This window comes from Vibrio sp. RE88, from assembly GCF_013113835.1.
GTDB lineage: Bacteria > Pseudomonadota > Gammaproteobacteria > Enterobacterales > Vibrionaceae > Vibrio.
Genome location: NZ_VTYQ01000018.1, coordinates 1 through 54,372 on the forward strand (window position 1 = coordinate 1; position 54,372 = coordinate 54,372).

Here is a 54,372-nt window from a genome sequence, read left to right on the forward strand (position 1 = left end):
TTGGTTAGAATACCGGCCTGTCACGCCGGGGGTCGCGGGTTCGAGTCCCGTCCGCTCCGCCACTTATTCAGAAAAAGCCCTAACAGCGATGTTAGGGCTTTTTCATATCTAAGATTTTGGTCTGCGATAACCCTAAACTAGGCGTCCCTGCCGTCAGCTCCTTATCAAGAAACCCAGTCTTCGGATTGGGTTTTATCGTTTAGGGACAATGGTGTTTCTTTGAAGGGAATGAATCTCTCTTGAGCACAAACTCAGCGACCCGCACTTATTCTATACCTCATCAGCCATGATGGGGCCTCTTTGTTTGTGCGAAGTTGTCGCTTGCAACTAACAAGTCCCGAACGTATTCGCGTCCAACTACCCACAAAGCTGAGCTACTACTTATATAGAGATACTGTCCTCCGGCTAGGCTTTGTTGTTGGTGTATGCATCGTTTCTTTAGAGAACAAATCACATAAAGATTGGCCCGTCTGATCGGGTGCGGAATACTTAGGAAATTTAGGAATTGGTAGCCCAGACGACTCTTTCTAAGGTATTCAACGGGCAACTTAGTAGGTTTAGGCGTTCTACCCTTAACGTTCCATTACGGGCAAGCGGGAGTGTCGTTAGGTTTAGTTATTTAGGTAATAAAAAGCCGACCTGACGGTCGGCTTAGTTCGTAGAGATTAACGTTTTACGCTTGGACTAAAGTCAGCGCTTTCTTTGACACCTCATGGGCGGCTTTGGTCATATTCTGTTTCTCTAGTGCATCGGCTAAATAAGAGTAATCAGATACGCTGGAACGGACTGACAGCGCTTTTTCTAAGTGCTGCTGTGCCTCAGACCAGTTTTCATTTCTTAAGTGGAACTGGGCAAGTGCACTGTGTGCTGGGGCATTGTTGCCATCTTTCCTTAACACGTCTTCTAGGAACACAACGACAGGATGATCGTCCGCTAGATTCATATCAGGCAGCAATGCATAGAGGTCTGAATCTGGATGCTTTTTGAGATTCTCTTTGACTAGCGTAAAGGCTTCGCTGTCTGCTTTGCGAGCCATAAGCTGCTTGGCAAAGCACTCGACTAAGTGAGTGTCGCTTTTCAGTTTGCGGGTAAGGCTATACCAATGAGCGATCAGTCCTTCACTGCCTTTTTGCTCTGCTACTTCCTCTAACAAACCGCATTGAGCACGTTGGGTTAGCTGAGCCTGCTCATCTTTAGTGATGATTTTGCTTTTCACTAGTGTAGATAAGGTATTCAGCAGTGGTTGCCACATCTTAAGTTCAATGTAGACATTTTTTAGCAGATTAAGAACGATGCGATTATTTGGGTAGCTGGATTTCAGTTGAGATAACGTTTCAAATGCCGCAGTGTAATTTGCTTCTCTGACTTGCTGCTTGGCTCTCGTGAGCTCAACTGCTAACAGAGCATTTTCCTGCTCAGATGCCAGTTTAAGGTAGTGGTCACGCTTTTCATTGTCTCCCAGTCCTTGCGCTGCTTCTGAAGCGACTAGGTAACACAGTAGCGGCATATCATGATGATTTGCCCAGCGAGTGACTTTCTTTTCTGCTAGTTTGAAGTCACCTTCAAGCAACTTGATAATACCTTCATTGGTATAGCGGCGAGAGCGACGCATCTTACGCACACTGAAGTAATTCCAGGTTGCTGAGCTGGCATAAAGGGTTTTCTTGATCAGAAACTCTAGGCCAAACAGCGCGGCTAATGTCGCAATAACAAATATCACCAAGGTCGTGACACTCATTTCGATGGTTTTATCTGCCACCGAGATCAGTACGTAGCCCTGCTGGCCAGCATATTGGGTTCCGGCAAACAGCCCAGCCCCTAAGACGACGAAGAGAAAAATGATTCTGAACATTATTTCTCCTCCGTAACCAGAGTGGTCACTTCACGGCGCAAGCGGTCACGAATAACGTCGGACAGAATTTGCTGTGTTTCAAGTTTCACCGGGTAGTCGACTTGTACATTCTGCTTGCTTAGCATTTCCAGAGTTTTATTGAACTCGATAACGGTGTTGGCGTCTTGATTGAAGAATGAACTCGACCATTTGTCGGCAGTTGTTAATGCTGTCTGATAAATATCTTGCTGCTCAACGTACACCGCTTTAATCGCCGTTTCTAATTTGGCCTTAATGTTTTCTTTAAGATAGAAGTGTTGCTCTGGCGATAACAAAGGAATGACATTGCCATCTCGGGTACGGAAGGTAATGAAATTCTCTGAGAAGTCTTTGAGTGAAGTCATCAGGTTATCTTTCCAATCATAGATGTCTTCGGAGACCTGTTGCTCTTTCTGCTCTGGCGCTTCAGGAAGAATGGCATTGGCTAACGGAAGGCTGTCGACTTGCTGCTGCAGCGCCGTTAATCTGAGGACTAGGCCTTCACGATCGATAATGGGTACAGACTTAAGTTTCGTAATGTCATTGGCCATTGATTTACGTAACGGCACCAAGCTTGGGTCGTTTAACGCCGCGATTCGCTGATCGGCGCTTTCCATCAGTTTGGTGGCGCTGACGGCATCATGTTCGAGAAACAGCTTTCGCCCCGCCAGTTTTACTAGATAATCTGCTTCCGCTAATAGCCAGTCGTTCGGACGACGACCTTTTACGTCAGCAATCGCAAGCTGCAAGCTTTCAATGCTTTTTTGCTGCTGTGATAAAACAGTTTCTGTCTTGTGAGTGATCTCTGTGGCTTTGGCTAACGTTGCTTGCTGAGTTGCGGTTAAATCCTGCTGAACAGAAGCGGTAGTTTGTTCCAGTTGCTTTTGCAGTGCTTCAATTTGAGATTGGTACTGCGCATTTTGTTGCTGCATCTGGAATGTTAAACCGCCACCAAATATCAGTGAAATCACGATCGCAACAGCACTGAGTTTAACCCCGCGCTTGGCATTTTTTTCTTGTTTGGCAGTGTCTGTTGACGCTGTAGGTTCAGACTTTTTATCGGAAGACGTAGAGGGAGATTCAGACGCATTAGAAGTATTGTTGGAAGACTCGTGAGTCTCAGCAGATGACGCTGTTTCTTGGTCTTTCTCAGGTTCAATGTGGTCGTTTTTATTTTTACTTGTCATTGCTATTGTCCTGTTTCACTTTGGCCGGAGAGTAGCCAGTAAATCCTTATTGGAAGCGCTTACTGTGTTGGTTATATGAAGAAACCCCATTTGTTGCGCTTCATTTGCGATACGTGCACTCGGTACATAAAGTTGAAGCCCGAATGCCCAGTTCAATTGCGCTTGTGTAAGCTGTGATACAAAGTAACTCAGCTGACCTGAACTGGTGATGACTAACTGTTGAATATGTTTATCCTGCCAGAAAGGTACGAATAAATCTGAGTCAAAAGCAAGGTTTTCTCGTTTGTATACTTCAAGATAACTGACCTGAGCGCCTCGAGATCTAAGTGTCTCGTAGATTAGCTCTCGGCCGCCGTTGCCTCGTAGGATAACGACCTTTTTGCCTTTGACTTTTTTTAGTATGTCCAGCTCGAGCAAATGCTCGCTGTCACCAACGTCGGGGTAGTGTACTTTTTGCTGGCTGAGTTTGCTTAAAACATGTGCAGTTTTTTGACCGACGGCAATGTAGGTGGTTGTTTGCGGCCATTCTTGCTGAGATGTAAAGGCTTGTTGTGTGAGCGTTACCGCATGTTGGCTGACGGCAAGAATACAATCGAACTGATTAAGCTGAGTGGCAATGCCGGAGAGATCTTTCCCCGGCAGGATTTCGATAAGAGGCTGATGAAGCGCACAGATACCTGCGCTGTTGAGTTGTTGGCAGAGTGAGCGGCCTTGTTCACCTGGCCGGGTAATCAACACCGCCATGGAGTTACTCGTGATCCGCGTACAGTCTAGTCAAAATATCGCGAGCACCGTCATCCAGCAGTTGGTTGGCCAATGTTACCCCAAGTTTCTCAGCGTCGGCGCGCGAGCCTTTGATTTCGCCACGCACAATCTTTGAGCCGTCAGGCTCGCCGACAAGCGCGCGCAACCAGATGTTATCACCATCCAGCAGGGAGTAACTGCCAATAGGCACCTGACAACCTCCTTCCAAGGTTAAGTTCATTGCGCGCTCACACAGTACGCGGTCAGCGGTATCTTTGTGGTTGAGTGGTTCAAGTAGCTTGATAAGACGTTCATCATCTAGGCGACATTCAATGCCGACTGCCCCTTGACCGACAGCAGGCAGAGACTGCTCAGGTTCAATAAAACTGCGAATTCGCTCTTCTAGCTCTAGGCGTTTCAAGCCTGCTGCTGCAAGGATGATGGCATCATATTCGCCAGCATCAAGCTTACCTAAACGCGTTCCTACGTTGCCACGCAGCTCCTTGATGACCAGATCTGGGCGGTATTCCTTGATCTGACATTGACGGCGCAGACTGCAAGTGCCGACAACCGCACCTTGCGGCAGTTCGTCAATGTTAGCGTAGGTATTAGAAACGAAAGCGTCACGAGGATCTTCACGCTCACAAATCGTAACTAGCCCTAGGCCTTCTGGAAAATCAACAGGCACATCTTTCATTGAGTGAACTGCCAAATCTGCGCGCCCTTCCAGCATGGCGACTTCGAGCTCTTTGACGAACAAACCTTTACCGCCGACTTTCGCTAATGGAGTGTCAAGAATGACATCGCCTTTCGTCACCATAGTTACAAGCTCCACTTCTAAACCAGGGTGTGCTGCTTGAAGGGCATCTCGTACGTAGTAGGCTTGCCAGAGGGCAAGAGGGCTTTTGCGTGTTGCAATTCGAATAGGAGTCGATTGTGTCATGATGGTCTTTGAATAACAGTTCAGATGGGCTAATCCTACCATTCTCCAAGAAAAAGTCTTAATGCTAGATCATTTCGATGAATGTCAGACGTCGGGCTAGCAGAAAATATTCAAAATAGTGTGATGAGTATCTCGTTTGTAAAATGGGCTATTATTACAAAAGGCGGATACGTACCACACTATGTCGCGAGCATATTGATTAACAAAACAATGTCGATTCGATCGTACATTTCTTTACCAATCGAAATAAAAGTGTTAAATTGATCACGTTTTGTTAGTGCTTTAGAACAATTTGTCGTCAGGGCACAGTTAGGAATCAACCAAGGAATCACCCTTGCAGGCTTATACAAAGACGCTTATTCAGAGACTTGATAACCTAAACCAGCAGCGTATTGAGCGCGCGCTGGCTCTTATGGATATGCAAAGTCAGCGTGTTTTCCATCTGATTCCTACCCTTCTTCACTTCAACCACCCAGTCATCCCCGGCTATTACGACTCTCAAGTTCCTTTTGGTGTATACGGTCTCGAATTCAATGAGGTGCAACAGCAGTTTGTTGAAGATACTGAACTGACGATAGGTCAGTCGCTTCGGACCAGTGCAGAGCCCGCTATTCTCGGCTTGTATACCATGGGTAGTACTTCGTCGATTGGACAGAGTACCTCAAGCGATCTTGATATCTGGGTGTGTGTCTCACCATCAATGAGCTGTGAAGAAAGAGAGTGCCTGACCAATAAGTGTTTGTTGATTACCGATTGGGCTCAGACTCAAGGCGTTGAGGCGAATTTCTTCCTGATGGATGAAGAGCGTTTTCGCACCAATCGCTCAGAAGAAATGACCGGTGACAACTGTGGCTCGTCCCAACACTTATTACTATTAGATGAATTCTATCGCTCTGCCGTTCGTCTTGCTGGTCAGCGTTTACTGTGGCAAATCGTGCCGCCTGAGATGGAAGAGTGCTACGACGAATACGTTCGCGATTTATGCAGCCAAGGTTACATTGATTGCTCGCAGTGGATTGACTTTGGTCAGCTGAACCGCATTCCAGCCGAAGAGTATTTTGGCTCGAACTTGTGGCAGTTGTATAAGAGTATCGATTCACCTTACAAGTCGGTGCTAAAAGCAATCCTACTTGAAGCGTATTCGTGGGAGTACCCAAATACTCAACTGCTGAGCATTGATACTAAGCGTCGCTTTTTTGCCCATGCGCCTGATCTCTATGGCATGGATGCGTATTACTTGATGCTTGAAAAGGTGACCCGTTACCTTGAGCGAATTGGCGACCACACCCGCCTTGATCTGGTGCGACGCTGTTTCTATCTCAAAACGCACGAGAAGCTGTCCCGTGAGCCTGGTATTGGCTCTGTTGCTTGGCGCCGTGAAGCGATGAGTGACATGATCCAGAAATGGAACTGGGACCACTCAGTGCTGGTTGAGCTAGACGACCGCCGTAACTGGAAAGTTGAGCAGGTTAAAGTGGTTCACCATGCTTTGCTTGATGCGCTGATGCTGAGCTATCGTAATCTGATTCAGTTTGCGCGTCGTAACGACATTACTTCTGCAATCAGTCCGCAGGACATCAGTATCTTGGCGCGTAAGCTCTACGCGGCGTTTGAGGTGTTACCGGGTAAAGTAACTTTACTCAATCCGCAGATTTCCCCAGACTTGCATGAATCTGATTTGAGCTTTATTGAAGTGAGGCCGGGGCGCACAAACCGAGCTGGCTGGTACCTCTATAAGCAACCTCTTCAGCCAGATCGCATCCTTGGTCAGCCATTCTTAGAGCACAATGAATACCTCAGTAAGTTGGTCGCTTGGTCATTCTTCAATGGCCTAATTACAGAATCGACGCGTTTGCACTCGGTAGTTCGTGATGCTCATTTGGATATCGATAAGTTCTATCAGATGGTCAGCGATTTGCGGAATACCTTCTCATTGCGTAAGCGCCGCCCAACTATGCAGGCATTGGCGAGTCCTTGTGAAATCAGCCAACTGGCGATGTTCATCAACTTTGAAGATGATCCAACGGCTGAGCTGAGTGGCCGCGCGCTGAAAGTGGATCTGAAAACTACCGATATTTTTAGTTTTGGCTCAAAGCAGACTTGTCTGGTTGGCAGTGTGGATTTGGTTTATCGCAACTCCTGGCATGAAGTGCGTACGCTGCATTTCCGAGGCGAAACGGCGATGCTGGATGCACTGAAGACCATTCTGGGTAAGATGCACCAAGATGCGTTGCCACCTGAGTCGGTAGACGTGTTCTGCTACAGTAAAAACCTGCGTGGCGTGATGCGCAATATGGTGTATCAGCTTTTAGCGGAATGCATTGATTTGCGCCTTAAGCCGATTGAGCAAGAGAAACGTCGCCGCTTTAAAGCGCTGCGTATTGCTCAACAAACGTATGGTTTGTTCTTTGAGCGCCGTGGTGTGTCTGTACAGATGTTGGAAAACTCGGTCGATTTCTACCGCAGTATCTCGACCAGTAAGCTGAAAGGTTCACCATTGCTGATGCTGGATAAAGAACAAGACTACCAGCTTCCTGAAATAGTCGACAGTTTTGCCAGTGAAGGTCTGATTCAGTTCTTCTTTGAAGATTCAGATCAAGGCTTCAATATCTATGTATTGGATGAAGCGAACCGTGTTGAGGTGTACCACCAGTTCAGTGGCATGAAAGATGAGATGATCGCCAGCGTGAACAGCTTCTATACGTCGGTTAAAGATGATAACCAAATGTCGACTCAGTTTATTAACTTCAACCTGCCTCAGTACTATCAAATCGTTCACCCTGCAGAAGGTGACTCTTACATCGTGCCATATCGTAATGATGGCGCGAACTATTCCAAGCCAAGTCGGGCCGTGAATGCGTAAGTCTAATCAATAAAAAAGAGCACTTAAGGTGCTCTTTTTTGTATCCGAGTTTTACGGGGAACTACACCCATTCAATTTCTTCATCCGAATGCTTTTCGCATTCCTGTTTAACCATCGCAATCAGCTCGATACCCGTTTTTGAACAGGTCCACTGATCCTCAACCATAGCGAAGTGGAAGCCGCCAGACTTAGACGCCAGCCAGATTTCCTTCATCGGCTCCTGACGGTTAATAATGATTTGGCTACGGTCTTCAAACTCTAGGGTCATGACATTACCGGAAGTTTCGTAATCAATGTCCGCGCCTGAATCATCAATCATTTCTTCGATGATTTGCATTTGAACATCTGCCAGCCGATGAAATTCAGTCTCGTTCATCCTGTTATCCTATTGCTTTTCCTGAGTGTGGTGCGATTATAGGGGGCATTGAAAGATTAATCACGACACAACCCATGAAAAAATCACTAATCGCTCTGTTTCTTTTATCCGTTCTTGGTTTGGCTGGCTGCGGTCAGACAGGTCCTCTCTACATGCCTGAAGATGCATCTCAGAATGAGCAGCCTTCACAACAATAAATAATGACATAAGGGATAGCACTTTGGATTACTTCAACTATCAGGATGATGGCCAACTTTGGGCCGAAGATGTTCCACTGACAGACTTAGCAGAGCAATTTGGAACGCCACTTTACGTATATTCCCGCGCGACGTTTGAGCGCCATTGGAATGCTTTCGATAAATCTGTTGGTGAGCACCCACACTTGGTGTGTTATGCCGTAAAAGCGAACTCGAATCTGGGTGTGCTTAATACACTGGCTCGCCTTGGATCTGGCTTTGACATCGTTTCTGGTGGTGAACTGGAACGTGTTATTGCGGCGGGTGGTGACGCGAGCAAAGTCGTTTTTTCTGGTGTTGGCAAAACGGCGCCTGAAATGAAACGTGCCCTTGAATTGGGTATCAAGTGTTTCAATGTGGAATCTGAGCCAGAGCTAGAGCGTCTTAATAAGGTCGCGGGTGAGTTAGGCGTTAAAGCGCCAATTTCACTGCGTATCAATCCAGACGTTGATGCCAATACGCACCCATATATCTCAACAGGTCTGCGTGATAACAAGTTTGGTATTGCGTTTGATCGTGCACCTGCGGTGTACCAGTTTGCACAAGGTCTTGAAAACTTAACGATTAAAGGCATCGACTGTCACATTGGTTCTCAGCTGACGGACATCGAACCGTTTATTGATGCTACTGACCGCTTGCTGGCACTGATTGATGACTTAAAAGCACAAGGTATCAACATTGAACACCTTGATGTAGGTGGTGGTCTGGGCGTTATTTACCGTGACGAACTGCCGCCTGAGCCGTCGGAATATGCCAAAGCACTGCTTGGCAGACTGGAAAACCACCAAGATCTGGAACTAATTTTTGAACCTGGCCGTGCAATTGCTGCTAACGCCGGTGTATTGCTGACCAAGGTTGAGTTCCTAAAACATACCGAGCACAAAAACTTCGCCATTATCGATGCTGCAATGAATGATCTGATGCGTCCTGCTTTGTATCAAGCGTGGCAAGACATCGTGCCGGTCAACCCTCGTGAAGGTGAGCCAGTGACATACGATCTGGTTGGCCCAATTTGTGAAACGGGCGATTTCCTTGGTAAGGACCGTGCTCTGGTATTGCAGGAAAATGACCTGCTTGCGGTTCGTTCAGCAGGTGCGTATGGCTTTGTGATGTCGTCGAACTACAATACTCGTACTCGTGTCGCTGAAGTGATGGTCGATGGCAATAAAGCGCATTTGGTTCGCCAGCGTGAAGAGCTGTCGAGCTTGTGGGCCCTAGAAAACATTCTTCCGGAGTAATTGGAGTCTTATGCATTTCCATTTTTCTAAAATGCATGGTTTGGGTAATGACTTCATGGTCGTCGACTGCATTACTCAGAACATTTTCTTTTCTCCTGACTTGATCCGCCGTCTGGCGGATCGTCATACAGGAGTTGGTTTTGACCAACTGTTGGTGGTTGAAGCCCCTTATGATCCCGAAACCGATTTCCACTATCGCATTTTCAATGCCGATGGCAGCGAAGTGGAGCAGTGCGGTAATGGTGCCCGTTGTTTCGCCCGTTTTGTACGCATGAAAGGCCTGACTAATAAATACAGCATCAGTGTCAGCACCAAGAAAGGCAAAATGATTCTCAGTATTGAGGAAGACGATCACGTTACCGTCAATATGGGTGTACCGGAATTTGAACCGAATAAGATCCCATTCAAAGCCAAGCAGACAGAGAAGACTTACATCTTACGTGCTGAAGAAAAGACCTTGTTCTGCGGTGCAGTGAGTATGGGTAATCCGCATGTTGTGACGGTAGTAGATGATACAGAAACCGCCGATGTCGATACGTTAGGCCCGCTGCTGGAATCTCATGAGCGTTTCCCTGAGCGAGTGAACGCTGGCTTTATGCAGGTATTAAGCCGCAACGAAGTGAATCTGAGAGTCTACGAGCGTGGTGCTGGGGAAACTCAGGCATGTGGCAGTGGTGCTTGTGGCGCGGTTGCAGTGGGTATCGTCCAAGAATTGTTGGATGAGAAAGTCACAGTGAACCTCCCTGGCGGCTCATTGAAAATCAGTTGGCAAGGACCGGGTAAACCGCTTTACATGACAGGCCCTGCCACTCATGTGTTCGATGGTCAGCTAAGCTGTTAAGAAGAAAATAAATAAAGGAACGAACGTGTCGCAGATTGAAGCTGATGCGCTGACAGCTGAGGTTGTCGCGGAATACTTGCGTGACAACCCAGATTTTTTTAGTACCCGAAGTGATTTAGTTGACCGTCTTGCATTGCCTCATCAAGAGCAGGGAGCGGTGTCGCTGGTTCATGTTCAAATGACCAGACAACGTCAGCGTATTGAAGAGCTGGAAGAAGAGATAACCACTCTGATGTCGTTGGCGAAAAACAACGATCGTACTTTTCATGAGTTTATGAGTTTGCAGGAGCATGTCCTGACTTGCGATGCCTTGCTGCCTGCGGTCAAAGCCGTCGAAGAGATGGCTAAGTCTCTCGGGCTGGTGGCGTATGTACGTCTGCTCGACAGTGAGTCAGCGTATTATTCACTCGATAAAGACAATTACCAGCGTTTTGCGACCAATCATCTCAATGGTAAGAGTGCTTACTTAGGGCGAATGCGTAAGGCGGATCGAGAACTGCTGTTTGGTGACAAAACGCGTGCGCCTGAGATGGGATCTTATGTGGTGTTACCGCTGCACAAGCAGTCCCTGCAAGGTATTCTGGCCTTTTCCAGCAATGATGGAGGGCATTTTCAGCCGCATATGGACACCTTATTCCTGCGCCATCTTGCACTGGTGCTTTCTCACCTGATTGAAACCCTTCCATGGCAAAGTGACGACCATGAGCGAATCAGTAATACCTCTGCCTAACGGACTACAAAGCCCTCTCAATCGCTTCTATGAGTACTTGAGAAGCGAGAAAGGGCTTAGCCTGCACACCCAACGTAATTACAAACAACAGCTGGAAACCATGGCCCAACACTTGGTGACTATGGGCTTGAAAGACTGGACTCAGGTTGACGCGGCTTGGGTGCGTCAACTGGCAAGTAAAGGTATGCGTGATGGCATGAAAGCCAGTAGCCTTGCGACTCGATTGTCCGCGTTGCGGAGTTTCTTTGATTTCCTGATCCTGCGAGGAGAATTAACCGCAAATCCTGCCAAGGGTGTGTCTGCTCCGCGCAAGAAAAGGCCTTTACCCAAAAACCTTGATGTGGATGAAGTCGGTCAGTTACTCGAAGTTAACGAAGATGACCCGTTGGCGATACGTGACCGAGCCATGATGGAACTGATGTATGGCGCGGGGCTGCGACTGGCGGAAATGGTCAGTGTTGATGTTCGTGATGTGAGCTTGTCTTCCGGAGAGATCCGAGTGGTCGGTAAAGGTGACAAAGAGCGTAAGGTACCTTTTGCTGGCATGGCGGAGGAATGGGTCGCCAAATGGCTCAAAGTTCGTGGTGCGCTAGCCAATACCGATGAGCCAGCGTTGTTTGTATCTAAACTGGGAGTACGGATTTCCCACCGTAACGTACAAAAGCGTATGGCCGAATGGGGACAAAAACAGTCGGTTGCCAGTCACATCAGTCCGCACAAGCTGCGTCATTCGTTTGCGACCCACATGCTGGAGTCGAGCAACAATCTCAGAGCGGTTCAAGAATTGTTGGGTCATGAGAATATCTCCACTACTCAAATCTATACACACTTGGACTTTCAGCATCTTGCCGATGTTTACGACCAAGCTCACCCCAGAGCTAAAAAGAAAGAGAGTGACTGATGCGCTTTTATCGCCAGCTACCTGTCATTGAAGCAATGACGTTCGATCTTGATGATACCTTGTACGACAACCGCCCTGTGATCCGCAGGGTGGAGGCGCAGGTGGTGGCTTGGCTACACAAACATCATCCGATGTCTGCGAGTAAACCACTGAGCTGGTGGCATGAGTTAAAAATGGAATTGGCCGCCGCTGACCGCTGGCTGACCAATGATATGACGCTATGGCGGCGAACTCAGATAGAGCAAGGTCTTTATCGCCTAGGCTATGAGCAAGCGGACGCCAAATACGCAGCGGAGCAGGCGATTCAGGAAGTACTGCGGCTACGCAGTGATTTTACCGTACCTGAGCAAACGCATCAGGTTATGCAGAAGCTTGCTAAGCAAATGCCACTAGTCGCGATTACCAATGGCAATGTGGATGCCGAGCGAATCGGTCTGGCTAAATATTTTTCCTTAATCCTTCAATCGGGGCCGGATGGCTACGCTAAACCGCACCCACAGATGTTCGATAAAGCCATCAGCCATCTGCAGTGCCCAGCCCACAACATCTTGCACGTTGGCGATCATTTGATTAGTGATGTCAAAGGCGCCAAGAATAGTGGTTTGTCGGCGTGTTGGTTTAACGACCAAGGCGCGAGTTTAATCCAGCACCGCAGAGCCCGAACACTGCCTGACGTTGAAGTGTCTTGTTTACAGGAATTGCTGCTACTGATTGAGAACTAAGTTACGCCTTGATAGACAAGGACTTTTCATTTGCACAGTCATCAATTAGGTTAGAGTGAGTACAAAAAACACAACGTCTTAGGCCGATTGCATGCATACCTATTCTGCTCTTATCAGAGATGAACAACAGCTCACCCGCTTTCTTGGTTCCTTGTCTGATGACGCATCGCAATCGGTTTTGATTCAATTATTGTCATCGCAAGATGAACGCCAGATCCGCAGTTACGCTCAGTTGATTGAAGAGCGTTTACCTGAGGCCAAAATTATTGGTCACAGTACCCGCCATGTTATCCATCAGGGAGATATTCACCATCACAGTACGTTGATTGCGGTATCGGTTTTCTGTTGTACCCAATTGAGCGTTGCCCATGTTCCACTGCAAGGTCACCCGGATAAAGAAGCAGTTTCTCTAGCTGAGCAACTAGAACTTAACGAGCAGAGTAAGCTCATTATCAGCTTTTCCCAGTTGACGAACGGCCGTGACTACAACCTGTACTTGGCACTTAATCCCATTGCTGATGTGCCAGTGTGTGGTGGCCTGGCTGCCAGCGTTGACGGCCAGCCTGCTTGGTTACTGCTTGGCACTGATATTCATCATGACTCTTCAATCGCCGCCGCCTTACATGGTGAATCACTCTCAGTATGGCGCAGTGCGTTTGCTGAATGGAACCCGATTGGCAGCCCACTGCGCGTGACCGCGGTGAATGGCAATAAGCTGATATCGCTCAATCATGAACCTGCTTACGATGTGTTTCGCCAGCGTTTAGCCGACGGCAAAGCACTGACGCTGGAACAAATGCTGAGCTTTCCACTGCAACGCGATAATCGTCAGCAGATCTGCGTGCCGAGTGAGCTGCATCCCGGCGGCGTGGTGGAGTTGGACAGTCCCTTAGAGGTGGGAGACGAAGTACGAATTTGCTACAACCACCCGTCCGTGACCTTAGAGCAAGTCAGGCACAATACCGCCCAACTGGCGCAGTACAATCCAGAAGCGGTGTTTATCTACAATTGCGAATCTCGCCTTGAGTTCATTGAAGGTACCAGCGAAATAAAACCGTTTGATCGCTTCGAATCTTGTATCGGTTCCTACTGCATGGGGGAGCTGTATCGCAATGAACAGCAGGAAGTATTGCATCACAGCATGACTTACGTGGCATTGAGTGAAAATGATCGTCAGCCTTTGCAACACCAGTTACAGGAAGAATACCCGATTTCACCTTTGTTTCACCTGATCCGTCACTCAATCGAAGAGTTGGATGAGACACGTAAACAGATTGAAGAAAAGCTCGCCCGCCAAACGGAAAAATTGATTGAGAGCTATCGATACGATAAGCATACAGGGCTGAAGAATCGGGCGGCATTGCAGGAAGAGGTGCGAGGAGCTGATGCCAATACGCACCTGATCACCTTAAAGCTGTCTAACTTCCATCAAGTTAACGAGAAATACGGCTATCAGGTGGCGGATGAGCTAATCCGCGATCTGACCGACCTGTTTGTCGTTCAGCTTGAAACACATCGTGGTGAGGCAGCGCTTCGTCAGTTGTACTACATCGGTATTGCCGAATGGGCTTTGGTTTTCAGTTCGCAAGAGAGCAGTGAGCGTATTCGCCAAGAGTTTCTGCTGTTTGCCGATAAGATTGAGCACATCAATTTTGAGCCTTACGGTCTGCCAGAAGTGGATTACCTATCGGTGTCTGTTACGGGTGGGCTGGCCAGCATGAAGGACTTTCCGGATATTGAAGGGGAGGAGCTATTGCTGCGCGCGATTGATGCGAGGCGTAAAGGTAAGGCGCACAACACCCATCTATATAATGCCAAAGACTGTGCGACAGGGATTGAAGCCCAACAAGAGCGATTGGCTCTGATGGGGTCAGTGAGCCGCGCGATATTAAATCAACGTATTCTGACCTTCAGCCAGCCGATTTTCGCGGCTCAATCTCATGAAATGGCGTCACAGGAGTGTCTGGTTCGCATTGAAGATGAAGGCGAAATTATCGCCCCGGGGCGTTTTCTGCCCATCATTGAAGATACGCACCTGTATACCCGCCTAAGTCGCTTTATGTTGAGTTCGACGTTGGCGTATATGGCGGACAAGGCTATGCCTTTTTCGATTAACCTATCGCCGCAAGATATGCTCAGTGATAAAACACTCTATTTGCTTGAAGAGTCAATTGCGCGCCTTAATGATCCAAGTCGCTTAGGTCTGGAAGTACTGGAGTCTGAGCAGATCAAAGACTTTTCTAGGATGACGGAGATCTGCGGACACTTTAAGGCGATGGGGGTTCGTCTGCTGGTGGATGATTTTGGTAGTGGTTATTCCAATATCGATCAAATTATTCGCCTTGAGCCGGACATCATCAAGCTCGATGGTAGCTTGATCAAAACCATAGACACGGACCCGAAACAGCGCCAGATCACCGGGCAATTAGTCAAACTTTGCCAAGTGCTCAAGGCGAAGACGGTCGCTGAATTTGTTCACAACCAAGCGGTGTGTGAGATTGCGGAAGACTTAGGGGTCGACTACTTACAAGGCTTCTACTTGGGTGAGCCAACACGGCTATTTTAGCGTGTGCCCGCTTTTATCTGCCTGAAATGCTTTCATGTAGTGACCGAGAAACTGCCGTAAATGCTCTGCTTGTGATTCTTGGCCTAAAGAACCGATGATTTCTGCACCCACTTCTAGTGTGCATAAATGGCCCTCATCTTGATTGCGCCTCAGCTGATAGTTCGATGTAGAAGCTGGCGCTAAGTGCACTTTGGGAAGTGCCTGCAGCCAAGGGCTTTTACGCAGCATTTTCCTCGCTTCTTGCCAAGTCCCGTCAAGGATGATGAACAAAGGCTTGCGTGTATTCTGCTCTGCGTGCGGAGTCATCTGCTTGATGGGCAGGCTATCCTCACCAGGAAACAACAGCAGCGGTTGATAACCCTCATGGTTGACTAGTCGAGCCAGTTCGGAGCAGGGCTGTTTGCGTTGCCAGATATGTCGACTGCTAGGATGGACTGTTTTCAGTAGCCACTGCCCAGTGTTGGTTTCCCGCTGACACTCATTTTCATGCATCAAGATAGCCAGATGTGCAGGCACATTGATGTTAGGTAAGTACTCACAAACACAGTTGTGATTCAGCAAACAGTTTGGGCAGGGGCTTGAAGTCGACATCTTACAGCGTGACGCCTCCCTGGTGAGGAGTCAGACCATCAGAAAACAGTTGAACTGGGCTGATTTCATCGTAGTTTGCCACTGGCGAAACACTTGGGTTGAGGGGGTAGTGCGTACCGTTAAATTGCAAAGTATGTTGATTGGGTACTGCGCCGCCACCGCTGACAAACATCACCAGATCGCGCCAATTTTGATGAGATTGGGTTCCCAAGTTTAAAGGCGTTTGAACCAATGTAATCCGGCTATTAAATTGCCATTTCTGCTTAACATTGTCGAAAATCAGCAAGGTGCAACCACCTGAGCCGCACCAGTCGAGCTGAGCCAGTAACTCTTTGTTGCCATCGCCATTAAGATCGTACGTCAGCCAGCGATAGCGCGTCCCAGTCGGATCCTGCTTCTCTCCCTTGAAGTAATCACGTAGAGCTTGATCAACTTGTGCGTTGAACTCAGCACTCGACGGGACTTTGTTACTGTCTGCCACGGTTTGTTGAGAAGAGTGAGCATTCCCCGCTTTGTAAAGCGTGAGTCCGCCTTCAGCAATGTCATACACAACGCTACCGACTTTTTCCTGCTTGGCCGTCAGGGTATGGTCTTTTTCGGTATACAGTCGCTCGGAGGTGAGAGGCTGGCCTTGTAAGTGTGTGCCAACCACTTGTACCTGACTTGGATTCAGTTGCTGCCAGAAACCTTTTTCAACCGTATCCGAACCACCATTCTGATAGCTGTAAGTGGTGCTGGCTGTATGGTCTGGGTTCATTGCTAGAGAAACGCTAAAGGGAGCATTTTTGCTTGCTTGAGCCTGATAAGTCGCCGCCCAGCGTTGGGTCGTGTCCTGGTTTGATAGCGTCGCACAGCCACGATAGGTTTTATCGCCGATTGTAAGTGTTGAGCTCCAACCATAAAGGCTATCACTCATACCATCACTGCAACTGCGCAGGTTAAGCTCTAGTTGGCCATTGCTGAATGTGTAGCGGCGGCGGTCTGCTTCAATCTTTGTCGTGGTCAGTTCAAGTTGTTGTGCTTCTTGGCCCATTTGGCTGAACTTAAGGGCGTTATTGGCAAATTGAACTGACCAGAATGGTTCGTTACCAAAGGCTTTCGTCGGTTGAGCAGGCTGTGCGCAGCGTTGGGTATTTTCCGCTGTTAGTAGGTTGATCTTGTCGACCACGAAGCGCGCGGCGTAATCGGCAGCGAATCCTTCCTTGCCCGCCGGTTCAAGATGGCCAATCACCTCACCGTAGAGTGGTGCATAAGGGGAACGCACCAGCTTCATCCCTTGCTGGAATCTATCTTCAGGCAGATCCAGCCAATATTGCTGCTGGCTACCACACGGCACAATCGAGCGGACCTCGTGACCTAGGATAACTTCACCACGCATGACAAAAGTTTGAGGTTTGACTGAGGAAGGATCATTCAGCGTTGCCTGTGGAGTGTGTGCTGGCTCCGAACCGGATTGAAAACCGGAACAGGCCTGAAGGGCCAGTAAGGTCGTCACTGCTACTGGGTTTCTTAACGCCTTCATGCTATATCTTCCTCATACTTAATCATTCGGACGTCATTATGGCATATTGGTTATTCAAAACAGAACCGGACACTTTCTCTATTGACACACTTCGTACACAAAATACTTCCTGCTGGGAAGGGGTACGTAATTATCAGGCGCGTAATATGATGCGAGATGAGGTCAAAGAGGGTGATTTGGTGCTGATTTACCACTCTTCATGTAAGAAGGTTGGAGTCGCTGGCATTGCGAAAGTAACCAAAGAGGCTTATCCCGATCATTTTGCCTTTGACCCTGAGAGTGACTATTTTGACCCGAAATCTTCACCAGACAACCCACGTTGGGTGATGGTGGATATTGAATTCGTCAGAAAGACGGAGCGGCTGATTCCACTAACAGTCATGAAAGCGATGCCTGAACTGGAAAACATGCCGTTGGTCAAGCGTGGCAATCGCCTGTCAATTATGCCGGTGAGCAAGCAGGAATGGCAGGCGATACTGGATAAAGAGAAGTTACCGTCGCAAAGATGATGCGTCTCTCTTAAAGAGTGGAGATTAGAACAAGTGAGTATGTAGGTAGTGCGCCACCGCATCGTCAGCGTTGCTGCCTATCACTTCATTATCTGGCAAGGCTTGTTTCACTTTGATATGTGAAGTCTCCATCACCAAGCCTTTGCCCGCCATGGATAGCATTTCAACATCGTTCATCCCATCACCGAAAGCAATACAATTTTCCAGTGTCAGATTGAGAGACTCAGCCACCACCTTCAGAGCTTCTCCTTTCGATACGTCCGCCGCCATCACTTCCAGACACCAAGGGGTGGAGAAAGCCACATTGAGCTGGTCACCAAACTTGTCATTCAGTTGTTGCTCAAACTTGACCAAATGGTCGTGATCTTGGCTTGGGTGGGTAAAGAAGATTTTCGCGATGCCATCGGTTGGCGCCGCATCGCCATCAAAGCGTTGATAGGCGAAACCGGATTCACTGTGGAACTTCGCTAGCATGTCGTCGTCTCTGTCCAGCAGCCAACTGTCATTCTGATACATATGGATGAAAATCTCAGGATCTTGTCTGATCACATCGATCACGGGCTGAACCAGATTTTGCGGTACATTGTTGCTGTACATCAGGTTGTCATCTTGATCGTGAACACGGGCACCGTTTGAGGTGATCATGTAAGCCGGGATGCCTGACAGTTGACGAATACCTGAAACATCAACGTGGTGACGACCGGTCGCAAAGATAAAGGTATAGCCCTTCTGGTGTAGCTCGTTCAGCGTTTGCTTAGAGAAGTCACTCAGCTGGTGGTTAGGTGCCAGTAAAGTACCATCGAGATCGGAAGCAACCAGTTGGAAAGGAGTCTCTTTGCGTGTGTCTGTCATATCACCCTCGTGCGTAATGCGTTGAACAGCCCGGGAAGGGCAGAGTGGCTATTCTACTGGAACAGAAAGGGGAAAAAGAGGGTAAAAGTTACCCTCCAGTATTTCCTATTTTTATCAATACTGATCGAAGAAAGATAGTGTGGCATCCAGTGCTTGGTCGCGATACTCGTCTTTTTCAAACAACACTTCGTGGCGCGAGCTATAAATGATCTTTAACGCACACTGATAGTTGGTTTTAGCCAGTTTCTTGATGAATTTGAGTTGATCCTGATTGGAAACGATCTGGTCACTGCTGGCTTGAAGGAGTAACAGTGGGATTTTTATCTGGCGCGTCATTAGGTGGCATTTTCTGGCGGCCATTAATCCCTGCCATACCCAGCGCGTGCTGGCCCCGCCAATTTTCAGCTCTGGTCTCTGCTCATAGAGATCGCGGAACCAGTGATAGCGGATCTGGCTTTGAGTAAGGAAATTACCTTCAAATGGTTTCGGGTAATAGGGGGCCTGACCGGGGGCAAACGTTGGCTTGGGTGCAATTGCGGTCATGATTTGGCCAAGGGGGATCGCGATCGGTTTGAGGTGCCAAGGCAGATTGACGCCAAACATTGGCGCGCTGAGTGATACCGCAGAAAATGAATGATCTGGATAGCTCTGCAGGTAACGAGTGGTGATATTGCCCCCCATTGAATGGCCGAGCAGGTAACGTTTATCGTAACCACTTAAGTCAAAGTGTTGGATCAGACCATGTAAATCTTGCACATAGTCTTCGAAGTCCTCGACATAACCCATTTGCTGGTCTTCAATCAGCCGATCAGACAAGCCCTGACCTCGATGGTCGAAGGAGTAGATGTCATAGCCTTGCTGGAATAGGTCATAGAACAGTTCCTGATACTTCCAGGTGCACTCTATACGGCCATTGACCACCACGATCGCTTTAGTGTGCTCAGGAGAGGTAAGTTTCACCCAAAACAGCCGGGTTTTATCAAATGACTTAAAGAAGCCTTCCTCACGGGAGCGCCACAATTGAGCAATATTGTTATTGATTGCTTGCTCAAAATTCGACTCTTGAGTATAAGGTGGATTAATGCTGGTGCTCGATTCATTCATGATATCGGGGCCTAGTATCAACACTGATAAGTAAACAAGTCTAAATTATGTGTGGCTAACGAAGTTTAGTCGAGAGGAAAACGCTATGGATATGCATGTTTGGTTAGCCTACGTAGTAACAGCGGTGGTATTCAGCCTCGCTCCGGGTTCAGGAACCGTGAATTCAATCAGCAATGGTCTGAGCTATGGCACACGTAAATCTCTTGCAGCGATCGCTGGCCTGCAAATTGGGCTGACGCTGCACATTATCTTAGTGGGCGCTGGGATTGGTGCCTTGGTCGCTCAGTCCGCGACCGCATTTACCGTAATTAAATGGGTCGGTGCGGCTTACTTAGTTTGGTTGGGTATTCAGAAATGGCGCGATAAGTCTGGTTTGGCAACTCACACGGAAGGTGAAGCTTTATCTGGCACCAAGCTGATGAGCAATGCTGTGCTGATCAATCTGACCAACCCAAAATCCATTGTATTTCTGGTCGCGTTGTTCCCGCAATTCATTGACCCTGCCAAAGATCAGCTGACGCAATTGGCAGTATTGGGGGTGACAACTGTAGTGATAGACTCGATTGTTATGCTGGGTTACACCTCTCTGGCGGCACAAATGGGGCGTTTTATCCGTTCTGATAAGATTATGAGCAAGATCAACAAGGTATTTGGTTCCATGTTTGTCGGTTGTGGGGCATTATTAGCGGCTGCCAAAGCTTAAGTAACTTCAAGGTGTAGCAGTTAATGCGCGATACCTATGTGGCTCGCCAGCCCATTTTTAACGCCAAAAGACAAACGCTCGGGTATGAATTGTTGTTCCGTGACGGAGAAAGCAATGCCTACCCGGCTCATGTCGATTCCAACCGTGCAACGTATCGTTTAATTGTCGAGAATTTCCTGTCTCTGGGCACTAATCCCGCTTTTGCACAGTCGCGCAGCTTCATCAACTTTCCGTATAAAAGCCTTATTCGTCGTTTACCTCTGGCGCTGCCCAGAGAGCAGATTGTCATTGAAGTGTTGGAAACCTGTCCGCCTACGGACGAGCTGTATGACGCGATAAAAGAGCTCAACGCGGCAGGTTATCTGATTGCACTGGATGACTTTGTTTATAGTCCTGAGTGGGAGCGCTTCTTGCCGTTTGTTCAGATCATCAAGCTCGATATTATGGCGATGGGGCTGGACGCGGCGTGCGAATTCGTCCAAGAGCGGAAGTCACGTGGGATCCGACGTAAGTTTCTTGCTGAGCGAGTTGAAACCGAAGAAGAATTCTTAACCGCGCGTTCGGCGGGCTTTTCGTTCTTTCAAGGCTTCTTTTTCAGTAAGCCTGAAGTGATTCGTCAGCAGTACATCAGCCCTGAACAGGTGATTGCGATGGAGCTGCTTCGTGAAGTATGTCAGACCAACGTCGACTTTGAGAAAGTCGAAGCCATAGTGGCCAAAGATGTTGCGCTGTCTTATAAACTGCTCCGCTTTGTAAACACCATGTCACAAAGGCTCGAAGTGACGATTTCGTCATTTCGTCAGGCTTTGGTTTACCTTGGTGAAGACAAACTGCGTATCTTCGTCTCGCTGGCTGTGGCGTCTTTTATTTCCGCCAAAAAGCCCAAAGAGCTGTACAACCTTTCATTGCAACGTGCTCAGTTTTGCCAGTTGATGGCGAACGAAAATCCATTCAGCCAGTTCCGTGAACAGGCGTTTCTTATCGGCTTGTTCTCAACTTTGGATGCGTTACTGGACTTGTCACTTGAAGAGCTGGTCAAGCAGTTGCCACTCAATCAGGCGATTAAGGTCGCGTTACTTGAGCGCCAAGGCCCTTATGGCATCTTGCTTGGATTGGAAGAGTGCTATGAACGGGCTGACTGGCAGGGCATGCAGGACGCATGTCGTCAGTTGAATCTATCCGTCGATGACGTCATGCCGCGCATTTCTGAAGCGCAGCGCTGGAGTCAGGACATCAACCGCCTGGTGTAAGGCGGCTTTTCTCTTTTGTGAATCTTTTATGACAGTGCCGATGGGGTATTGATCTTCAGCTCGGTTTAAATAAATATATACGCATATCCATATATGAGTATGTTTAAATGTTGCCACATCAGTTTTTTAAATTGCTATCTGACGAAACTCGAGTTCGTTGCCTGATGCTGATTGAACGTGAAGAGTGTTTGTCAGTGGGTGAATTGACCGAAGCGCTGCAGGAAAGCCAGCCGAAAATTTCGCGTCATCTGGCTCAGCTGCGCTCGAGTGGTGTGCTGGTTGACGTCCGCCAAGGGCAATGGGTGTTTTATCGTTTGTCGGCGGAATTGCCGGGTTGGATGAAAAAACTGATTGATGATCTTGTCGCGTCAAACTGCCTGAAAACAGAGTACCAACAAGATATAGAAAGACTTCATGCCATTCAGGCTCGTCCTGTTTGCTGCCAGTAATTTGAAATAAGAGAGATAGAAAGATGACAATTAAAGTCGGAATTAACGGTTTTGGTCGTATTGGACGTTTGGCTCTGCGTGCGGCGTTTGATTGGGAAGAACTGGAGTTTGTGCAGATCAATGATGTCGCGGGCGATGCCGCAACACTCGCACACCTGCTGGAGTTTGATTCAGTTCAAGGACGCTGGAATCACGAAGTCAAAGCGGAAGGCGATCAAATTCTGATTAACGGTCAGGTTATCAAAACGACGCAAGAGAAAGACATTGATGCCATCGACTGGTCTGGCTGTGATGTTGTGATTGAAGCGACGGGTAAACACCGTAAAACCTCGATTCTTAACAAGTACCTAGCTCAAGGTGTGAAACGAGTAGTCGTATCTGCACCAGTTAAAGAGGAAGGCGTGGCGAACATTGTGGTGGGTGTGAATGATCATATCTTTGACCCAGCAGCACATCAGATTGTTACGGCAGCGTCTTGTACGACTAACTGTATTGCGCCAGTGGTTAAAGTGATTCATGAGAAATTAGGTATCGCGCAGTCTTCTTTTACCACTATCCATGACCTGACTAACACGCAAACTATTCTTGATGCGCCACATAAAGATTTGCGCCGTGCCCGTGCTTGCGGCATGAGCCTTATCCCGACAACGACTGGCAGCGCTACAGCGATTGTGGAAATCTTCCCAGATCTGAAAGGCAAGATTAATGGCCACGCGGTGCGTGTTCCTCTGGCCAACGCGTCACTCACAGACATCATCTTTGATGTAAAACGTGATACCACGGCGGAAGAAGTGAATGCGTTGCTTAAAGAAGCATCACAAGGTGAACTGAACGGTATCCTTGGTTTTGAAGAGCGTCCACTGGTATCGATTGATTACAAAGGTGACCAACGTTCAACCATAGTTGATGCTCAATCGACTATGGTGGTAGGTAGCCGCATGGTGAAGATCTACGCTTGGTACGACAACGAAATGGGCTACGCGACGCGTACTGCTGAGTTGGTACGTAAAGTGGGTTTGGCATAAGGAGTAATTGTGATGACACATCCGACTTGGCAATTGGACCTTGAGCAAGGTGCGTTAGTACTTACTCCTTGCCCGGGTACTAAAGGTGTTGATCTGGAAGCTTCGCTTGTGCAGTTAAAAGAGCAAGGTGTTGAAGCGATAGTGACGGCGCTGGATAACACAGAATTAGAGAACAAAGGCGTTGCTCAGCTTGGTGAAGTGACAGAGAAACTAGGTATGCAGTGGTTTCAGATTGAAATTGAAGATGACTGCGCACCGGGTGATGACTTTGCCGTGAAATGGCAGCAAGCCAGCTCTGCTCTGCATCAGGTTGTCGATAATGGCGGTAAAGTGGCGATGCATTGCATGGGCGGGTCAGGTCGTACGGGCCTGTTGACCGCACATCTGCTGTTAGAAAAACAGTGGCTGTTGAGCGACATTGTCAAAGAGGTGCAGGCGCTACGTCCGGGGGCCTTTACCAAACCTGTTCAGGTCGATTACATCAACGCAGTCGCGGCGAAATAATCCCTTGAGGAGCTTTTGGATCATAGGTGTCCAAAAGCTCCCATCGCTGTACATAAGAGAAAATTGGGTACTCTATGATCGCAAATCTGAGTAAGAGTGTGCGTCAATATATGCTGGTGACGTTCAATTACTGGAACTTCACCATTACTGACGGCGCGTTGAGAATGCTGGTGGTGCTGTATTTCCATGATCTGGGCTACAGTACATTAGAAATCGCATCCTTGTTCTTGTTCTACGAGTTCTTTGGCGTGGTAACCAACTTGATTGGTGGTTGGCTTGGAGCAAGGCTTGGCTTAAACAAAACCATGAACCTTGGACTGGCGATGCAGATAGTGGCACTGGCGATGCTCGCAGTGCCCAATGTCTGGCTGACCATACCTTGGGTGATGCTGGCTCAGGCGTTGTCTGGTATTGCCAAAGACCTCAACAAGATGAGTGCCAAAAGCTCCATTAAGGCACTGGTGCCTGATGAGCAGCAAGGCGCTTTGTATAAGTGGATCGCGATTCTGACGGGGTCGAAAAATGCCCTTAAAGGTGTCGGCTTCTTCATCGGTGGCTTATTGCTGTCTCTGATTGGCTTTAAGTACGCGGTATTGCTGATGGCGGGTGTGTTAACACTGGTTCTGATCGGCAGCCTAATCGGTCTTGAAAGTGATTTGGGGAAAGCCAAAAACAAGCCTAAATTCAGCCAAATCTTTTCTAAGTCGAGCTCAATCAATATCTTGTCTGCGGCGCGTATGTTCCTGTTTGGGGCACGAGATGTTTGGTTTGTTGTCGCCCTACCTATCTATCTGGGCAGCGTGTTTGGCTGGGATCATCTTTGGGTTGGTGGCTTCTTAGCGACATGGGTGATTGCTTATGGTTTTGTCCAAGGCTTTGCCCCTAAGATCACCGGTAAAGCACAAGGTAAAGTCCCTGACGGCAGTGCAGCGCTGATGTGGGCTGGCTTGTTGGCAGTGATCACCGCGGGAATTGCTTACGCAGTGCAAATTGGCTGGCAACCTCAGTTGGTTATCGTGGTTGGACTCTTGATTTTTGGTGCTGTGTTTGCGGTGAATTCATCCCTGCATTCTTATCTGATCGTCAGCTATGCCAAAGGGGATGGTGTATCACTGGATGTCGGCTTCTACTATATGGCGAATGCCATGGGGCGCTTAATTGGCACAGTGCTGTCAGGTTGGATATTTCAGGTTGCAGGTTTGGCTGCGTGCTTATGGGTTTCCTTTGCATTTCTTGCGCTGACTACCCTGATTTCCATCAAGCTACCTAAGTTGAACCAGACAGCAACTGCTTAAATTAAGAACAATTCTATGACTAAAAGTTGACCAAGGTTACACCTTGGTCAACTTTTTTATTGCTACCTTTGCTCAACCAGTGTTGAACAAAGGTAGCGGTATGAGAGATAGAGTGCTGTTTTTTGACTTGTTGCGATGCGTCGCTGCTGTGGCAGTTATTGCGATTCATGTTCTTGCCCCTTATCGTCAGGAACTCGGTAGCATCCCCTTCTCAGAGTGGGCTACCGCGATTGGTTTAAACAGTGCGATACGTTGGGCGGTGCCCGTGTTCACTCTTATCACTGGTGCGCTATTGCTCAGTGATACCCGGCCATTTGATGCCAAATACTATGTCAAACGTCGATTAGGCAAAGTTTTGGTACCGTTTATTGTTTGGTCGCTGTTCTATGCGTATCTTTCGGGGTGGAGCTTGAACGGTTTTAATCCTGAAGAAACCAAGCAAGTGCTTGCCAATAGTGCTTCTCACGCCACTTATTATCATCTCGGTTTCTTCTACTACTTCATTCCTTTGTATTTCGTCATTCCGTTTTTTCAATATGTGATCAGGCAGTATGGTGATAGCTCGTTGTACTCTTATGTGGCTATTTGGTTGGTGACGACCTTATTGTTTTTAATCGGTATTGATGGGCCTTGGAGTCATCAAATGTGGCTTTACAGCGGCTATTTACCTCTAGGGTACTTGCTGTATAAAAGAGTGCCTCTGACCGCACCTTATGTAGCCATGTTTACAGTCTTGGGTGTGGTGGCACTTATCATGACGGGATACGCGGTCATCACCAACAGTGTCGAAGCGCAAGAATATACCGTAGGGCGATGGCTGTCGTATAAGACACTCAATGTGGTACTGGCTGCGAGCATGATTTTCATGTTATGTCGTTATGTTGGTGAAAGCTTGCCTGATAAGGCCAACAAAGTGATCGGCTTCATTAGCCAACACAGTCTTGGCATTTACATTCTCCATCCGATCTTTCTCTGGCCAATGAAAGAGTATGGCTGGTACCAAGGCCACCCCGCTTGGGTGATTCCTGTGTGGATTGTCTTGAGCGGTTCTGGTGCTCTAGTGATGAGTTGGATGGTGTCTAAATCCCGACGTACTCGCTGGTTGTTGCCTTAGTATTGCTGTCAGCGAGTCGCCATTGATTGGTGCTCGCTTATCTTTCCAAAACCGTAACTGATTAAATTAAAACGGTTTATGTCTAAAACATGGCATGAATCTGCCTGAATCATCAGGTTAATTGTTATATTGAATACTTAATCGCAGTGAGGTGAACGGTAATACTCGTTCAGGAAGGGAATATGAACAGAAAATGGTTAGCGGGCTTAATGTTGTCAGTAGCCCCATTCGCCAACGGGTATGACGGCAGTTTTAATGATGCCGAGATCCATTATGTTGATTTTTTTCAGCGTACCGATGGCATCAAATACCTGGTGCATAAGATGGATCAAAGCAACATTGAACATGCGTTTGTGATGGGCCTGCCGATTATGAAAAAGTGGAATGCTCACGATCCTGTCGCACCACGTTATGAATTTGGCGATGACTCACCCGTCTATTACTACTCACGTACTGATGAGATTCTCTATCGAGCACTGAAAGACTCGCCACATCAAGATCGACTGTTTCCTTTTATTACTGGCTTTAACCCCACGGATATGTTCGCAGCGGAACAAGTCGAACAGATGATTGAAAGCGACCCCGGTTTCTGGAAAGGAATTGGTGAGATTCTAACTCGCCATGACAGTTTGTCCGCGCTGACATTAGGCGAACAGGCCAGGGCGAATCACCCTGCTTTGATGAAGGTGTATCAGGTGGCTGCGAAGCACAAGATGCCGGTGATTCTGCATACCAACATCACGTCTGAGCGAGAAACGCACCCGTTGTACAAGCATGAGCTGGTGGAGGCGTTAGAAGAAAACAGCAAAACCAACTTTATCTGGGCGCACGCGGGGACGAGCTCGACACTGCTACGACGTCAGAATCTGTCGTTTCTCATCGATGAAGTCAGCGAGCTACTGGATGATTACGATAATCTCTACATCTTGGCATCTTGGAGCCTGCGCGATGTGATACTGGCGAGCCCTGAATCAAAGAAAGAGTGGGTGGCGTTGATCAAAGAGTATCCCGATCGTTTCATGATTGGCTCTGATGTTGTAGGCCGCTTTAAAATTACGGGTGAAGTGTTATCTCGTTGGGATGAAGTCTTGGATGCGTTGCCGAATGACGTGGCCGAAAACATGGCGAAAAACAATATGCTCAAGATGATGAAGCGCTAGATTAGCGCTTCATCGCGAAATGAAGAAACTTATCACCTTGATAAGTCAGCATGCCTTTGTCTCCGGGATTTAAGGCATGGAAATAATGCACTCCAACCTGAAACTCTCGTTTAGGGCCTAGACGTCCTTTCTGCACGTAAATCCAGTATTCCTGCTCATCTTGTCCTGGTTGGGCGTCATGAACATCAATGGCCTGTTTATCGAGAACAGTGACGTCCGCTGTTTGTTCAGGCGCATTTTCTCCCTGAATGTGTCTGCGATAAAGTCGGCTAAATACCCAACCACTGGCGAGCACAAACACAATAATGGCAATGAATAACGTTAATGGCATTGTTGTTCTCCCCAAAAAGCCGATGGGTTATTTTAGTGCTAATTTGGACTCAGGTTAGGGCTTTGAACACAACTGTGAGCCTCTGTTGTTGTCCTTTGTATCATTCTTCGAGACATATCACACGTTAGTGGTGATTTTGTCAGTATGCTGATAAAGCTAGTCATTGATTCCTTTACATTAATTTACTTGCAAAGGACCGTAAAAATGGGGCTAGATAGTAGATAATGAGGCGGAATATTATTTACTTATAGTGCTGGCTGGAAGAGGTCAGTCTCTGCCCCTAAACTTACTAGCGATGGAGGGAAGCCATGTCTGATATCGAAAAAGTAGTGACACGGACACGAACAATTGAAAAGCTTCTTCGCACGCAATATCACGCTGAAGGTAAGGGATTACATCAGTTGATCACTAGCTGCGAGGAGCGACTACCGCACGATGTGATTGGTAAGTTGCGCTATATCGCGACCATTCGCAATAAGATAGTTCATGAAGAAGATTACAAGTTGGAAAGTCGTAGTGACTTTCTTTCTGTGTGTGATGAATGTGAAAAAGAGCTCACGCCACGCAGTAGTCGCTTTATCTGGCGAGCGGCGATTACTTTGATGACTCTGATTACATTAGCGGCATTGCTTTTCTATTATGCCCATTGGGATATTTTGTCTAAGCATTTGTAATAAAAGGTCTAAAACAGACTGTTTTGAAAAAATAGTCAAACTTAGAAATCCGTTGGATTTGTAGGCGGGTTTTGTGTGAAAAATCTGCGACATAACAAAAAGGGACGCGAATGCGTCCCTTTTTGCTTTTGTAACTATGTCTTAGTAGATCATCGGCAGTGTCATTAGGCCAACAACAACTGCGATCATTACAAGTCCTTGTTTTTGTGAAGAAGTAATCATAACCCTGCTCCTGTTCAGTGATGCTTAACTCTATGTAATTTAGAATAGCAGTGTTTTTGTGCTTTGATCAAGTTTTTATTTTCCTAAGCTTTAAAAGTAACGCTGTGTAAGTACGAAAATACAGTGTTTAGGGTGGTTTTTTGATTGTCTTTCTATGGTTTTTGAGTTGATTGAAAACTGTTCTTGTTGTTCGTACTGCTATTTAATTTGTTGATTTTTAATGTTTTTAATGATGTTTAATTGTTGTTAAATTATAGAGATTGTCATTTTGTTTGTTTGATTGCCCTCTTGGTGTCAGTGTTGGGTTAAATTGATGGTTATCGGGTTTTGTTTTGGCTTGTTTTACCTAGTTTCAGATTAAAATGGCTACCGGCTTACCTGACTAAGATTGCATTCTATTAGTTCTGGGGGCTAATAATATGCTTGATTTCTGTTTAACTTGTTGATTTTAAATGTTTTGATGTGAATTTTTGTTCATGTTTTTATGCTTTTTTGGATCTTAGTTGGCTGGATCTGGTGAATTTGGATAAAGTCGGCGTTTACGCCAAATTTAGTTGATGTAAAAGCCTGTGAAGAAAGAGAAGGCGCTTTAGCTAGCGCGCTTTACCGACGCCTTTGTGACTCTGTCAGAAGCCAATCAAGATCCAAGTTTTGCTTTCCATTTCTGGACATCTTTAGCGTCCTGCCTACACTGGCGACTCAGTTTAAAAGAGGTGGACCCATGTGGAGCTGGCTTTCAGTCGCGCTGTCAGGATTTATTAGTATTTCTGCTAACGAAAGCAACCAGAACAAACAAGCGGTCGTGTTTAAAACATTGTCGTTAGGCATGCTTGTCGTCATGCTGTGGAGCCAGAATGGTCTGGTTGGCCTATCGGCCTGGTGGGTCACATTGGGATTGTTGATCTCCATGCTGGCAGACGGTCTTTATATCTATAGACGACAACAAAAGTTGTGCTTTGCCGCATTTGTCGGAGCCCAGCTTTGTTACAGCACCTCTTTTTGGCTTCAGCTTTCGGGTGAGATTGTCTGGTGGCTACCTGCAATGCTGTTGGCGATTGGCGTTGTGGTGTTCTTCCTAATGCTGCCCAAAATTGATCGTCTTATCTTCCCTGTGGTGATAATGGGCATGATGTTACTACAGCTAAACTGGGCGGCGGGTGAAGTGTGGCTTTTGACCGGGACAATGGAAAGTGTGCTGGGCTTTTTAGGAACGCTGACTCTGACGTTATCGGCAGGCTTGCTTGCGGTGCATGACTACAAACACCCTATTTTCTATGGCCGTTATCTGATTTCTGGCAGTTACCTGCTGGCGCATTCCTTGATTACTGCCTCTTTGATTATCTGAAATCAAAATCTATTCAATAACATCAGGCTATTCTCTCTTCACTGAATTATTCGTGGAGGAAATCATGTCTAACGAAATACACGCACATAACGTTCTAAACTTATTGCATGATCGACCAATGACAATGCAGGAGCTGCGAGAGGTTGCCTGCGCTGAGTTTGGCGATGATGCTAAGTTCCATACCTGTAAACTGGATGGGCTAGATTTGGATGCCTTGATGGCGTTTTTCATTGAACGAGAAAAGATCGTTGATGTGAAAGGAAAATGGGCGCTGAACCTAGAACGCGTCTGTAGCCATTAAAAACTCTGCTATCTGCCTCCAAATTGTCAAACGGTGTTGATATACTTCGCCGACTTTTCGCTCTGTTCATTGAGAACTTTTTGGCTTTGGAGGCTCATTCATGGAAATTCTTTCTGCCGCAACCATGTTGTTTCTTATCATGGATCCGCTTGGCAATCTTCCAATCGTCCTATCGATTCTCAAGCACCTTGACCCAAAACGCAGGCGCAAAGTTCTGGTGCGCGAGTTGTGCTTCGCACTGATTATCCTGATGCTGTTCCTGTTTGCAGGTCAGGCGATTCTGAGTTTCCTTCATGTTGAGCCCGAAACGCTGAGTATTTCTGGCGGCATTATCCTGTTCATCATCGCGATTAAGATGATCTTCCCGAGTGCGGGCAGCATCACAGGCCTCGCGGCGGGCGAAGAGCCGTTTATTGTCCCTATGGCTATTCCTATGATTGCGGGGCCATCAGTGATTGCGGCACTGTTACTCCTGTCGACCCAGCACCCGGACAAATTGCTTGAGTTGTCTGGCGCTGTTCTGCTGGCGTGGGGGGCGACCTTCTTTATCCTGATGTTCTATAACTTCTTCCACCGTATCCTGGGTGAGCGAGGCTTGAAAGCCATTGAGCGCCTGATGGGGCTGCTGCTAGTGATGATTTCGACTCAGATGTTCCTCAACGGAGTGAAGAGCTACCTAAGCTAAGAAACAAAAAACGCCGCTCAAGATGAGCGGCGTTTTACATTGGATGGTGTGGGTTTTACATCATGTACTTGCGACGTATATCGAGCAGGGCAAAGATGCCGAAAATCAGAATCGACCATTTTTCCCAACTGGTCATCTTAATCTTGTCACCAAACGCGCCGATAAAGATGGCTGATTGCAGGCCATGCATGATGAACAGGAAGGCCGTCATAATGTAAAGCGCAATCGCCGCTTTACCCGGAAAGGGCATAAAGAAGTTCAGGATCAGGATGAACCACACAAAGCCAATCGCGGCTTTGGCAAGAAAAAGTAGAGCTTTCATGAGACTTCCTTTTTAGTCTTGTTGTCTTTCAAATAATCGGTAACTGACTTGGCCCGCCGTTTTTTCTCGGTGCAGGTGCCAGTTGGTTGGAATGCCTTCCAACGCAAGTTCTTTCTCAGTTTCAATATAAATCATGGCATCGTTGGCCAGCCAGCCATTACTTTCCAGCAAAGTGACGGTTTGTTCCAGCAAGCCTTTGCGAAATGGTGGGTCGATAAACACCACATGATGCGGAGTACCTGCTTGTTGAAGAAAGCTCAACGCATCGCTGTTAATTGCGGTAAGGTTATCCGAATTAAGAGCCGCAATGTTTTTTTCTAGCTGCTTGAATGCATTAGGGTTGAGCTCAATCATGGTGACCTTATCAGCCTGACGTGAAGCCGCTTCAAAGCCCAATCCGCCAGAACCGGCAAACAAGTCGAGGCATTTTGCTTGAGGCACATCCTGAGCCAGCCAGTTGAAAAGGGTTTCTTTGACGCGATCCGTTGTTGGGCGCAGCCCTTCTGCATCATGAACAGGCAGTTTTCTTCCTCTCCATAAGCCGCTAATAATTCGAACAAAGCCCGTTGAAGGCTTTTTTTGTGATGTGTTTTGCTGGCGACGCCGTACCATAGATTTTTTGACCGCTAATAAAGTGATACTATACCCAGTCGCTCAGTGAGTTCGTCCTGAGTACAGCCCAAATTTTGTTGATGACAAAGTGTATACCATCGTTATTACGCTGGAAACTTTTCACTCTGTTGTCATTTTTCTTTTCTTTACCGGGACAATACCCGGCGAAAAGTGTCAGAGTAAATTAAGACAATCTAGGATATCCCCAGATGACGGAAAAAAAGAAGCGCGGATTACTTTCTTGGCTTGGCTTCGGTGATGAGGAGCAACAAGCCAAGCAAGCTGCTGAAGAAACCCAATCGGAAATAGTTGAAGAAGTTGCAGAACAAGCGCAAACCGTTGACGACGTTCAGCCAGAGCCTCAGGCTGACTTAGCAGAAGCAGAAGCAGAAGCAGAAGCAGAAGCAGAAGCAGAAGCAGAAGCAGAACAGCCACAAGAACCTCGTGTGATTGAGCAAGAGAAGCCAACCGAAAGCTTTTTTGCCCGCTTAAAGCGTAGCTTAGCGCGTACAAAAGCAAACATAGGCGCTGGCTTCTTTGGCTTGTTTAAAGACAAACAAATTGATGATGAGCTGTTTGAAGAGCTGGAAGAGCAGCTACTGATTGCCGATGTTGGTATGGATACCACGGTGAAAATCATCGACAACCTGACAGAAAAAGCTTCTCGTCAGGAACTGAAAGACGGCGAAGCACTTTATGGTCTGTTGAAAGAAGAGATGGCTGGCATTCTCTCGACCGTTGAAAAGCCGCTTGAAATTGATACCAACAAAACCCCTTACGTTATCCTGATGGTTGGCGTGAATGGCGTCGGTAAAACAACGACGATCGGTAAGCTGGCTAAGCAATTCCAATCACAAGGTAAAAAAGTCATGCTGGCTGCAGGTGACACCTTCCGTGCTGCGGCCGTTGAGCAGCTTCAAGTATGGGGTGAGCGCAACCAGGTACCTGTTGTGGCTCAGCATACCGGCGCAGACAGTGCATCGGTTATTTATGACGCCATTGAGTCTGCAAAAGCCAAAGGTGTTGATGTGGTGATTGCCGATACAGCGGGTCGTCTACAGAACAAAGCTAACCTGATGGAAGAGCTGCGTAAGATCGTTCGAGTGATGAAGAAGGTCGATGATTCTGCACCGCATGAAATCATGCTGACATTGGACGCGGGTACGGGCCAGAATGCTATTAGTCAGGCAAAACTGTTCAGTGATGTTGCACCGCTAACCGGCATTACCCTCACTAAATTAGATGGTACCGCGAAAGGTGGGGTTATCTTTGCGTTGGCCGATCAGTTCCAGATTCCTATCCGCTATATTGGTGTGGGTGAAGGCATTGATGATCTACGCCCATTTGAAACTCAGGAATTTATTGACGCATTATTCAGCCGCGAAGACTAATCAGTAGCTCAGTAAGAGGAACGACGAGTGATAAAGTTTCAGCAAGTAAGTAAAGCGTATCGCGGAGGCAGACAAGCGCTGCAAAAGGTGGATTTCCACCTACGCCGCGGAGAAATGGCTTTTCTCGGTGGCCACTCCGGCGCTGGAAAAAGCACTTTGCTCAAGTTGATTTGTGCCATTGAGCGCCCAACGGACGGAAAAATCAGCTTTAATGATCACGATATCACTCGTATTCCCAATAAAGACATCCCGTTCTTGCGTCGAAACATCGGCATTGTCTTTCAGGACCACCGCTTACTGATGGATCGCTCGGTGTTTGATAACGTCGCATTGCCGATGCGTATCGAATCTATCTCTGAGAGTGAGATTAAACGTCGTGTGTCCGCAGCGCTGGATAAAACGGACTTACTGGATAAGGCCAAGTGCTTACCCAGTCAGCTGTCTGGCGGTGAACAGCAGCGCGTCGGTATTGCTCGTGCAGTGGTTAATCGCCCAACCTTGCTGTTGGCGGACGAACCGACGGGCAACTTAGATCCCGAACTATCCAACCGAGTCGTTAAGCTTTTTGAAGAGTTTAACCGCGCTGGAGTCACCATTCTGCTGGCGACGCACGATATTGGTCTGGTCAACACACGACCACAATATCGCCACCTTGAACTGAACCAAGGTTTCCTGAGTGAGGTAGAAGATTATGGCTGCTAATGTGCGCAACAAAAAATCGGCGAAAGGACGTCCGAAAAACCGTGTGAAGCGTGACAGTTTCTTTACCGTTCACTTCAAACAGGCCAGAGCGTCTTTTGCTGTGATGTGGTCTCGACCTCTGGGGAACATTCTGACACTGGCGGTGATTTCGATGGCATTAGCCATGCCAGCGGCGTTGTACCTTTTGGGTAAAAATCTTGCAGCGGCTTCAAGCGATGTAACCAGTCCATCGAAAGTGAGTGGCTACATACAAGAACAAACGCCAGAAGCTCGCATTATGGTGTTGAAAGACCAACTGGAAAGTATGGAAGAAGTGGCCAAGGTTGAGTATATCTCGCCACAACAAGGTCTTGATGATCTGAGCCAGTACTCTGGATTTGACCATGCGATTTCTTTGCTGGATGACTACGCGCTACCCGGTGTGCTTATCGTCACGCCAAGCGTTGAAGATAAAACAAAGATCAAACAGTTGGCGGCAACATTAGCGGGTGAAGAAGAAGTGACGGATGTTCGCCTTGACGAAGATTGGCTGACGCGTCTTGATGCGATCAAGAATCTGGTCGGGGGCATAGTGATCACCTTGTCTGTTTTGATGCTGGGTTCGGTATTTTTGATTGTCGGTAATACCCTGCGTTTCAATGTCCTTGCCAATAAAGAAGAAATTCAGACTATGAAGCTGATAGGGGCAACCAACAGCTTTATTCTCCGACCGTACCTGTACTCAGGGATGTGGTTTGGTCTGTTGGGAGCACTTACTGCCTGGATCATGACGGCGATTATCACTGTGGTACTGAACAGCAGCGTAGAGCAATTGGCTCTGCTGTACGATAGTCGTTTCCGCCTGATTGGACTAAGCTGGGATGAAAGCTTGTTATTATTGATGCTCGGAACCTTCCTAGGGTGTCTGGCAGCGAAAGTTTCAGCGCAGCGTCATTTGAAAGAAATTGAACCTGTATAAATAGTTGTTGTCCTAATTATTTGAAAAAGTACACGCTACCGTGTACTTTTTTACTTGTATAGACGAAAGGTTTATGCATAATAACTTTCCCCCGCTTGAATCTTGTTCATTTTAGGTTCAAGATTGATGGGCTAAAACCTACTCCAGATCAGAAATTGATGAGGAATTGAATGACTAACCAAGCGTATCCAATGGCTGTAGTTACACAAGATAGCTTAGATAGCTATATCCGCACAGTGAACGGCTATCCAATGCTGACCGCTGAAGAGGAGCGTGGACTGGCTGAGCGACTACACTACAACGGCGAAATTGAAGCGGCAAAAGGCCTGATTCTTTCGCACCTTCGTTTTGTGGTGCACGTAGCTCGTGGTTACTCTGGCTATGGCTTGCCAATGGCAGACTTAGTACAGGAAGGCAACATCGGCCTGATGAAAGCAGTAAAACGCTTTAATCCGGAAGTCGGTGTGCGTTTGGTGTCATTTGCGGTGCACTGGATCAAAGCTGAAATTCACGAATACGTACTGCGTAACTGGCGTATTGTGAAAATTGCGACCACTAAGGCTCAGCGCAAATTGTTCTTCAACCTGCGTAAATCGAAGAAGCGCCTTGGCTGGTTTAACAACGGTGAAGTTGAAACTGTTGCTAGAGAGCTGGGTGTTGAGCCATCTGAAGTGCGTGAGATGGAATCTCGTCTTGCAGCTCAGGATGCGGCATTTGAAATGCAGAACGACGATGATGATTCTGGTGTTTCTTACACAGCGCCAATGCTGTACTTAGAAGATAAAGCCTCGGATGTTGCCGACAATGTCGAAGCGGCCAACTGGGAAGCGCACACGAACAACCGCTTAAGCTTAGCATTGTCGAGTCTGGATGAGCGTAGTCAGCATATTGTCCGTTCACGATGGCTTGAAGACAATAAGTCGACGTTACAGGAATTGGCGGAAACCTACAGTGTCTCTGCTGAACGTATTCGTCAGCTTGAAAAAAATGCCATGAAGAAGTTAAAGGCTGCCGTCGGCGACTTCTAATTCTCATCGCGATCGAATTTAAAAACCGAGATCATTTGATCTCGGTTTTTTCGTTTTATCGATCCAATAATACCCTGAGGCCTAGACTTTTCTGGATCGAATTTTGCCAAGCAGCCTGTGGGTAACTCTGTGGTAAATTTCTTCGCTATATGTCAGAAAGGCGGGTGAATAAAGGTATCAGAGGCATTTTTCTCATGGGGATACTTTTACTCTTACACACAAAAAAATAAGGATCATCACTACATATTGTGGATCCAACTTCCTTTGGATACTTTATCAACGTAATCCACAAATTTATCCACAGATGGTGAAGAATTGATCGCAAGTGGATAACCTTACTGCGCTGGTGTACTTGTTGACCACTGGATAGGTTACAATGACGCCCAACTCCCTATTCCTATTTAAGAGACAGTAAATGGACCAGTTTCAACACATTGATGTAGCAGGTGCACAGGCCTTACTTGAACAAGGTGACGCTCGTTTAGTCGACATTCGTGATCCACAATCTTTCGCCGTTGCTCATCCAGAAGCCGCCTTTCATCTGACGAACGACACTATTACTAAGTTTATGGATGAGGTGGAATTTGAACAGCCTGTACTGGTGATGTGTTACCACGGTATTAGTAGCCAAGGGGCGGCACAATATTTGGTTAACCAAGGCTTTGAGCAGGTGTATAGTGTTGATGGGGGCTTTGAAGCCTGGCAACGTGCTCAGTTGCCTGTTGAATCCAACCTGCCATAGGAACCGCTATGATAAGACTGATCTCGATTTCCAATCCGCGCATGGCGCAAGCGTTTATCGACTATATGGCATCACGTCGTATTGATATAAAGATGATGCCGGAAGGAAGTGGTCAGTTTGCATTGTGGCTTGCCGATTCTCAGCATCAGATTGAAGCAGAAGCAGAGCTGCAACATTTTCTCGACAATCCCAGCGACGCTAAATACCAAGCTGCGTCATGGGACATGGCTGAAAGTCGAACCAGCCAGTTTAGTTATCAGTCTCCCAGTATGTTAGCAATGGTGAAGGCCAAAGCTGGTCCTGTAACGTTAGCTGTGATGTTGGTGTGCATCGTCATCTTTGCCTTGCAGCAGTTTGGTGCAGGCCAGGCGGTTTTCTCAGCCTTGCACTTTCCCGCGCTCGCCGGACAAGAGTGGCAGCTGTGGCGCTGGGTCAGTCATGCGGTTCTGCACTTCTCGGTCGTGCACATTGCGTTTAACTTGTTGTGGTGGTGGCAACTAGGGGGAGACATTGAGCAGCGATTGGGTGCGAAAAAACTCCTTCAGTTGTTTGTTGTGTCAGCGGCATTGTCAGGTGCAGGCCAATACTGGGTAGAAGGGGCCAACTTCGGTGGCTTATCTGGCGTAGTGTATGCGTTGGTCGGCTACTTATGGATGCTGGGATACAAAGCACCACAGCTTGGGCTCAATATGCCAAAACCTATCATAGGTTTTATGCTGGTCTGGCTCGTATTAGGGTTTGTTCAACCCTTTATGGCGATTGCCAACACGGCCCATCTAGTTGGTTTGATTTCTGGTGTCGTATTTGGCTTGGTGGATGCCAGTCGGGCAAAGAAATAAAAAAAGCGGCGAAGCCGCTTTTTTGCAAAATGTGGTTACTGGTAGAGGTATTTGGTAAACAGCAAATCGGCAATGATCGTTCGGCCTGTTTCTGGCAGCAAAATAGAGTTCAGCTGCTCAACGAGGTTTTTGCGTAAATCTTCGCGGCCCGCTAAAGACGTGATCGTATCCGAGGATTGTTTACCCAGCAGCTCAATCACTGCATCGCGGATGAGGGGCTGATGCAATTCAATGATCGCCAGATCAGTCTCATTCGCCACCATAATATCAATACGTACCTGAATGTAACCGAGCTGTTTGCCTTTGGTATAAAAATTTGTTGTCAGATCCGGCTCTAGGGTAAAGTAGGCCAACTTAGGCTCGCCGCCTTCTTCGGCGATAGATGAGAGACTAACCAAGACGCTCAAAGCGACAAATATTTGGACTAAGTAACGTTTAATCATATTTCTGTCTTTTCTTTCTTCTAATCACGATACTCGAATCGTCTGAGTCTTGTTACAATAGAGCATCTATTTGTAATAATTATGCGTTAAGCACTCGATGGGGTGGTTAACAACTAAGATCGAAGTTTTATTGTACGACGATAAAGCTACTTATTGAATACTAGTATGAATCAATTTACTTCGCTTTATTTATCTGCTCTTCGCCAAGTAGAATGGCAAGATCCTGATAAGTTTAGCTTTCCTACACAAAATGCAAAAAATTGGTTGTTGGAACAGGGCTCATTGTCACGTTTATTAGAAGCTCACTGCCAGACATTAAGTGTAGACTTGTTGCATAACAAAGTGGTTAAAGCAGAGAAGCTCAATGCACAGGAAATTGAGCTGTTAGCACAAGAAGAGTGCTTACTGCGCAAAGTTGTCTTGAAAGGAGATGGTAATGCTTGGGTCCTAGGCAGAACCTTGATCCCGCAATCCTCTATGGATGGGCAGCAATTCGATTTGACGCGTCAAGGCGAAATCCCACTTGGTTTGACGGTATTTAACGCTGAGAACGTTAAACGCGATGCGCTGCAAGTGGGTTGGGCTGAAACGCCAGACGGCCAGTTCCTTGCTCGTCGTTCTCGTTTATGGATGAATCACAAACCTATGCTGGTGGCAGAGCTGTTTTTGCCAACCGCACCGATGTACTCGAAGGAGAGCGTGTAGATGACTGCGGCAAAAGCTCAGGCTTATTGGCAATTAATGCGCATGGATAAGCCGATTGGTACCTTGCTTTTGTTATGGCCGACTTTGTGGGCTCTGATCATTGCAGCGCAAGGCGTGCCTGATCCGACGGTTTTAGTCGTGTTTATTCTAGGTGTGGTGTTTATGCGCTCTGCAGGCTGCGTGATCAATGATTTCGCAGACCGTAAAGTCGATGGTCATGTCAAGCGCACCAGTCAACGTCCTTTGCCTTCTGGAAGAGTGACGTCCAAAGAAGCGATTGGACTGTTTATTGTCTTATCTGTCGCGTCTTTCCTGCTGGTTCTGACCATGAATCCATTGACCATCAAACTCTCTTTTGCCGGCCTGTTCCTCGCTTTTATCTACCCATTCATGAAGCGATACACCCATTTACCGCAACTATTCCTTGGATTAGCGTTTAGTTGGTCGATTCCAATGGCTTGGGCCGCTCAGGCTAATGAATTGCCTGCGATGGTGTGGTTTATCTTTGCCATCAACGCACTTTGGACGATTGCTTACGATACTCAGTATGCTATGGTGGATCGCGATGACGACCTCAAAATTGGCATCAAGTCGACAGCCATTCTGTTTGGCCGCTTCGACAAGATGATTATTGGGGCGTTGCAGTTAGTGACGATAGTGATGCTTATTGCTGTTGGGCATTGGTATGAGTTAGGCGCCAGCTATTATTGGAGTCTGCTAATCGCGGGTGCGCTGTTTGTTTTTCAGCATCAGTTGATTCGTCATCGAGAGCGAGATTTGTGTTTCCGCGCTTTCCTTAATAACAACTATGTCGGGATGGTGATCGCCGCTGGATTTTTGATTGCGTTCTGGTAAGCATTTGAAAAAATAAAAAAGGGCATCCAATCGGATGCCCTTTTTGTATCTTGGCTGTCGATTACGCTTCGCCGACCTGACAGATACTTTCTTTAATCGTCAGGCGCACTTCTGGGTAAAGCATAGAGTAAAGCAACTCAGCCAGAATCTGACTTTTCTCTTTATCGCAGTTACCGTCTTTGTCTAAGTACGCTTGTTGCTGCAGCGTGGTAAACATAGCGGAGAAAACCCCTTTGTCGAAGAACTCCGGTGCATTAATGCCGTGCAGTCGACCCAAACGCTGAGCAATGTCTTGGCTCTTCTGCTCAAGATCGGCTTTGCCCAATTCCGGATTCGCGGTTAGCAGGTTGAGTGCGATCGAGTAACGCTGCAGGGTTTCCGTAATGGTGCGACCAAGCAACATCAAGACCTGGGTATTGGCCTGCTTGAGTGCCACATTCTGCTCTGTGTCGATAGCAACCAGACCAAGACGGGCGATCTCCTCAATGTAGGCTTCAGTGACATCACCGAGCTGCTCCTCTTCAATGCTCAGGAACAATTCCTGTTTCAGGAATGGATACACCAAAGCCACATTGGCTTTGATTTGCTCCAAGCTTAGCTGCTGATGACGGATCAACATCTGAGCAATCAAGGATGGAATCGCGAACAGGTGAATGATGTTATTGCGGTAGTAGGTCATTAGGATCGACTGATTGCGATCCAGTGACACGATCTCGCCCATGGTGTCAGACTCGATAACAAACTTGTCCAGCGACTCTGCGTGTTTGACCAAGGCTTCCGCATCTTCATCCGGAACCGTGAAAGTAGACGAATAAGGTACGTTCTTAAGTAGCGACAGATAACATTCGATTTGTTTGACTAGGCTGTCACGAGACAGTGCACGTTGACGTGAAGCAAGCAGCGCAGTAGCACACAATGTCAGTGCGTTGGTCGCAGCCGCATCGTTAATGTGCGTCATCATTTTAGTCGCCAAGTCGTTAACCACTGGGTTGAGCCACTGCGGTTTGGTGCTTCCCATAGGGTCAATATCTTGTGTCCACTCAGGCGCGTTTTCATTCAGGTACTGGTTGAGTGGAATCGGCTCGCCAAAGTTCACGTAGCCTTGACCAAAATTGCGCAGTTTGCGAATTGTACGTAGCACTAGACCAGCGTTTTCTTTCTCTTTACGTTTGCCGCGAAGTTCTTTGGCATATGTGCTCACTTCCATGACGTGTTCATAGCCAATGTAGACAGGCACCAGAGTGACTGGTCGGTTGAGGCCGCGCAGCATCGCCTGAATGGTCATCGCCAACATGCCTGTTTTGGCCTGAAGCAGTCGGCCCGTGCGCGAACGTCCACCTTCACTGAAGTATTCAACTGAATAGCCTTTGGTGAACAGTTCCGCCAGATATTCGCGGAAAATAGTGGAATAAAGTTTATTCCCCTTAAAGCTACGACGAATAAAGAACGCGCCTCCGCGACGGAATAGTGGCCCCGCCGGGAAAAAGTTGAGGTTAATGCCTGCAGCGATATGTGGCGGTACCATGCCTTCGTGGAACAATACGTAAGACAGAAGTAGGTAATCCATGTGGCTACGGTGACAAGGCACATAGACGATCTCATGCCCATCTTGCGCCAGTTTACGTACCGTGGACGCATTATTGATATTCAGACCCTGATAAATGCGGTTCCACAGCCAGCTCAACAGTCGGTCGCCGTTTTTCACCAAGGAGTATGAAAAGTCGGCCGCAATCTCATCCATGATATCTTGCGCTTCTTTGCGCGCTTTCTCGAGTGAGATATTTTTGGCTTTTGCTTCGTCTGCAATCGCTTTTTCAATCGCTTTGGACTTCATCAAGCGATTAAATAGCGCCTGACGGTTAGGCAGGTTTGGTCCAGATGCCGCTAGTTTCTGACGAGAAAAATGGATTCGAGCAACGCGAGCCAGCTTGTGGGCGATGGAAGCATCGGTGCCGTGAGAATCGGCCATGTAACGCAGAGATACGACAGGGCTAATCCGCACCAGACAATCACGGCCTGATTTAAGTACCGCCATCGCTTTTTCAGGGCCATTGAGCGCCTGAAGATAAGGCGTTTGCTGGGATTCTTTGCCTGGCTTACGGCCCCAAAGGACCGTAGCCGGAATCACTTGGACATCCAGTTCACTGTCAAATTTATGCAGCTCAAGCAGCTCAGAAAATAGAGCGACGGACTCACTAGGGACATCCTGATCATTGCTCATCACGGTTTGACGTGAAGAAATAAATACATAACGTTTGAATGACTTGCCGTTGATCTCAACTGGCTCAAACGGATCAGGCAAACCAAGGCGCACGACCTGTGTTTGGAGTGTGACTAAATCAACGCTCGAACGATAAGGTAGGGCATAAATGATGGGTTTGGCTGCATCGATGTTATGATCTTCAATAGGATTTGAAGGAATCGCGGTTCCTTTTACCATCACTGACAAGGGCAGTTTTAGTAATGAACTCGATAATGATTGTCCGGAAGACATAAGGTTCTTGGCCTCAAAAAACAGATAAATCGCATAAGCATTTTCCATTTCCTTTATTGTAGAAATGGAAAAGCGCTAAAGCTGATATTTTTAAGGCTGCAAGGATATCAGAAACTGGTCGAACCTTTTACTGGTAATTGGGCGTAAAAGCATCAATTTAGCCAAAATCAAATCATCTATTTAATTATTCAAGAGAAAAGTCTGTGCCGCAAAAATCACTTCATGGATTCAAACGTATAAGAAATGCAACCCGTTACTCATGCCAAGGCCTCAAAGCGGCGTTTAAAAATGAACCCGCATTCAGAGAAGAAATTTTCCTCGCAGCGATCATGATTCCAACTGCACTATTGCTTGATGTTAGCCAGCTAGAACGCATCTTACTGATTGCCACTGTGGTGCTGGTATTGATTGCTGAACTGCTTAACAGTGCTATTGAAGCCGTTGTTGATCGTATTGGTGAAGAGCAGCATGAGCTGGCCGGTAGGGCGAAAGATATTGGATCAGCGGCTGTCATGATCACCATGCTACTGACAGGTTACGTGTGGTTAGAAGTATTGTTTTTGTAGTCAAAAGTTTAACTCTATCAAAAAACCAGCAATTGGCTTTTCATTTAAACAATTACTGGATATACTCACAGTTAACTGTATAAAAAGACAGGTGACTTATGAAGCCGTTAACGCCACGCCAGCAACAAGTATTTGATCTGATCAAGAGTAAAATTGATGACACAGGCATGCCTCCTACGCGTGCTGAAATTGCCCGTGAACTGGGCTTTCGTTCTGCCAATGCCGCTGAGGAGCATTTAAAAGCTCTAGCGCGTAAGCAAGCGATTGAAATTATTCCAGGCGCATCGCGTGGAATCCGCATCTTGCTAGAAGATGCTGCCAATGATGATGGCCTACCTTTGATTGGTCAGGTTGCTGCAGGTGAACCGATTCTGGCTCAGGAACACGTTGAAGCGCATTATCAGGTGGATCCGGCCATGTTCAAGCCTCAGGCTGATTTCTTATTGCGCGTCAACGGCGAAAGTATGAAAGACATCGGTATCATGGATGGCGATCTGCTTGCGGTGCATAAAACCCAAGACGTTCATGATGGTCAGGTGGTTGTTGCTCGTGTCGATGACGATGTCACCGTTAAGCGTTTGGAACGCAAAGGGTCAACTGTTTTACTCCATGCAGAAAACGAAGAGTTTGAACCTATTAAAGTTGACCTGTCATGTCAGCACCTAGCGATTGAAGGTCTAGCCGTCGGAATTATCCGCAATACCGACTGGATGTAATCACTGCACTGCTCGCAGAAGTGGTATTGAATGGCTTGCAACGTCAGCGAGAATGTTCGCTGACGTTGTTTTGTCACTTCAGTCTGTGAGTTGTGGCTCGATATCTCATATTTTTTTGAGATCTATTCTCAATTACTTGTTTTTGTAATTGATATTCATTATCATCTTATTTCTGGTATGAAAGGAAGATGATCATGGCCGCTAAGCAAAAAGCTTCAACACATCGCTATCAAATCCCGGCCAATTTGTTGCAACCTCTCTGGCTTCGCAGCCGAGAAAGCTTGGTCGACAACGGCTTGGTTTATGACCCAATCGCGGCCAATGCGTGTCAGCGTTGCCAACTCGCACCAGAGTGCCTCTCTGGTGATATCGATCAGAAACAACTTCTTCATGCCACCCTGACTCAAATCTGTGACGATCAGGTCAATCACTTCATTTCGCGCAATCCCGACGGTTGGATAATCAATGTTGGCGCTGGCCTCGATACACGTTTCTACCGAGTTGACAATGGCCGTTGTCACTGGCTTGAACTTGATGTGACGGAAAACCTCCTTTGGCGTCAGAAACTGTTCCATAAAAGCGAACGCTACCAACATATGTGCGGCAACGTTGATGACTTGTCATGGCTGGATAATTTACCTGTACCGGAAAAGGCGCCAGTATTGATTGTCTGTGAGCACGCTTTACTGGATTGCAGTGAAAAACAAGTTGGTAAGTTTATTCAGGCCCTTGGCTGCCACTTTGATTCAGCACGAGCATGTGTGGTGCTGGCGGGGGATCTCGCGGCAAGCAAACTTGGTCAGAAAATGGGCGCAGGCAGTTATAATCATGGCTATGCGTCACCCGGGGATGCAACACTTAATTACCTGCCATGGGCGCGCTGGGCCAAGACCTTTTCTCCTTTAGATAAACACTGCGGTCGTTGGAAGTTATGGCAACGTTGGCTCACCAAATTCAATTCCCTTAAGCATAGGCTTACTCCGGTAGTGGTTCAGCTTCGCTGGTAATCCGGTTACACTTTGCACTCTTCTTTTATGATGAGTGCGAACGTGCAATTACTTAAAACCCTTTCCAATAAAGCGCTGCATAAGCAGGTTCTACTGCTGGCGATCCCGATGGTTCTATCGAACATAACCGTGCCTTTACTCGGCTTAGTTGATGCGGCGGTTATTGGTCACCTTGAGCATGCTTGGTATCTGGGCGGAGTCGCCCTTGGCAGTACCATGATCAGTGTGACTTTCTGGCTACTGGGTTTTTTGCGGATGTCGACCACTGGGCTGGCGGCGCAGTCGTATGGCGCTCAAAGTGGTAAACAACTCGGTTTAGTGTTCACTCAGGGTGTCGCGATGGCCTTGGGTTTTGCATTGCTGTTTCTCCTATTTCATCAACCGATTGCCAATCTGGTATTTTCGCTGAGCAGTGCGAGTGATGAAGTCAAATTTTATGGTGAGCAGTATTTTGCCATTCGCGCTTGGAGCGCTCCTGCGGCCTTGGTTAACTTTGTTTTATTGGGCTGGTTGTTAGGGACTCAGAACGCACGCGCGCCGATGTGGATGGTGATCATTGCAAACGTCACTAACATCGTTCTTGATGTGCTGTTTGTTATCGGCTTTGGCTGGAAAGTGGAAGGGGCTGCACTGGCGTCGGTGATTGCTGATTACAGTGGTATGAGCTTTGGCCTATGGTGTGTTTGGCGTACGTGGCATAAAAGCCATTTACCCTCGGTTGCTTCATTGCTGAAAGACACCACCCATGGATTAAGCCGTTTCGTAAAGCTAAACCGTGATATCTTCTTGCGTTCTTTGTGCCTGCAAGCGACCTTTACTTTTATGACGTTCCAAGGCGCGAGCTTTGGCGATGATATTGTGGCTGCCAATGCGGTACTAATGAGTTTTCTGATGATCATTTCCTACGGCATGGATGGATTTGCCTATGCGATGGAGGCTATGGTTGGTAAAGCGATAGGCGCTAAGGATAAACAACAACTCAGCGCGTCATTGGTGGGGACTTTCTTCTGGAGCCTGATCATCTGTTTGGGATTGACTGCGGTGTTTGTTTTCGCCGGATCGTCCTTGATCAGTCTGATCACCGACATCCCGAAAGTGCATGATACTGCACTGATATACCTTCCTTGGCTGGTGGCGATGCCTTTAGTCTCAATGTGGTGCTTCTTATTGGATGGCATATTCATTGGGGCAACGAAAGGGAGAGAAATGCGCAACAGCATGTTTTTCGCAATGTGTGCTTTCTTTGGGGTGTTTTTCGCCTTGGTCAGTTTCGGTAACCATGCGTTGTGGCTGGCTATGTTGAGTTTTATGGGGATGCGTGGTGTGACACTGGCGGTGATTTTTTATCAGCAGTGGCGCAAACAACAGTTTTTGACTGCTTAACAAAAAGCCGCAGCGATGACTGCGGCTTTTTTATTGCTCGACTTAGAATAAGCGATTGAGGCCATTCAGCGCCGCTACTCGGTATGCTTCGGCCATGGTCGGATAGTTGAATGTGGTATTGACGAAGTATTCAATCGTATTGGCTTCGCCTTTTTGCTCCATAATGGCCTGTCCGATATGGATGATTTCCGCGGCACGCTCACCAAAGCAGTGAATACCAAGGATCTCTTTGGTTTCGCGGTGGAAGAGAATCTTCAAGCTGCCGATGTCTTTACCTGCAATCTGAGCTCGAGCTAAGTGCTTAAACGAAGAACGGCCGACTTCATAAGGGACTTTTGCTGCTGTTAGCTCTTGCTCTGTCTTACCTACTGAACTGATTTCTGGAATGGTATAAATACCGGTCGGGATATCTTCAATCAGATTGCCATCGGCTTGGCCTTTATTGATCGCCTGTGCCACGTATCGGCCTTGGTCATAAGCGGCACTGGCTAGGCTAGGGTAGCCAATAACATCGCCGACTGCGTAAATATGGTCGACTTCCGTCTGGTAGTTACTGTCAACGGTGAGCTGGCCACGAGAGTCGGCATTTAAACCCACAGCCGATAGGTTGAGTTTGTCGGTGTTACCCGTGCGGCCGTTGGCGTAAAGAATACAATCGGCGCGCATTTTCTTGCCTGATTCGAGATGGATAATGACGCCATCTTCGGTGCCTTCAATTTTCTCGTAAGTTTCGTCGTTGCGGATCACAACACCGCTGTTCCAGAAGTGATAAGACAAGGCGTCTGATACTTCATTATCAAGGAAAGACAGCAGTCGGTCTCGGGTGTTGATTAAGTCCGTTTTTACGCCCAAACCACGGAAGATTGACGCATACTCACAACCGATCACGCCGGCACCATAAATGATGATATGACGAGGGTCATGCTTGAGGCTGAGAATAGAATCACTGTCATAGATGCGTTCATGCATAAAGTCGACGTCAGCTGGCTGGTATGGGCGTGAGCCTGTTGCAATCACAAATCGATCAGCGCTGTACAGCTCCTCTGTGCCGTCTGCTTGAGTGACGGCAATGGTGTACTTGTCCGTAAAGCGTGCAGTACCGAAAATCAAAGAACATTGATTACGATCGTAGAAGCCTTGTCTCAGGCGAGTCTGCTTATCAATTACAGATTTAGCGTGGCCCAAGATATTGGAGAAGGTAGAGTGCAAGCTGGTGTTGTTATGGCAAAACAGCGGGTTATTGTTGAATTCAATGATGCGGCTGACCGCATGACGCAGCGCTTTAGAAGGGATGGTTCCCCAGTGGGTACAACCGCCACCGACGCTGCTCTCTTTTTCCACTATGGCGACATTGAGTCCCGCTTTGGTTAGCCCCATCGCTGCCCCTTCACCGCCAGGGCCACTACCAATAACGATCACGTCAAAGTGGTTACTTTCCGCCATAACTTTTCCTTTGTTATATTGTCTTAACATTGCTTTAGCGAGATTTTAACTGATTTCACGATAGAGCACACGGTCAGCGCACTAGAGAGTGGAAGCGATCACGCAGAATGTTTCATATCTGGTCTTTGCGCGGTGATAGGTCTCTAAACCAGCGTTAAGTGATTGAAAAAGAAATCAGGCTGAGTTTAATTGTCACGCGGTAGTCAAAGGTTACGATTTTGGCTTATGTCCTTAAGGTAATCGTTGTATATTAACTGCTACTAAACCAATAAATAGAAAACAGATGAAATCCATGGGAATCCGTGCACAGCAAAAAGAAAAAACGCGTCGTTCATTAATTGATGCTGCGTTTAGCCAGCTTAGCGCTGACCGAAGCTTTTCGAATCTGAGTTTACGAGAAGTTGCCCGGGAAGCAGGGATTGCTCCAACCTCATTTTATCGCCATTTCAAAGATATGGATGAGCTGGGGTTGACCATGGTTGACGAAGGCGGCTTGCTGCTTCGTCAGTTGATGCGCCAGGCGCGACAGCGAATCGTCAAAGAGGGGAGTGTGATTCGCACTTCTATAGAGACGTTTATGGAGTTCATTGAAAGCAACCCCAATGTGTTTCGACTATTATTGCGAGAACGTTCGGGAACATCGTTTGACTTTCGTACCGCTGTGGCGAGAGAGATTCAGCACTTTGCTGCTGAACTGACTGAGTATTTGATCAGCACAGGAATGACGCGTGATGAGGCCTATACCCAGGCTGAAGCTTCCGTCACCTTAGTGTTTAGCTCAGGCGCAGAAGCACTGGATTTGAATCGACGCGAGCGAGATGAGCTTGCGGAACGATTGATTATGCAATTGCGAATGATAGCCAAAGGGGCTTTATGGTATCGCAAAGAACGTGAACGTAACCGTAACCGATTAAAAGGTGGGATTGATTAATGTCGAATGAAGTAAACCAAGTTAATCGTGGTTCTGAGAAGAAGACGCTCGTACTTGCATTGATTGCTGGTATGTGTGGAGACGCATTGTTGTCATGGCTGACAATGAGCGAAGTTTCTTTCTCTATTTTTCCACTGATTGCGCTTGTACTGTCTGTGCAGGCGCTGTACCAAGAATATCTACGTAACCCTGTCTCTGAAGACATTCCGCTGGTTGGCCTAGCGTGTTTCTTCGTTGGCGCCTTTGGCCACTCTGCTTTTGTCAAAGCGCAGCACCCAGATGCGGGGTCTAACTTCTTTGCCATCATAGTGTCGCTATTGCTATTGCTATGGATTGGTAAGAAACTGGGTTTTATGAACCGCTCCGCTAGCGCTGAGTAGTCTGACTCCAAATATAAAAAACGAGCCAAATGGCTCGTTTTTTTGTGTTCGCTTATCAAGCTATGCTTTGCGTTCCAGTAGCACACCCGCTTCCATATGGTGGGTATAAGGGAACTGATCAAACAAAGCAAAACGCGTGATGTTGTGTGTTTCACTTAAAACGTCAAGATTGTCCTTGAGCGTCTCTGGGTTACAGGAGATGTATAGGATACGTTCATAACCCTGCACCATCTTACACGTATCGATATCCATGCCTGAGCGAGGAGGATCGACAAAAATCGTATTGCAGTTGTAACTCTTCAAATCGACGCCCGCGTCTTTTAAGCGGCGGAATTCACGTTTGCCTTCAATAGCCTGAGTAAACTCTTCCGCGGATAGGCGTAGGATCTGAACATTATCAATGTTATTGGCCGCAATATTGTACTGTGCAGACTCAACGGACGGTTTTGCCAGCTCGGTTGCCAGTACTCGGTTAAAGTTCTGAGCGAGTGCCAGTGAGAAGTTACCGTTACCACAGTAAAGCTCCAGCAAATCGCCTTGGCTTTCGTTGGTACAGTCGATTGCCCACTCCAGCATCTTTTCCGCTACTTTGCCGTTGGGTTGCGTAAAGCTGTTCTCGACTTGTTGGTAAACGTACGGCTGGCCATTGACGTCGAGCTTTTCAATCACGTAGTCGCGATCGAGAACAATCTTCATTTTACGCGCACGACCGATCAGGTTCAGGTTGAATCCTTCATCGTTCAGACGCTGCTTGAGCGCTTTTGCGTTCTTCGTCCACTCATCGTCCAATTGACGGTGGTATAACAGAGACACCAGAATCTCACCGCTCAGTGTCGATAGAAAATCCACTTGGAACAGTTTACGACGCAGAGAGTCGTTGTCTTTCATTGCATCAATCAGCAATGGCATAAGGTCGTTGATCAGACGGCTCGCCGCAGGGAATTGGTCAACTCGGTATTTTTCACGCGTTTCCTGATTGAACATGATGTAGTACAGGTCATCCCCTTCATGCCAAACGCGGAACTCAGCGCGCATACGATAATGTTGCTCTGGGGACTCAAACACTTCCAGTTCTGGAACGTGGTAGGGAGCAAACATCTCATTAAGACGTTCGACCTTGTCCGCCAGTTGTTCTTGGTAGCGTTGTGGATTTACTTCAAGAGTCGCCATGTTTATTACCTTCAAGTGCTGAGTGCGTTTGTTTTAGGAGCGCAGATTTTATTCAATATCTGCGACATGTCCAGCTTTGTCACTCTCCTGTGATCAATATAGTGTGTAAACCCGTTATCAGGTATTAGTGATAAAGCGTCTGGTTATATAAAAGCACAATATTGGCTGGACAAAGGAATGATAGCTGAATAACATTTGCGCCTAGCTGGTGCTATCTAGCAGTATAGATGGCTGAAAAGGGAATCTGGTGTGAATCCAGAACTGACGCGCAGCGGTAAAAGAGAACGAACACTCAACAGACACTGCATAGAGGACTATGTGGGAAGTCGAGTTAGTAGGTGGTGCAAACTGAGCTCTTGAGTCCGAATACCTGCCAGCAGCTGAGCTAATCACTGGAAGCAAGTGCTCCAAGCTCGGTAGGATTTACGCGATTTAGGATTATAAAAATGAACCGTTCTATTCTGGCGATAGCAGTGGCATCGCTACTTCCTCATGCCTCCCTTTCATACGCCCAAGAAGCCTCAGTTGATGAGACTATGGTGGTTTTAGCTCGAAGTGATTTCAATAATTCAATTGAAGATATACCAGCTAATGTAACTATTATCAGTTCAGAAGATATCGCTGCAAGTGGAGCTAAAAGCCTAGATACCTTGTTGCGTGCTCGAGCTGGCATTCAAATCTCTGATACCAACAGTGGCCCTGCATTTGCGATTAGAGGCTTCACTGGAGGTCAAGCTGCCAACAATACTTTGATTTTGGTTGACGGCCGTCGCTTGAATAAACAGGACCTGTCAGCTCCCCAAGTAAGCTCTATATTAATTTCTCAAATTGAGAGGATTGAAGTTTTGTCCGGCAGTGCTGGTGTGTTGTACGGTGACCAAGCTGTAGGTGGTGTAATCAACATCATTACAAAAGGTGCTTCTGAGGACGGTGGTAGTGTGTCAGTGAGTGCGGGTAGTTTTGATTCTTATGCTGGTAGTGTTAATGTCTCAAGAAAACTCGATGAACAGTGGTCGCTTTTCGTTAGTGCTAGCCAAGATAATACCGATAACTATAGAGACCATAACAAGCGTGAAACCGGGTCTTTGTTAGGACGTATCGGCTATGAACTAGATAAGACGGAGTTTTTTGCAGAAGCAAGTTACTATGACAATAATAGAGAATATGCTGGTTCGTTAACCGAAGAGCAATATGAACAAGACCCAACTCAAGTTAATCCATCAAATCAAACCGACTATTCTCATGAGATAACGAAAGCGCTTCGTGCTGGGTATAAGCGAAGCTTAACAGACACTTGGTTATTTGGGACTGATGTTATCTATGACAATACGTCGGGATCAGGCTCTGCGTGGGGGAGTTCAACAACAAGCTCAAGTAAACAATTAGTAGGCTCAGTTAAGGTTGAAAATCAATTTTCCAATCAGTCTGGTCAAGGAAATATTCTGATTGGGTTAGAAGCGGCTGATCGTGACCACTCCTATAAATCTTCCTCTACCAATAGGGCTAACGAACAGGTTACCTACAGTGCTTATGGACAAGTCAGTTATCCTCTAGTACCTAGATTATCTTTAACGACGGGAGCACGTTATAGTTCAGTTGAAGACAAACTTTTCGATGGTGCAGTTTATCCGAATACTGAAAAACTATCAGAAAGCCAAGATGCTTATGAGTTAGGTTTGAATTTCAAAATTAGCGAGACTCAGAGGCTTTACTTACGAGGGGAAACTAACTTTAGATTTGCTAAGATTGATGAGCAAGCATACACATCTCCAGGTGTGTTAGGTTTGAAGCCACAAACTGGTAATTCTATAGAGGCAGGTTGGGGACTCACAGAAGATGAGTACAGTGTAAAGATTGATGTTTACAACTTGCAACTTGAAGATGAAATCGTTTTTGATAGTAGTGCACCAACACCTGTAGGGGGGAGCTTTGCTGGCGCTAATGTCAATGCGGATGAATCTGAGCGAAATGGTATAAATGTTAGCGGTGACTACTATGTCACTGAAAGTGTGCTCCTAGGTATTGAGTACAGTTTCATTAACGCCGAGTTCTCAAGTGGTGACAATAAAGGAAAGGAGCTACCTTGGGTTTCGCCTCACAGTGGTAGGGCGTATGTCACCTACGATGTCAATTATAATTGGCAATTCTACGTTGAAGGTGTTTATACGGGTACGAGATATAAGGATGGTGACACCTCAAACAGTGTAGAAAAGCTATCGGCATATTGGCTAAATAATATCGCTATTAATTACACACAAGATGTTTGGTCAGCTAGCTTACGCTTAGATAATGCATTTGATGAAAAGTATCCTGCTAATGCGAATAACTATGGTGCATATTACCCTGGTGATGGTCGTAAAGTAATGATTACGGGCTCTTATCAATTCTAATATCTTGAAACCGCCTTTAGGCGGTTTTTTCTTATCTATAGGCAGTAACAATGAAAAAGAACGTCATTATCAGTTGGTCGAGCGGAAAGGATTCGACCCTCACTTTAGAAAGGCTAGTCGATAGTGAACACTACAATGTTGTTGGTCTTTACACCACTTACGTAAAAGATGAAGTCCCATTCCAAGCGACTCCTGTTGAAGTGCTCGACATGCAAGCGGTCTTACTTGGATTACCTCTAATAAAAATCGAAATGCCGGAAACATTTCCACCAAATGACATCTATCAGTCGACCATCATTGATGCACTAAAGAGCAGCGATCTCGATATTCAGGCCGTGGCTTTTGGTGATATGTTCTGCAATGGTATCGAAGCCTATCGCCGTAGCTATATTGAACCCGCTGGTTGGGAGTGTGTTTTTCCACTCATTGGACAAAACAGTCAAGACCTTGCGAATGAAATCTTAGAGCGAGGTATTAAAACCTTAGTTGTGACAACGGATGGCCAGGCACTTGACCCTGCGTATTGCGGGCGATGGTATGACCGAGCATTCATTGATTCACTACCGAGTGGTGTAGACCCATGCGGTGAAGATGGGGAGTTTCATACGTTAGTCACTCAAACCCGTAGCTATCAAGGCAAGATAGAGCTGAGTTTAACGACCCTTGAGGTTGGGGAGCGTTTCTCTCATCAACGTTACCAAGCGAAGATATTGCCAAACTGATTTGTGTGAGTATGATTGCCACATCGAAATGTGTGGGTATATCAAGTGTCACTACAATCAAAAGTACTAATTTTTGACTCTGGGGTCGGTGGGCTTTCTGTTTTCCAAGAGATAGAAAAAAAGCTCCCTCAACTTGATTATGTATACCTATTTGATAACGCTGCCTATCCCTACGGTGAGTTGGATCATGAAACTTTAGTTTCTCGCGTGGAAGCATTGGTTTCGCAGTATGTCGCTGATCACCAAGTGGATTTGGTTGTGATTGCATGTAATACCGCAAGCACCATTGTATTACCTTCATTGAGAACTTTGCTCTCCATTCCGGTTGTCGGCGTCGTACCTGCGATTAAACCAGCATCTAATTTAGCGAATAAAGCGGTCGGCCTGATAGCAACACCGGCGACGGTGACACGCCAGTACACGCAGGAATTGATTCGCGACTTCTCGCAAAGCAAACCCGTTGAGCTGTTAGGCTCTACTCGACTGGTTGACATGGCAGAAGAAAAACTTCGTGGTACCCCAGTCTCGAATCAAGAACTAACGGCAGTACTATCTCCCATGATTGGTAAAGTCGATGTTGCCGTATTAGGGTGTACACATTTCCCTCTCATAAAAGAAGAAATACAGTCAGTGCTGAGTGAGCAGGTTGTGCTGGTGGACTCTGGTGAGGCAATTGCGCGCCGAGTACAAGAATTGTTGAACCTTGAGGACAAGAAAGAAGGAAAAGGTCTGAGGGAAATTTTTTCAACGGCTCCCCCTTATGCAGAAGGAGCGTTGAATAGAGCATTACAAAACTTAGGCTTTAGTCCTGTTCAGCTTGAGATTTTGGATCATTAGCGATACGTACCTTTAATGTACGCTGCATATAATCCTTTTCATTTAGTCCTTCTATAGCACCAGCAGCATCCGTTGCTGCCATGACAACAAAACCAAATCCTCGTCTTTTACCTGTGCGTTTATCTTTCATCAGGCGGACGGCAAAGACTTCACCATGCTTAGCAAACAATTCCTTCACATGGGATTCATTTGCTTTGTAAGGAAGGTTGCCGACATAAAGGGTCTTGGTCGCGGGTTCATTAACGGTTGCTGGCTCAGTTGTGGTGTTTGAAAATTTAAAAACAAAAGCAGAAGCAAAAACACCGATAACAAAGCTGAGCGCAGGAGAAATAGCAACCTGCGAAAAGATGATTCCACCTAAAACCGCTAAGGCGAGAATCATTAAGGTCGATTTATTAGAACTCATATTTGAATACAACTTCGTAGTTTAAGAAAAAAGTGCCTAGGTATTAACAAAATAGACACACGGATCTTACGTATATGGTTGTTGTTTTTCCAACCTATTGATGTGACGTGACTCAAATGTTGAAATTTTATTCTATTTCTGGCGTTTTGATTTGTTTTTAACCGAACGAAAAATAAATTCAAAAAAACACTTGTCATCCTTTCTGAGCTCCCTATAATGCCGCCTCACCGACACGGAGTGAGACGAAAGTCACAAACCGAAATCGGAATTGAAAGAGGAAAGAAAGTTAAATAAAACGCTTGACTCTTAAAATGGGAAGCGTAAGATACGCACCCCTAACGACGAGGCGCTAAAGCGCAACGGAAGTTAGAAAAGCTCTTTAACAATATAAACCTATCAATCTGTGTGGGCACTCGTTGATGATAATCCAAATAGTTTCTTCGGAAACAATTTAGGTTTCAATGATACGAAGTGACC

At 46.9% G+C, this 54,372-nt stretch carries 54 protein-coding genes, 1 pseudogene and 1 riboswitch; of the genes and pseudogenes, 38 read left to right on the forward strand and 17 right to left on the reverse strand.

Annotated features, from left to right (window positions below; genetic code table 11):
* Positions 1 to 673 precede the first annotated feature (673 nt).
* The 4 genes from F0265_RS23935 to hemC are packed head-to-tail and all read right to left on the reverse strand — an operon-like array spanning position 674 to position 4,744.
* Positions 674 to 1,852, reverse strand: coding sequence for a heme biosynthesis HemY N-terminal domain-containing protein (locus F0265_RS23935; RefSeq protein ID WP_171750593.1), 1,179 nt, complete (start codon positions 1,850 to 1,852; stop codon positions 674 to 676).
* Entirely contained in the window at positions 1,852 to 3,057 is a 1,206-nt protein-coding gene (locus F0265_RS23940; RefSeq protein WP_171750594.1) for a uroporphyrinogen-III C-methyltransferase, read from the reverse strand. The genes F0265_RS23935 and F0265_RS23940 overlap by 1 nt, the downstream gene beginning before the upstream one ends.
* Positions 3,058 to 3,072: 15 nt before the next feature.
* Positions 3,073 to 3,801, reverse strand: coding sequence for a uroporphyrinogen-III synthase (locus tag F0265_RS23945; RefSeq protein WP_171750595.1), 729 nt, complete (start codon positions 3,799 to 3,801; stop codon positions 3,073 to 3,075).
* 4 nt (positions 3,802 to 3,805) lie between these two features.
* The gene (hemC, locus tag F0265_RS23950) at positions 3,806 to 4,744 is read right to left on the reverse strand and encodes a hydroxymethylbilane synthase (RefSeq protein ID WP_171750596.1); all 939 of its coding nucleotides are present in this window, start codon (positions 4,742 to 4,744) and stop codon (positions 3,806 to 3,808) included.
* 334 nt (positions 4,745 to 5,078) lie between these two features.
* Here hemC and F0265_RS23955 point away from each other — a divergent pair, with 334 nt between their 5' ends.
* Entirely contained in the window at positions 5,079 to 7,607 is a 2,529-nt protein-coding gene (locus tag F0265_RS23955; protein ID WP_171750597.1) for a class I adenylate cyclase, read from the forward strand.
* A gap of 61 nt (positions 7,608 to 7,668) precedes the next feature.
* Here F0265_RS23955 and cyaY read toward each other — a convergent pair whose 3' ends face one another.
* Positions 7,669 to 7,983: an iron donor protein CyaY gene (cyaY, locus tag F0265_RS23960; protein WP_171750598.1), complete on the reverse strand. Its 315-nt coding sequence runs from the start codon at positions 7,981 to 7,983 to the stop codon at positions 7,669 to 7,671.
* Between cyaY and F0265_RS23965 the strand changes: the two are divergent.
* The 7 genes and pseudogenes from F0265_RS23965 to F0265_RS23995 all read left to right on the forward strand — a co-directional run bounded on the left by F0265_RS23965 (position 7,963) and on the right by F0265_RS23995 (position 15,217).
* Positions 7,963 to 8,180 (forward strand): annotated as a pseudogene (locus tag F0265_RS23965) (lipoprotein). The gene cyaY and the pseudogene F0265_RS23965 sit on opposite strands and share 21 nt — an antisense overlap.
* A 23-nt stretch (positions 8,181 to 8,203) precedes the next feature.
* Positions 8,204 to 9,457, forward strand: a complete 1,254-nt coding sequence (gene lysA, locus F0265_RS23970; protein WP_043006663.1) for a diaminopimelate decarboxylase — start codon at positions 8,204 to 8,206, stop codon at positions 9,455 to 9,457.
* A gap of 10 nt (positions 9,458 to 9,467) precedes the next feature.
* On the forward strand, positions 9,468 to 10,298 hold the full coding sequence (gene dapF, locus F0265_RS23975) for a diaminopimelate epimerase (RefSeq protein ID WP_171750599.1): 831 nt from the start codon (positions 9,468 to 9,470) through the stop codon (positions 10,296 to 10,298).
* Between the two features lie 25 nt (positions 10,299 to 10,323).
* A complete protein-coding gene (locus tag F0265_RS23980) occupies positions 10,324 to 11,028 on the forward strand; it encodes a DUF484 family protein (protein ID WP_171750600.1) in 705 nt (234 codons plus the stop codon).
* Positions 11,000 to 11,929 (forward strand): tyrosine recombinase XerC, encoded by a 930-nt coding sequence (xerC, locus tag F0265_RS23985; RefSeq protein WP_043006669.1) that lies wholly within the window; start codon positions 11,000 to 11,002, stop codon positions 11,927 to 11,929. Before F0265_RS23980 ends, xerC begins: the two co-directional genes overlap by 29 nt.
* Positions 11,929 to 12,651, forward strand: a complete 723-nt coding sequence (gene yigB / locus F0265_RS23990) for a 5-amino-6-(5-phospho-D-ribitylamino)uracil phosphatase YigB (RefSeq protein ID WP_171750601.1) — start codon at positions 11,929 to 11,931, stop codon at positions 12,649 to 12,651. Before xerC ends, yigB begins: the two co-directional genes overlap by 1 nt.
* A gap of 91 nt (positions 12,652 to 12,742) precedes the next feature.
* The gene (locus F0265_RS23995) at positions 12,743 to 15,217 is read left to right on the forward strand and encodes an EAL domain-containing protein (protein WP_171750602.1); all 2,475 of its coding nucleotides are present in this window, start codon (positions 12,743 to 12,745) and stop codon (positions 15,215 to 15,217) included.
* On the opposite strand, the gene F0265_RS24000 is transcribed toward F0265_RS23995, so the two are convergent.
* Positions 15,209 to 15,808: a DTW domain-containing protein gene (locus tag F0265_RS24000; protein WP_171750603.1), complete on the reverse strand. Its 600-nt coding sequence runs from the start codon at positions 15,806 to 15,808 to the stop codon at positions 15,209 to 15,211. The two genes, F0265_RS23995 and F0265_RS24000, sit on opposite strands and share 9 nt — an antisense overlap.
* Position 15,809: 1 nt before the next feature.
* On the reverse strand, positions 15,810 to 17,330 hold the full coding sequence (locus F0265_RS24005) for a hypothetical protein (protein ID WP_171750604.1): 1,521 nt from the start codon (positions 17,328 to 17,330) through the stop codon (positions 15,810 to 15,812).
* Between the two features lie 38 nt (positions 17,331 to 17,368).
* On the opposite strand from F0265_RS24005, the gene F0265_RS24010 reads away from it, so the two are divergent.
* Complete coding sequence (locus F0265_RS24010; protein WP_171750605.1) at positions 17,369 to 17,839, forward strand: EVE domain-containing protein; 471 nt, start codon at positions 17,369 to 17,371, stop codon at positions 17,837 to 17,839.
* A 24-nt stretch (positions 17,840 to 17,863) separates the two neighbouring features.
* Here F0265_RS24010 and F0265_RS24015 read toward each other — a convergent pair whose 3' ends face one another.
* Both F0265_RS24015 and F0265_RS24020 read right to left on the reverse strand, forming a co-directional pair.
* Entirely contained in the window at positions 17,864 to 18,691 is an 828-nt protein-coding gene (locus tag F0265_RS24015; RefSeq protein ID WP_038514474.1) for a Cof-type HAD-IIB family hydrolase, read from the reverse strand.
* A 114-nt stretch (positions 18,692 to 18,805) separates the two neighbouring features.
* Positions 18,806 to 19,795: an alpha/beta fold hydrolase gene (locus F0265_RS24020; RefSeq protein ID WP_171750606.1), complete on the reverse strand. Its 990-nt coding sequence runs from the start codon at positions 19,793 to 19,795 to the stop codon at positions 18,806 to 18,808.
* 85 nt (positions 19,796 to 19,880) lie between these two features.
* Between F0265_RS24020 and rhtB the strand changes: the two genes are divergently transcribed.
* From rhtB to F0265_RS24060, 8 genes are all read left to right on the forward strand, one after another.
* Positions 19,881 to 20,498 (forward strand): homoserine/homoserine lactone efflux protein, encoded by a 618-nt coding sequence (gene rhtB, locus F0265_RS24025; RefSeq protein WP_171750607.1) that lies wholly within the window; start codon positions 19,881 to 19,883, stop codon positions 20,496 to 20,498.
* Positions 20,499 to 20,521: 23 nt separating this feature from the next.
* On the forward strand, positions 20,522 to 21,748 hold the full coding sequence (locus F0265_RS24030; protein WP_171750608.1) for an EAL and HDOD domain-containing protein: 1,227 nt from the start codon (positions 20,522 to 20,524) through the stop codon (positions 21,746 to 21,748).
* Between the two features lie 107 nt (positions 21,749 to 21,855).
* A complete protein-coding gene (locus F0265_RS24035; protein WP_019274050.1) occupies positions 21,856 to 22,197 on the forward strand; it encodes a metalloregulator ArsR/SmtB family transcription factor in 342 nt (113 codons plus the stop codon).
* Positions 22,198 to 22,220: 23 nt separating this feature from the next.
* Positions 22,221 to 23,222 (forward strand): ArsJ-associated glyceraldehyde-3-phosphate dehydrogenase, encoded by a 1,002-nt coding sequence (locus F0265_RS24040; protein ID WP_038514481.1) that lies wholly within the window; start codon positions 22,221 to 22,223, stop codon positions 23,220 to 23,222.
* Between the two features lie 12 nt (positions 23,223 to 23,234).
* A complete protein-coding gene (locus F0265_RS24045) occupies positions 23,235 to 23,726 on the forward strand; it encodes a cyclin-dependent kinase inhibitor 3 family protein (protein WP_171750609.1) in 492 nt (163 codons plus the stop codon).
* Positions 23,727 to 23,800: 74 nt separating this feature from the next.
* The gene (gene arsJ, locus F0265_RS24050; protein ID WP_065741039.1) at positions 23,801 to 25,021 is read left to right on the forward strand and encodes an organoarsenical effux MFS transporter ArsJ; all 1,221 of its coding nucleotides are present in this window, start codon (positions 23,801 to 23,803) and stop codon (positions 25,019 to 25,021) included.
* A gap of 100 nt (positions 25,022 to 25,121) precedes the next feature.
* Complete coding sequence (locus tag F0265_RS24055; RefSeq protein WP_171750610.1) at positions 25,122 to 26,135, forward strand: acyltransferase family protein; 1,014 nt, start codon at positions 25,122 to 25,124, stop codon at positions 26,133 to 26,135.
* A gap of 182 nt (positions 26,136 to 26,317) precedes the next feature.
* A complete protein-coding gene (locus F0265_RS24060) occupies positions 26,318 to 27,295 on the forward strand; it encodes an amidohydrolase family protein (RefSeq protein WP_171750611.1) in 978 nt (325 codons plus the stop codon).
* Position 27,296: 1 nt separating this feature from the next.
* Here the strand turns inward: F0265_RS24060 and F0265_RS24065 are convergent, their stop codons facing one another.
* Positions 27,297 to 27,626 carry a DUF2500 domain-containing protein gene (locus F0265_RS24065; protein WP_019274056.1) on the reverse strand — a complete coding sequence of 110 codons (330 nt, stop codon included), beginning with the start codon at positions 27,624 to 27,626 and terminating at the stop codon, positions 27,297 to 27,299.
* 308 nt (positions 27,627 to 27,934) lie between these two features.
* Here F0265_RS24065 and F0265_RS24070 point away from each other — a divergent pair, with 308 nt between their 5' ends.
* The 4 genes from F0265_RS24070 (at position 27,935) to F0265_RS24085 (ending at position 30,853) form a co-directional block, all read left to right on the forward strand.
* Positions 27,935 to 28,300 (forward strand): hypothetical protein, encoded by a 366-nt coding sequence (locus F0265_RS24070; RefSeq protein WP_019274057.1) that lies wholly within the window; start codon positions 27,935 to 27,937, stop codon positions 28,298 to 28,300.
* Positions 28,301 to 29,243: 943 nt separating this feature from the next.
* Positions 29,244 to 29,867, forward strand: a complete 624-nt coding sequence (locus tag F0265_RS24075) for a lysoplasmalogenase (protein WP_171750612.1) — start codon at positions 29,244 to 29,246, stop codon at positions 29,865 to 29,867.
* Positions 29,868 to 29,931: 64 nt separating this feature from the next.
* Positions 29,932 to 30,168, forward strand: a complete 237-nt coding sequence (locus F0265_RS24080; protein WP_019274060.1) for a YecH family metal-binding protein — start codon at positions 29,932 to 29,934, stop codon at positions 30,166 to 30,168.
* A gap of 100 nt (positions 30,169 to 30,268) precedes the next feature.
* Positions 30,269 to 30,853: a YhgN family NAAT transporter gene (locus F0265_RS24085; protein WP_006957309.1), complete on the forward strand. Its 585-nt coding sequence runs from the start codon at positions 30,269 to 30,271 to the stop codon at positions 30,851 to 30,853.
* A 55-nt stretch (positions 30,854 to 30,908) separates the two neighbouring features.
* Here the strand turns inward: F0265_RS24085 and F0265_RS24090 are convergent, their stop codons facing one another.
* Together F0265_RS24090 and rsmD are read right to left on the reverse strand one after the other, a co-directional pair.
* Positions 30,909 to 31,175 (reverse strand): DUF1145 domain-containing protein, encoded by a 267-nt coding sequence (locus F0265_RS24090; protein ID WP_006957308.1) that lies wholly within the window; start codon positions 31,173 to 31,175, stop codon positions 30,909 to 30,911.
* A 12-nt stretch (positions 31,176 to 31,187) separates the two neighbouring features.
* Complete coding sequence (gene rsmD, locus F0265_RS24095; RefSeq protein ID WP_019274061.1) at positions 31,188 to 31,787, reverse strand: 16S rRNA (guanine(966)-N(2))-methyltransferase RsmD; 600 nt, start codon at positions 31,785 to 31,787, stop codon at positions 31,188 to 31,190.
* Between the two features lie 209 nt (positions 31,788 to 31,996).
* Between rsmD and ftsY the strand changes: the two genes are divergently transcribed.
* The 6 genes from ftsY to glpG all read left to right on the forward strand — a co-directional run bounded on the left by ftsY (position 31,997) and on the right by glpG (position 37,447).
* Complete coding sequence (gene ftsY, locus F0265_RS24100) at positions 31,997 to 33,178, forward strand: signal recognition particle-docking protein FtsY (protein ID WP_171750613.1); 1,182 nt, start codon at positions 31,997 to 31,999, stop codon at positions 33,176 to 33,178.
* A 27-nt stretch (positions 33,179 to 33,205) separates the two neighbouring features.
* Positions 33,206 to 33,880 carry a cell division ATP-binding protein FtsE gene (ftsE, locus tag F0265_RS24105; protein WP_006957305.1) on the forward strand — a complete coding sequence of 225 codons (675 nt, stop codon included), beginning with the start codon at positions 33,206 to 33,208 and terminating at the stop codon, positions 33,878 to 33,880.
* Positions 33,870 to 34,838, forward strand: a complete 969-nt coding sequence (gene ftsX / locus F0265_RS24110) for a permease-like cell division protein FtsX (protein ID WP_064489040.1) — start codon at positions 33,870 to 33,872, stop codon at positions 34,836 to 34,838. Before ftsE ends, ftsX begins: the two co-directional genes overlap by 11 nt.
* 170 nt (positions 34,839 to 35,008) lie before the next feature.
* Entirely contained in the window at positions 35,009 to 35,866 is an 858-nt protein-coding gene (gene rpoH / locus F0265_RS24115; protein WP_006957304.1) for an RNA polymerase sigma factor RpoH, read from the forward strand.
* A gap of 415 nt (positions 35,867 to 36,281) precedes the next feature.
* A complete protein-coding gene (gene glpE / locus F0265_RS24120; protein ID WP_006957303.1) occupies positions 36,282 to 36,608 on the forward strand; it encodes a thiosulfate sulfurtransferase GlpE in 327 nt (108 codons plus the stop codon).
* A gap of 8 nt (positions 36,609 to 36,616) precedes the next feature.
* On the forward strand, positions 36,617 to 37,447 hold the full coding sequence (gene glpG / locus F0265_RS24125) for a rhomboid family intramembrane serine protease GlpG (RefSeq protein WP_006957302.1): 831 nt from the start codon (positions 36,617 to 36,619) through the stop codon (positions 37,445 to 37,447).
* A gap of 35 nt (positions 37,448 to 37,482) precedes the next feature.
* Here glpG and F0265_RS24130 read toward each other — a convergent pair whose 3' ends face one another.
* Positions 37,483 to 37,890 (reverse strand): flagellar basal body-associated protein FliL, encoded by a 408-nt coding sequence (locus tag F0265_RS24130; RefSeq protein WP_006957301.1) that lies wholly within the window; start codon positions 37,888 to 37,890, stop codon positions 37,483 to 37,485.
* 165 nt (positions 37,891 to 38,055) lie between these two features.
* Between F0265_RS24130 and F0265_RS24135 the strand changes: the two genes are divergently transcribed.
* A complete protein-coding gene (locus tag F0265_RS24135) occupies positions 38,056 to 38,595 on the forward strand; it encodes a chorismate lyase (RefSeq protein WP_171750614.1) in 540 nt (179 codons plus the stop codon).
* Positions 38,596 to 39,450 (forward strand): 4-hydroxybenzoate octaprenyltransferase, encoded by an 855-nt coding sequence (gene ubiA, locus F0265_RS24140; RefSeq protein WP_171750615.1) that lies wholly within the window; start codon positions 38,596 to 38,598, stop codon positions 39,448 to 39,450. It begins immediately after the preceding gene.
* 61 nt (positions 39,451 to 39,511) lie between these two features.
* Here ubiA and plsB read toward each other — a convergent pair whose 3' ends face one another.
* Positions 39,512 to 41,944: a glycerol-3-phosphate 1-O-acyltransferase PlsB gene (gene plsB, locus F0265_RS24145; protein WP_029235941.1), complete on the reverse strand. Its 2,433-nt coding sequence runs from the start codon at positions 41,942 to 41,944 to the stop codon at positions 39,512 to 39,514.
* Between the two features lie 203 nt (positions 41,945 to 42,147).
* On the opposite strand from plsB, the gene F0265_RS24150 reads away from it, so the two are divergent.
* The 4 genes from F0265_RS24150 to dinF all read left to right on the forward strand — a co-directional run bounded on the left by F0265_RS24150 (position 42,148) and on the right by dinF (position 45,616).
* Complete coding sequence (locus F0265_RS24150; RefSeq protein WP_171750616.1) at positions 42,148 to 42,510, forward strand: diacylglycerol kinase; 363 nt, start codon at positions 42,148 to 42,150, stop codon at positions 42,508 to 42,510.
* A 98-nt stretch (positions 42,511 to 42,608) separates the two neighbouring features.
* Complete coding sequence (gene lexA / locus F0265_RS24155; RefSeq protein ID WP_006957296.1) at positions 42,609 to 43,226, forward strand: transcriptional repressor LexA; 618 nt, start codon at positions 42,609 to 42,611, stop codon at positions 43,224 to 43,226.
* 188 nt (positions 43,227 to 43,414) lie between these two features.
* Entirely contained in the window at positions 43,415 to 44,233 is an 819-nt protein-coding gene (locus tag F0265_RS24160; protein WP_171341743.1) for a class I SAM-dependent methyltransferase, read from the forward strand.
* A 27-nt stretch (positions 44,234 to 44,260) separates the two neighbouring features.
* On the forward strand, positions 44,261 to 45,616 hold the full coding sequence (gene dinF, locus F0265_RS24165) for an MATE family efflux transporter DinF (protein ID WP_171750621.1): 1,356 nt from the start codon (positions 44,261 to 44,263) through the stop codon (positions 45,614 to 45,616).
* A 42-nt stretch (positions 45,617 to 45,658) separates the two neighbouring features.
* On the opposite strand, the gene sthA is transcribed toward dinF, so the two are convergent.
* Entirely contained in the window at positions 45,659 to 47,089 is a 1,431-nt protein-coding gene (sthA, locus tag F0265_RS24170; RefSeq protein ID WP_080568950.1) for a Si-specific NAD(P)(+) transhydrogenase, read from the reverse strand.
* 253 nt (positions 47,090 to 47,342) lie between these two features.
* On the opposite strand from sthA, the gene fabR reads away from it, so the two are divergent.
* Together fabR and F0265_RS24180 are read left to right on the forward strand one after the other, a co-directional pair.
* Entirely contained in the window at positions 47,343 to 47,990 is a 648-nt protein-coding gene (gene fabR / locus F0265_RS24175) for an HTH-type transcriptional repressor FabR (protein ID WP_006957289.1), read from the forward strand.
* Positions 47,990 to 48,370, forward strand: a complete 381-nt coding sequence (locus F0265_RS24180) for a YijD family membrane protein (RefSeq protein WP_006957287.1) — start codon at positions 47,990 to 47,992, stop codon at positions 48,368 to 48,370. The genes fabR and F0265_RS24180 overlap by 1 nt, the downstream gene beginning before the upstream one ends.
* 60 nt (positions 48,371 to 48,430) lie before the next feature.
* Here F0265_RS24180 and trmA read toward each other — a convergent pair whose 3' ends face one another.
* A complete protein-coding gene (trmA, locus tag F0265_RS24185) occupies positions 48,431 to 49,540 on the reverse strand; it encodes a tRNA (uridine(54)-C5)-methyltransferase TrmA (protein ID WP_171750617.1) in 1,110 nt (369 codons plus the stop codon).
* Positions 49,541 to 49,729: 189 nt separating this feature from the next.
* A riboswitch (cobalamin riboswitch) is annotated at positions 49,730 to 49,933 on the forward strand.
* Positions 49,934 to 49,986: 53 nt separating this feature from the next.
* On the opposite strand from trmA, the gene F0265_RS24190 reads away from it, so the two are divergent.
* From F0265_RS24190 to murI, 3 genes are read left to right on the forward strand one after another with little or no spacing between them, the layout of a single operon-like run.
* Entirely contained in the window at positions 49,987 to 51,930 is a 1,944-nt protein-coding gene (locus F0265_RS24190; RefSeq protein ID WP_171750618.1) for a TonB-dependent receptor, read from the forward strand.
* A gap of 50 nt (positions 51,931 to 51,980) precedes the next feature.
* Positions 51,981 to 52,652 carry an adenine nucleotide alpha hydrolase gene (locus F0265_RS24195; RefSeq protein WP_171750619.1) on the forward strand — a complete coding sequence of 224 codons (672 nt, stop codon included), beginning with the start codon at positions 51,981 to 51,983 and terminating at the stop codon, positions 52,650 to 52,652.
* Positions 52,653 to 52,697: 45 nt separating this feature from the next.
* On the forward strand, positions 52,698 to 53,489 hold the full coding sequence (gene murI, locus F0265_RS24200; protein ID WP_171750620.1) for a glutamate racemase: 792 nt from the start codon (positions 52,698 to 52,700) through the stop codon (positions 53,487 to 53,489).
* Here the strand turns inward: murI and F0265_RS24205 are convergent.
* Positions 53,455 to 53,895 (reverse strand): RNA-binding protein, encoded by a 441-nt coding sequence (locus tag F0265_RS24205; protein ID WP_029235943.1) that lies wholly within the window; start codon positions 53,893 to 53,895, stop codon positions 53,455 to 53,457. The genes murI and F0265_RS24205 overlap by 35 nt on opposite strands.
* Between the last annotated feature and the right edge of the window lie 477 nt (positions 53,896 to 54,372).

Excerpts from the sequence above, each read along its gene's own strand:
- F0265_RS23995 (WP_171750602.1), top strand. The coding sequence starts at position 12,743 with ATGCATACCTATTCTGCTCTTATCAGAGATGAACAACAGCTCACCCGC.
- F0265_RS24135 (WP_171750614.1), top strand. The coding sequence starts at position 38,056 with ATGAATCAATTTACTTCGCTTTATTTATCTGCTCTTCGCCAAGTAGAA.
- rhtB (WP_171750607.1), top strand. The coding sequence starts at position 19,881 with ATGGATATGCATGTTTGGTTAGCCTACGTAGTAACAGCGGTGGTATTC.
- F0265_RS24205 (WP_029235943.1), bottom strand. The coding sequence starts at position 53,895 with ATGAGTTCTAATAAATCGACCTTAATGATTCTCGCCTTAGCGGTTTTA.
- sthA (WP_080568950.1), bottom strand. The coding sequence starts at position 47,089 with ATGTTAAGACAATATAACAAAGGAAAAGTTATGGCGGAAAGTAACCAC.
- ftsX (WP_064489040.1), top strand. The coding sequence starts at position 33,870 with ATGGCTGCTAATGTGCGCAACAAAAAATCGGCGAAAGGACGTCCGAAA.
- F0265_RS24040 (WP_038514481.1), top strand. The coding sequence starts at position 22,221 with ATGACAATTAAAGTCGGAATTAACGGTTTTGGTCGTATTGGACGTTTG.
- ftsY (WP_171750613.1), top strand. The coding sequence starts at position 31,997 with ATGACGGAAAAAAAGAAGCGCGGATTACTTTCTTGGCTTGGCTTCGGT.
- F0265_RS23945 (WP_171750595.1), bottom strand. The coding sequence starts at position 3,801 with ATGGCGGTGTTGATTACCCGGCCAGGTGAACAAGGCCGCTCACTCTGC.
- F0265_RS24060 (WP_171750611.1), top strand. The coding sequence starts at position 26,318 with ATGAACAGAAAATGGTTAGCGGGCTTAATGTTGTCAGTAGCCCCATTC.
- F0265_RS24035 (WP_019274050.1), top strand. The coding sequence starts at position 21,856 with ATGTTGCCACATCAGTTTTTTAAATTGCTATCTGACGAAACTCGAGTT.
- F0265_RS24085 (WP_006957309.1), top strand. The coding sequence starts at position 30,269 with ATGGAAATTCTTTCTGCCGCAACCATGTTGTTTCTTATCATGGATCCG.
- F0265_RS24000 (WP_171750603.1), bottom strand. The coding sequence starts at position 15,808 with ATGTCGACTTCAAGCCCCTGCCCAAACTGTTTGCTGAATCACAACTGT.
- F0265_RS23940 (WP_171750594.1), bottom strand. The coding sequence starts at position 3,057 with ATGACAAGTAAAAATAAAAACGACCACATTGAACCTGAGAAAGACCAA.
- F0265_RS24190 (WP_171750618.1), top strand. The coding sequence starts at position 49,987 with ATGAACCGTTCTATTCTGGCGATAGCAGTGGCATCGCTACTTCCTCAT.
- arsJ (WP_065741039.1), top strand. The coding sequence starts at position 23,801 with ATGATCGCAAATCTGAGTAAGAGTGTGCGTCAATATATGCTGGTGACG.
- F0265_RS24180 (WP_006957287.1), top strand. The coding sequence starts at position 47,990 with ATGTCGAATGAAGTAAACCAAGTTAATCGTGGTTCTGAGAAGAAGACG.
- F0265_RS24090 (WP_006957308.1), bottom strand. The coding sequence starts at position 31,175 with ATGAAAGCTCTACTTTTTCTTGCCAAAGCCGCGATTGGCTTTGTGTGG.
- F0265_RS24070 (WP_019274057.1), top strand. The coding sequence starts at position 27,935 with ATGTCTGATATCGAAAAAGTAGTGACACGGACACGAACAATTGAAAAG.
- F0265_RS24075 (WP_171750612.1), top strand. The coding sequence starts at position 29,244 with ATGTGGAGCTGGCTTTCAGTCGCGCTGTCAGGATTTATTAGTATTTCT.
- F0265_RS24020 (WP_171750606.1), bottom strand. The coding sequence starts at position 19,795 with ATGAATGAATCGAGCACCAGCATTAATCCACCTTATACTCAAGAGTCG.
- rpoH (WP_006957304.1), top strand. The coding sequence starts at position 35,009 with ATGACTAACCAAGCGTATCCAATGGCTGTAGTTACACAAGATAGCTTA.
- rsmD (WP_019274061.1), bottom strand. The coding sequence starts at position 31,787 with ATGGTACGGCGTCGCCAGCAAAACACATCACAAAAAAAGCCTTCAACG.
- F0265_RS24130 (WP_006957301.1), bottom strand. The coding sequence starts at position 37,890 with ATGATTAAACGTTACTTAGTCCAAATATTTGTCGCTTTGAGCGTCTTG.
- xerC (WP_043006669.1), top strand. The coding sequence starts at position 11,000 with ATGAGCGAATCAGTAATACCTCTGCCTAACGGACTACAAAGCCCTCTC.
- cyaY (WP_171750598.1), bottom strand. The coding sequence starts at position 7,983 with ATGAACGAGACTGAATTTCATCGGCTGGCAGATGTTCAAATGCAAATC.
- F0265_RS24065 (WP_019274056.1), bottom strand. The coding sequence starts at position 27,626 with ATGCCATTAACGTTATTCATTGCCATTATTGTGTTTGTGCTCGCCAGT.
- F0265_RS24160 (WP_171341743.1), top strand. The coding sequence starts at position 43,415 with ATGATCATGGCCGCTAAGCAAAAAGCTTCAACACATCGCTATCAAATC.
- ubiA (WP_171750615.1), top strand. The coding sequence starts at position 38,596 with ATGACTGCGGCAAAAGCTCAGGCTTATTGGCAATTAATGCGCATGGAT.
- glpE (WP_006957303.1), top strand. The coding sequence starts at position 36,282 with ATGGACCAGTTTCAACACATTGATGTAGCAGGTGCACAGGCCTTACTT.
- yigB (WP_171750601.1), top strand. The coding sequence starts at position 11,929 with ATGCGCTTTTATCGCCAGCTACCTGTCATTGAAGCAATGACGTTCGAT.
- F0265_RS24010 (WP_171750605.1), top strand. The coding sequence starts at position 17,369 with ATGGCATATTGGTTATTCAAAACAGAACCGGACACTTTCTCTATTGAC.
- F0265_RS24005 (WP_171750604.1), bottom strand. The coding sequence starts at position 17,330 with ATGAAGGCGTTAAGAAACCCAGTAGCAGTGACGACCTTACTGGCCCTT.
- trmA (WP_171750617.1), bottom strand. The coding sequence starts at position 49,540 with ATGGCGACTCTTGAAGTAAATCCACAACGCTACCAAGAACAACTGGCG.
- fabR (WP_006957289.1), top strand. The coding sequence starts at position 47,343 with ATGAAATCCATGGGAATCCGTGCACAGCAAAAAGAAAAAACGCGTCGT.
- F0265_RS24015 (WP_038514474.1), bottom strand. The coding sequence starts at position 18,691 with ATGACAGACACACGCAAAGAGACTCCTTTCCAACTGGTTGCTTCCGAT.
- F0265_RS24055 (WP_171750610.1), top strand. The coding sequence starts at position 25,122 with ATGAGAGATAGAGTGCTGTTTTTTGACTTGTTGCGATGCGTCGCTGCT.
- F0265_RS24195 (WP_171750619.1), top strand. The coding sequence starts at position 51,981 with ATGAAAAAGAACGTCATTATCAGTTGGTCGAGCGGAAAGGATTCGACC.
- F0265_RS23935 (WP_171750593.1), bottom strand. The coding sequence starts at position 1,852 with ATGTTCAGAATCATTTTTCTCTTCGTCGTCTTAGGGGCTGGGCTGTTT.
- glpG (WP_006957302.1), top strand. The coding sequence starts at position 36,617 with ATGATAAGACTGATCTCGATTTCCAATCCGCGCATGGCGCAAGCGTTT.
- dinF (WP_171750621.1), top strand. The coding sequence starts at position 44,261 with ATGATGAGTGCGAACGTGCAATTACTTAAAACCCTTTCCAATAAAGCG.
- F0265_RS24080 (WP_019274060.1), top strand. The coding sequence starts at position 29,932 with ATGTCTAACGAAATACACGCACATAACGTTCTAAACTTATTGCATGAT.
- F0265_RS24030 (WP_171750608.1), top strand. The coding sequence starts at position 20,522 with ATGCGCGATACCTATGTGGCTCGCCAGCCCATTTTTAACGCCAAAAGA.
- hemC (WP_171750596.1), bottom strand. The coding sequence starts at position 4,744 with ATGACACAATCGACTCCTATTCGAATTGCAACACGCAAAAGCCCTCTT.
- lexA (WP_006957296.1), top strand. The coding sequence starts at position 42,609 with ATGAAGCCGTTAACGCCACGCCAGCAACAAGTATTTGATCTGATCAAG.
- plsB (WP_029235941.1), bottom strand. The coding sequence starts at position 41,944 with ATGTCTTCCGGACAATCATTATCGAGTTCATTACTAAAACTGCCCTTG.
- dapF (WP_171750599.1), top strand. The coding sequence starts at position 9,468 with ATGCATTTCCATTTTTCTAAAATGCATGGTTTGGGTAATGACTTCATG.
- F0265_RS24045 (WP_171750609.1), top strand. The coding sequence starts at position 23,235 with ATGACACATCCGACTTGGCAATTGGACCTTGAGCAAGGTGCGTTAGTA.